At 71.9% G+C, this 55940-nt stretch carries 57 protein-coding genes and 1 tRNA gene (2 of these 58 running past the window's edge); 44 read left to right on the top strand and 14 right to left on the bottom strand.

From position 1 onward, the window contains the following. The 3 genes from AB0J24_RS17360 to AB0J24_RS17350 form a co-directional block, all read right to left on the bottom strand. Positions 1-496, bottom strand: the start of a protein-coding gene (locus AB0J24_RS17360; protein WP_358682318.1) for a dynamin family protein. The gene continues 1307 nt to the left of window position 1, outside the view; 496 of the gene's 1803 nt are visible here — the first part of the coding sequence; it begins with the start codon at positions 494-496; the stop codon falls past the left edge of the window. 189 nt (positions 497-685) lie between these two features. Next, positions 686-1492: an IniB N-terminal domain-containing protein gene (locus AB0J24_RS17355; protein WP_358682315.1), complete on the bottom strand. Its 807-nt coding sequence runs from the start codon at positions 1490-1492 to the stop codon at positions 686-688. 136 nt (positions 1493-1628) lie between these two features. After that, positions 1629-2447 carry a hypothetical protein gene (locus AB0J24_RS17350; protein ID WP_358682312.1) on the bottom strand — a complete coding sequence of 273 codons (819 nt, stop codon included), beginning with the start codon at positions 2445-2447 and terminating at the stop codon, positions 1629-1631. 290 nt (positions 2448-2737) lie between these two features. On the opposite strand from AB0J24_RS17350, the gene AB0J24_RS17345 reads away from it, so the two are divergent. The 8 genes from AB0J24_RS17345 to AB0J24_RS17310 all read left to right on the top strand — a co-directional run bounded on the left by AB0J24_RS17345 (position 2738) and on the right by AB0J24_RS17310 (position 9109). Next, on the top strand, positions 2738-4711 hold the full coding sequence (locus AB0J24_RS17345; protein WP_358682309.1) for an Hsp70 family protein: 1974 nt from the start codon (positions 2738-2740) through the stop codon (positions 4709-4711). Positions 4712-4987: 276 nt separating this feature from the next. Continuing rightward, positions 4988-5335 (top strand): hypothetical protein, encoded by a 348-nt coding sequence (locus AB0J24_RS17340; RefSeq protein WP_358682306.1) that lies wholly within the window; start codon positions 4988-4990, stop codon positions 5333-5335. Positions 5336-5402: 67 nt separating this feature from the next. Then, positions 5403-6215 (top strand): hypothetical protein, encoded by an 813-nt coding sequence (locus tag AB0J24_RS17335; RefSeq protein ID WP_358682303.1) that lies wholly within the window; start codon positions 5403-5405, stop codon positions 6213-6215. A gap of 10 nt (positions 6216-6225) precedes the next feature. Then, positions 6226-6945, top strand: a complete 720-nt coding sequence (locus AB0J24_RS17330; protein WP_358682300.1) for an alpha/beta hydrolase — start codon at positions 6226-6228, stop codon at positions 6943-6945. Positions 6946-6987: 42 nt separating this feature from the next. Continuing rightward, positions 6988-7326 carry an MmcQ/YjbR family DNA-binding protein gene (locus AB0J24_RS17325; protein WP_358682297.1) on the top strand — a complete coding sequence of 113 codons (339 nt, stop codon included), beginning with the start codon at positions 6988-6990 and terminating at the stop codon, positions 7324-7326. A 140-nt stretch (positions 7327-7466) separates the two neighbouring features. After that, positions 7467-7643, top strand: coding sequence for a hypothetical protein (locus AB0J24_RS17320; protein WP_358682294.1), 177 nt, complete (start codon positions 7467-7469; stop codon positions 7641-7643). 60 nt (positions 7644-7703) lie between these two features. Continuing rightward, positions 7704-8336 carry a pyridoxamine 5'-phosphate oxidase family protein gene (locus AB0J24_RS17315; protein WP_358682291.1) on the top strand — a complete coding sequence of 211 codons (633 nt, stop codon included), beginning with the start codon at positions 7704-7706 and terminating at the stop codon, positions 8334-8336. Between the two features lie 44 nt (positions 8337-8380). Then, positions 8381-9109, top strand: a complete 729-nt coding sequence (locus AB0J24_RS17310) for a hypothetical protein (protein WP_358682288.1) — start codon at positions 8381-8383, stop codon at positions 9107-9109. Positions 9110-9756: 647 nt separating this feature from the next. Here the strand turns inward: AB0J24_RS17310 and AB0J24_RS17305 are convergent. Next, a complete protein-coding gene (locus tag AB0J24_RS17305; protein ID WP_358682285.1) occupies positions 9757-10359 on the bottom strand; it encodes a helix-turn-helix domain-containing protein in 603 nt (200 codons plus the stop codon). A gap of 64 nt (positions 10360-10423) precedes the next feature. Here AB0J24_RS17305 and AB0J24_RS17300 point away from each other — a divergent pair, with 64 nt between their 5' ends. Beyond that, complete coding sequence (locus tag AB0J24_RS17300; RefSeq protein WP_358682282.1) at positions 10424-11158, top strand: hypothetical protein; 735 nt, start codon at positions 10424-10426, stop codon at positions 11156-11158. A 555-nt stretch (positions 11159-11713) separates the two neighbouring features. Beyond that, a complete protein-coding gene (locus tag AB0J24_RS17295) occupies positions 11714-12649 on the top strand; it encodes an erythromycin esterase family protein (RefSeq protein WP_358682279.1) in 936 nt (311 codons plus the stop codon). A gap of 181 nt (positions 12650-12830) precedes the next feature. On the opposite strand, the gene AB0J24_RS17290 is transcribed toward AB0J24_RS17295, so the two are convergent. Both AB0J24_RS17290 and AB0J24_RS17285 read right to left on the bottom strand, forming a co-directional pair. Further along, positions 12831-13520: a YdcF family protein gene (locus tag AB0J24_RS17290; protein ID WP_358682276.1), complete on the bottom strand. Its 690-nt coding sequence runs from the start codon at positions 13518-13520 to the stop codon at positions 12831-12833. Positions 13521-13533: 13 nt separating this feature from the next. Further along, positions 13534-14298 (bottom strand): GntR family transcriptional regulator, encoded by a 765-nt coding sequence (locus AB0J24_RS17285; RefSeq protein ID WP_358682273.1) that lies wholly within the window; start codon positions 14296-14298, stop codon positions 13534-13536. Between the two features lie 172 nt (positions 14299-14470). Between AB0J24_RS17285 and AB0J24_RS17280 the strand changes: the two genes are divergently transcribed. The 12 genes from AB0J24_RS17280 (at position 14471) to AB0J24_RS17225 (ending at position 21455) form a co-directional block, all read left to right on the top strand. Continuing rightward, positions 14471-14875, top strand: a complete 405-nt coding sequence (locus tag AB0J24_RS17280) for a hypothetical protein (protein ID WP_358682270.1) — start codon at positions 14471-14473, stop codon at positions 14873-14875. After that, a complete protein-coding gene (locus tag AB0J24_RS17275) occupies positions 14872-15144 on the top strand; it encodes a hypothetical protein (RefSeq protein ID WP_358682267.1) in 273 nt (90 codons plus the stop codon). Before AB0J24_RS17280 ends, AB0J24_RS17275 begins: the two co-directional genes overlap by 4 nt. 269 nt (positions 15145-15413) lie before the next feature. Continuing rightward, a complete protein-coding gene (locus AB0J24_RS17270) occupies positions 15414-15602 on the top strand; it encodes a hypothetical protein (protein ID WP_358682264.1) in 189 nt (62 codons plus the stop codon). A gap of 5 nt (positions 15603-15607) precedes the next feature. Continuing rightward, positions 15608-15958 carry a hypothetical protein gene (locus tag AB0J24_RS17265; RefSeq protein ID WP_358682261.1) on the top strand — a complete coding sequence of 117 codons (351 nt, stop codon included), beginning with the start codon at positions 15608-15610 and terminating at the stop codon, positions 15956-15958. 1 nt (position 15959) lies between these two features. Then, positions 15960-16148: a hypothetical protein gene (locus AB0J24_RS17260; RefSeq protein WP_358675485.1), complete on the top strand. Its 189-nt coding sequence runs from the start codon at positions 15960-15962 to the stop codon at positions 16146-16148. A 101-nt stretch (positions 16149-16249) separates the two neighbouring features. Next, positions 16250-17728 (top strand): FtsK/SpoIIIE domain-containing protein, encoded by a 1479-nt coding sequence (locus AB0J24_RS17255; protein ID WP_358682258.1) that lies wholly within the window; start codon positions 16250-16252, stop codon positions 17726-17728. Continuing rightward, positions 17728-17943: a hypothetical protein gene (locus AB0J24_RS17250; protein WP_358682255.1), complete on the top strand. Its 216-nt coding sequence runs from the start codon at positions 17728-17730 to the stop codon at positions 17941-17943. The genes AB0J24_RS17255 and AB0J24_RS17250 overlap by 1 nt, the downstream gene beginning before the upstream one ends. Beyond that, a complete protein-coding gene (locus AB0J24_RS17245) occupies positions 17940-18605 on the top strand; it encodes a hypothetical protein (RefSeq protein WP_358682252.1) in 666 nt (221 codons plus the stop codon). The genes AB0J24_RS17250 and AB0J24_RS17245 overlap by 4 nt, the downstream gene beginning before the upstream one ends. An 89-nt stretch (positions 18606-18694) precedes the next feature. Continuing rightward, complete coding sequence (locus tag AB0J24_RS17240) at positions 18695-20062, top strand: replication initiator (RefSeq protein WP_358682249.1); 1368 nt, start codon at positions 18695-18697, stop codon at positions 20060-20062. Beyond that, positions 20055-20285: a helix-turn-helix domain-containing protein gene (locus AB0J24_RS17235; protein WP_358682247.1), complete on the top strand. Its 231-nt coding sequence runs from the start codon at positions 20055-20057 to the stop codon at positions 20283-20285. Before AB0J24_RS17240 ends, AB0J24_RS17235 begins: the two co-directional genes overlap by 8 nt. Then, a complete protein-coding gene (locus tag AB0J24_RS17230; protein WP_358682244.1) occupies positions 20285-21112 on the top strand; it encodes a hypothetical protein in 828 nt (275 codons plus the stop codon). Before AB0J24_RS17235 ends, AB0J24_RS17230 begins: the two co-directional genes overlap by 1 nt. Beyond that, complete coding sequence (locus AB0J24_RS17225) at positions 21060-21455, top strand: tyrosine-type recombinase/integrase (RefSeq protein ID WP_358682241.1); 396 nt, start codon at positions 21060-21062, stop codon at positions 21453-21455. Before AB0J24_RS17230 ends, AB0J24_RS17225 begins: the two co-directional genes overlap by 53 nt. Positions 21456-21558: 103 nt before the next feature. Here AB0J24_RS17225 and AB0J24_RS17220 read toward each other — a convergent pair. Beyond that, positions 21559-21629, bottom strand: a tRNA-Gly gene (locus AB0J24_RS17220). 163 nt (positions 21630-21792) lie between these two features. Here AB0J24_RS17220 and AB0J24_RS17215 point away from each other — a divergent pair. From AB0J24_RS17215 to AB0J24_RS17205, 3 genes are read left to right on the top strand one after another with little or no spacing between them, the layout of a single operon-like run. Beyond that, the gene (locus tag AB0J24_RS17215; RefSeq protein WP_358682239.1) at positions 21793-22968 is read left to right on the top strand and encodes a UDP-N-acetylglucosamine 2-epimerase; all 1176 of its coding nucleotides are present in this window, start codon (positions 21793-21795) and stop codon (positions 22966-22968) included. Between the two features lie 23 nt (positions 22969-22991). Continuing rightward, a complete protein-coding gene (gene dcd, locus AB0J24_RS17210; protein WP_358682237.1) occupies positions 22992-23576 on the top strand; it encodes a dCTP deaminase in 585 nt (194 codons plus the stop codon). Positions 23577-23631: 55 nt separating this feature from the next. Beyond that, entirely contained in the window at positions 23632-24780 is a 1149-nt protein-coding gene (locus tag AB0J24_RS17205; RefSeq protein ID WP_358682234.1) for a hypothetical protein, read from the top strand. A 77-nt stretch (positions 24781-24857) separates the two neighbouring features. Here AB0J24_RS17205 and AB0J24_RS17200 read toward each other — a convergent pair whose 3' ends face one another. Then, positions 24858-27254, bottom strand: coding sequence for a (Fe-S)-binding protein (locus AB0J24_RS17200; RefSeq protein WP_358682231.1), 2397 nt, complete (start codon positions 27252-27254; stop codon positions 24858-24860). Positions 27255-27816: 562 nt separating this feature from the next. Here AB0J24_RS17200 and AB0J24_RS17195 point away from each other — a divergent pair. From AB0J24_RS17195 to AB0J24_RS17170, 6 genes are all read left to right on the top strand, one after another. After that, complete coding sequence (locus tag AB0J24_RS17195) at positions 27817-28092, top strand: hypothetical protein (protein WP_358682228.1); 276 nt, start codon at positions 27817-27819, stop codon at positions 28090-28092. A 13-nt stretch (positions 28093-28105) separates the two neighbouring features. Then, positions 28106-29026 carry a hypothetical protein gene (locus AB0J24_RS17190; RefSeq protein ID WP_358682225.1) on the top strand — a complete coding sequence of 307 codons (921 nt, stop codon included), beginning with the start codon at positions 28106-28108 and terminating at the stop codon, positions 29024-29026. A 124-nt stretch (positions 29027-29150) separates the two neighbouring features. Continuing rightward, positions 29151-32030, top strand: coding sequence for an ATP-binding protein (locus AB0J24_RS17185; protein ID WP_358682458.1), 2880 nt, complete (start codon positions 29151-29153; stop codon positions 32028-32030). Then, positions 32027-33952 carry a hypothetical protein gene (locus AB0J24_RS17180; RefSeq protein ID WP_358682222.1) on the top strand — a complete coding sequence of 642 codons (1926 nt, stop codon included), beginning with the start codon at positions 32027-32029 and terminating at the stop codon, positions 33950-33952. The genes AB0J24_RS17185 and AB0J24_RS17180 overlap by 4 nt, the downstream gene beginning before the upstream one ends. Next, positions 33936-34538, top strand: coding sequence for a hypothetical protein (locus AB0J24_RS17175; protein WP_358682219.1), 603 nt, complete (start codon positions 33936-33938; stop codon positions 34536-34538). Before AB0J24_RS17180 ends, AB0J24_RS17175 begins: the two co-directional genes overlap by 17 nt. Next, complete coding sequence (locus tag AB0J24_RS17170) at positions 34535-35563, top strand: C40 family peptidase (RefSeq protein ID WP_358682216.1); 1029 nt, start codon at positions 34535-34537, stop codon at positions 35561-35563. The genes AB0J24_RS17175 and AB0J24_RS17170 overlap by 4 nt, the downstream gene beginning before the upstream one ends. Before the next feature lie 6 nt (positions 35564-35569). Here the strand turns inward: AB0J24_RS17170 and AB0J24_RS17165 are convergent, their stop codons facing one another. From AB0J24_RS17165 to AB0J24_RS17150, 4 genes are all read right to left on the bottom strand, one after another. Further along, the gene (locus AB0J24_RS17165) at positions 35570-36385 is read right to left on the bottom strand and encodes an ESX secretion-associated protein EspG (RefSeq protein WP_358682214.1); all 816 of its coding nucleotides are present in this window, start codon (positions 36383-36385) and stop codon (positions 35570-35572) included. After that, positions 36382-37704: a hypothetical protein gene (locus AB0J24_RS17160; protein ID WP_358682211.1), complete on the bottom strand. Its 1323-nt coding sequence runs from the start codon at positions 37702-37704 to the stop codon at positions 36382-36384. The genes AB0J24_RS17165 and AB0J24_RS17160 overlap by 4 nt, the downstream gene beginning before the upstream one ends. Positions 37705-37709: 5 nt before the next feature. Then, entirely contained in the window at positions 37710-38099 is a 390-nt protein-coding gene (locus AB0J24_RS17155; RefSeq protein WP_358682208.1) for a PE domain-containing protein, read from the bottom strand. A 69-nt stretch (positions 38100-38168) separates the two neighbouring features. After that, a complete protein-coding gene (locus AB0J24_RS17150; RefSeq protein WP_358682455.1) occupies positions 38169-38816 on the bottom strand; it encodes a DUF3558 family protein in 648 nt (215 codons plus the stop codon). A gap of 147 nt (positions 38817-38963) precedes the next feature. On the opposite strand from AB0J24_RS17150, the gene dnaK reads away from it, so the two are divergent. The 4 genes from dnaK (at position 38964) to AB0J24_RS17130 (ending at position 43381) form a co-directional block, all read left to right on the top strand. Next, a complete protein-coding gene (gene dnaK, locus AB0J24_RS17145; RefSeq protein WP_358682205.1) occupies positions 38964-40832 on the top strand; it encodes a molecular chaperone DnaK in 1869 nt (622 codons plus the stop codon). A gap of 35 nt (positions 40833-40867) precedes the next feature. Then, positions 40868-41590: a nucleotide exchange factor GrpE gene (grpE, locus tag AB0J24_RS17140; protein WP_358682203.1), complete on the top strand. Its 723-nt coding sequence runs from the start codon at positions 40868-40870 to the stop codon at positions 41588-41590. An 88-nt stretch (positions 41591-41678) separates the two neighbouring features. Beyond that, entirely contained in the window at positions 41679-42902 is a 1224-nt protein-coding gene (gene dnaJ / locus AB0J24_RS17135; RefSeq protein ID WP_358682200.1) for a molecular chaperone DnaJ, read from the top strand. A 101-nt stretch (positions 42903-43003) separates the two neighbouring features. Continuing rightward, a complete protein-coding gene (locus tag AB0J24_RS17130) occupies positions 43004-43381 on the top strand; it encodes a helix-turn-helix transcriptional regulator (protein ID WP_358682452.1) in 378 nt (125 codons plus the stop codon). 25 nt (positions 43382-43406) lie between these two features. Here AB0J24_RS17130 and AB0J24_RS17125 read toward each other — a convergent pair whose 3' ends face one another. Next, entirely contained in the window at positions 43407-44597 is a 1191-nt protein-coding gene (locus AB0J24_RS17125) for an MFS transporter (RefSeq protein WP_358682449.1), read from the bottom strand. Between the two features lie 265 nt (positions 44598-44862). Between AB0J24_RS17125 and AB0J24_RS17120 the strand changes: the two genes are divergently transcribed. The 4 genes from AB0J24_RS17120 (at position 44863) to AB0J24_RS17105 (ending at position 49102) form a co-directional block, all read left to right on the top strand. Beyond that, the gene (locus AB0J24_RS17120) at positions 44863-46428 is read left to right on the top strand and encodes an ABC transporter substrate-binding protein (RefSeq protein WP_358682197.1); all 1566 of its coding nucleotides are present in this window, start codon (positions 44863-44865) and stop codon (positions 46426-46428) included. Positions 46429-46435: 7 nt separating this feature from the next. Then, a complete protein-coding gene (locus AB0J24_RS17115) occupies positions 46436-47377 on the top strand; it encodes an ABC transporter permease (RefSeq protein ID WP_358682194.1) in 942 nt (313 codons plus the stop codon). Further along, positions 47374-48231 (top strand): ABC transporter permease, encoded by an 858-nt coding sequence (locus tag AB0J24_RS17110; protein ID WP_358682191.1) that lies wholly within the window; start codon positions 47374-47376, stop codon positions 48229-48231. Before AB0J24_RS17115 ends, AB0J24_RS17110 begins: the two co-directional genes overlap by 4 nt. 61 nt (positions 48232-48292) lie before the next feature. Next, a complete protein-coding gene (locus AB0J24_RS17105; RefSeq protein WP_358682189.1) occupies positions 48293-49102 on the top strand; it encodes a TauD/TfdA family dioxygenase in 810 nt (269 codons plus the stop codon). 34 nt (positions 49103-49136) lie between these two features. On the opposite strand, the gene AB0J24_RS17100 is transcribed toward AB0J24_RS17105, so the two are convergent. Continuing rightward, positions 49137-50309 carry a globin domain-containing protein gene (locus AB0J24_RS17100; protein WP_358682186.1) on the bottom strand — a complete coding sequence of 391 codons (1173 nt, stop codon included), beginning with the start codon at positions 50307-50309 and terminating at the stop codon, positions 49137-49139. A 312-nt stretch (positions 50310-50621) separates the two neighbouring features. On the opposite strand from AB0J24_RS17100, the gene AB0J24_RS17095 reads away from it, so the two are divergent. The 5 genes from AB0J24_RS17095 to AB0J24_RS17075 all read left to right on the top strand — a co-directional run. Then, positions 50622-51410: a pyridoxamine 5'-phosphate oxidase family protein gene (locus AB0J24_RS17095; protein WP_358682183.1), complete on the top strand. Its 789-nt coding sequence runs from the start codon at positions 50622-50624 to the stop codon at positions 51408-51410. 361 nt (positions 51411-51771) lie between these two features. Next, entirely contained in the window at positions 51772-54402 is a 2631-nt protein-coding gene (gene clpB, locus AB0J24_RS17090; RefSeq protein ID WP_358682181.1) for an ATP-dependent chaperone ClpB, read from the top strand. Positions 54403-54452: 50 nt separating this feature from the next. Then, positions 54453-54785: a YbaB/EbfC family nucleoid-associated protein gene (locus AB0J24_RS17085; RefSeq protein WP_358682177.1), complete on the top strand. Its 333-nt coding sequence runs from the start codon at positions 54453-54455 to the stop codon at positions 54783-54785. Then, complete coding sequence (locus AB0J24_RS17080; protein ID WP_358682174.1) at positions 54782-55099, top strand: type VII secretion target; 318 nt, start codon at positions 54782-54784, stop codon at positions 55097-55099. The genes AB0J24_RS17085 and AB0J24_RS17080 overlap by 4 nt, the downstream gene beginning before the upstream one ends. Continuing rightward, a protein-coding gene (locus AB0J24_RS17075) for a hypothetical protein (RefSeq protein ID WP_358682171.1) crosses the window boundary here: on the top strand, positions 55096-55940 show its 5' portion. Its footprint extends 10 nt past the window's final position; the window shows 845 of its 855 coding nt (coding positions 1-845); its start codon is at positions 55096-55098; the stop codon falls past the right edge of the window. Before AB0J24_RS17080 ends, AB0J24_RS17075 begins: the two co-directional genes overlap by 4 nt.

The following is a 55940-nucleotide window of genomic DNA, read 5'->3' as shown; positions in this document are numbered from 1 at the left end:
GCAGGGCGGACATCGTCGCGGCTCCGTGGGCCGATCCGAGGCCACCCACACCCGGGGTGTCGACCAGGACGAGACCGCTCTGCAGCAGCTTGCGGGGAAGGGTCACCTCGGCGCGGGTGAGGCCGGCCCGGTTACCGGGGTTGCCGCCCTCCGAGACGTACTCGGCGAGCTGTTCGAGCGGGACCGGGGTCCGCTCCGAGCGCTCGCCACCGTCCTGGTCGCGGACCAGGGTCACCGTCGTTTCCTCGCCGTAGCGGACCAGCGTCGGCACGGCGGTGGCGATGTCGTCGTCGACCGGGCAGACGGTGGCGTTGACCAGGGCGTTCACCAGCTGGCTCTTGCCCTGCTTGAACTCGCCGACGACGAGCACCCGCACGTTCGGGTCGCTCAGCCGGGCCTTGGTCTGCTTGAGCCGCGGGGCCAGGTCCGGGCGGTCGTAGGCGGCGACGGCCTTGAGGGCGAGGTCGACCAGTCCTACCGCTTCCGGTACTGCCACCTGCCGACGCCCCCATCGCTCCGCGGCGGTTCCGGCCGCCGCCCGTCGTGTTTCCCGTCATGGATACACGAACGTCATCGGCCCCGGTCACCCACGGGTGGGTGGCCGGGGCCGATGGGCCGTGCGGTTCAACGCACTGCCGCCGTCGGCAGCAGCGAGATCCGACCCTCGGTCGAGGGTGACCGGCTGTCAGCCGAGGGAGAGCTCGGCGGAGAGGTCGTTGTGCGACAGCAGGTGGTTCTCGGTGGTGCTGTTGTCGGTGGCGGACAGGTCGTTGTCCTGGCTGGAGTCCACGTTGAACGAGTCCGAGATGTCGGTCGTGACCTCGGTCGAGGTGGTGGTCTCGTTGAACGAGTCGCTGGTGTCGTTCGAGCCGCGGGCGTCGCCGCCGACCGCGACCGCGGCGCCGTCGTCGGCGGAGATGTCGCCGACGCTGGTGGCGTCGCCGGAGCCGAAGGCGGTGGTGTTGTCGTCACCGGACACGACGTCGTTGCCGTCGCCGACGATGTTGTCGTCACCGGTGGTGATGACCGAGTCCTCGATGTCCCCGCCGGCCGCGACCGCGCCGTCGCCGGACGCGACGACCGAGTTGGTCTCGATGTCCTGGCGGAAGTCGCCGCCGCCGGTGTCGATGTTCTGGTTGATCGAGTTGTCGACGATGGTGTCGCGGTCGTCGATGTTGTAGGTGTAGTGGTTGTTCGTCACGTACTTGTCGAGGTACGTGATCGGGTCCTCGCCCGGCTTCGGGTGCTCGACCGGCGGCGGCGGGGTCGAGTGGCCGCCACCACCGTTGCCACCGGTGCTGTAGTTCCGGTCGAACGAGACGTCGTCGTTGTCCTGGGCCAGGACGATGGCGTCACGGACGTCCTCGGCGCTGACCTCGGAGAGGCCGCAGGAGGCCAGCAGGCCCTGCGGGTCCTCCTTGAACTCGGCCAGCAGCTTCGGGTCACGCAGCAGGTCCAGGATGAACTGGATCAGCGACTTCTCGGCGGACATGGCGATCTCCTCTTCGGATGCCGTCGCGCTCGGCCGGGCGACGGAAGGCGTGTGGTGGTGGGAGGGGGTGGTCACCGGGCCGGGGTCGGGGTCCGGCCCGGTGACCGGTCAGTGGCTGACCGTCAGTGCCGGACGGTCAGAGGACGTCGGCGTTGACGTCGATGCCGTTGTGCGAGGCGATGTGGTTCTCGGTGGTGCTGTTGTCCGTGAACGTCGCGTCGTTGTCCTGGCTGGCGTCGACGTTGAACGAGTCGTCGAACGTCGTGGTGACGGTGTTCGTCGTGGTGGTCTCGTTGAACGAGCCGTCGATGTCGCGCGAGCCGCTGGCGTTGCCACCGATGGAGACCGCGGCGCCGTCGTCGGCGGAGATGTCGCCGACGCTGGTGGCGGCACCGTCACCGAAGGCGGTGGTGTTGCCGTTGCCGGACACCACGTCGTTGTCGTCACCGACGATGTTGCCGTTGCCGGTGGTGATGACCGAGTCCTCGATGTCCCGGCCGGCCGCGACCGCGCCGTCGCCGGACGCGGTGACCGAGTTGGTCTCGATGTCCTGGCGGAAGTCGCCGCCGCCGGTGTCGATGTTCTGGTTGACCGAGTTGTCGACGATGGTGTCGCGGTCGTCGATGTCGTACTCGTAGAAGTTGTCCTTGACGTGCACCTTCTCGTGCACGGCCGCCGCCTGGCCGCCCTCCTTGCCGCCGCCGTCCCAGCCGCCGCGGGTGGTGCCCGCCCAGTCGACGCCGGTGTCGTAGTTGCGGTCGAAGGAGACGGTGTCGTTGTCCTGGGCGATGACGATCGCGTCGCGCACGTCCTCGACGGTCAGGTGGCCGAGGCCGTGCTCCTCCAGCGCGGCGACCGGGTCGTCGTTGAAGTAGTCACGCATCTGGATGCTCTCGGAGCCGGTCCCGAGCAGGATCTTGATGAACTCGATGAGGGTCAGCTTCTCGCTCGCCATCGCAAACTCCTGTGTGTCTGGGTCTGTGTCCGTGGGGATGACCGGCCGGGGTGGTCGGCCGGTGCCTGGGAACGAAGCTAGGGGCGGCGGCCCGGACAGCCATCGGGGATCGCTCCGGGTCCCGATAGGGGGCGTTAGGGGATCGCTCCCCAACACGAAATCGCTGCGCCGCACGGGCTAACGCCGGACGGTCCCAGATCGATGGCTCTCGGGAGGGGCTTCGTCACGCATGGTGGCTGGCCCACGGGTGCGGCGAGTCGGGGGACCTGCTGCCGACGAGGGGACGGGACATGCCCTACCTGCTCGGGATCGACCTGGGTGCGACCACGGTGACCGCTGCGGCGCTCCGCGGCGCGACGGGCGAGCCGATGCGGCCCGGCGGGATCTCGCTGCCCGCCCTGCTCGTCGCCACCCCGGCCGGTGACCTCCTGTGCGGTGCCGCCGCAGCCCGGCGCGCGCCGGCCGAGCCGGACCGCGTCGCGCGCGGGTTCCTCGACCGGGTCGGCGACCCGACCCCGCTCTCGCTGGGCGGGCTCCCCCACCTGGCCGAGGATCTCTGCGCACGCCTGGTCCGCGTCGTCGTCGACGAGATGACGGCCCGCTACGGCGGCCCGCCGTCCCGGATCGGCGTCACCCATCCGGTCGCCTGGGGCAGGCACAAGCGCGACCTGCTCGCCGCCGCGATCGGCCGCCGCGGACTCACCGTCTCGCTGGTCACCGCACCGCAGGCGGTCGCGCTCGCCCGTCGCACCGACGCCCCGGCGGAGGGACCGCTCGTCGTCGTCGACGTCGGCGGGAACGGGAGCACCGCCACCACGCTGGCCCCGGCCGCGCCCGGGGTGCTGCCGGGGATCGTCGGCAGCCCGCTCACCTGCGCCGCGGGCGGAGCCGACGTCGACGACGCCGTGTTCGCCTTCGTCCGTTCGGCCACGCCCCGCCTCGCCGCCGCGTTCGACGCACTCGACGTCGAGGACCCCCAGGTACTGGCCACGCTGGCCGCGCTGCGCGACGACTGCCGGGCCGCGAAGGAGCTGCTCTCCCGGGACACCGTCGCCGGGGTCACGGTCGATCTGCCCGGGGTCAGCACCACGGTCCGCATCCACCGCTCGGACCTCGACGAGCTCGCCGCGCCGGTCCTCGAGCCCGTGGCCGATCTGCTCGCCGAGGTCGTGGAGTCCGTGCCGGACGCCGAGGTGCTGCTCGCCGGTGGCGCCGCCCGGACGCCGGTGGTGGTGCAGCTTCTCTCCGCCCGCTCGGGGAGGCCGGTGGCGGTCACCGCCGATCCGGTGCACGACACCGCCAGGGGGGCCGCGCTGGCCGTCGCTCCCGGTGCCGGGACGTCCTGGCCGGGTACCCGGATCGCACCGGTCCCGGCCCCCGGGGACGGGACGGGGCCCCGCCCGGCCGTGTCCGCGTCGCACGGCACGGCACCGCGGGTGGTCGTCCCCGCCCAGCGTGGCGGCGCATCGCGGGCGCAGCGCTCGGAGCGGGTCCGCCCCGAGCGCATCGGCTCCGCGATCGGGCTGCTCGATCCGGCGACCGGCCCGCTGCCCGTCCAGCGTGGCGCCGCAGCCTCGTCGCCGGCCCTGCCGGTCACTCGTTCGGCAGGCCTCCCGCCGGTGCCGCAGAGCGACCCCGGGGCCCTGCCCGGGGTGCCGGACTCCGTCATCAGCCGCGACCTGGCCCGTCCCTCCGTGGCCCGCGGGCTCACCCGGCAGCGGGTGCTGCTCGGCGCCGGTTGCCTCGCGGGCACCCTGGCGGTCACCGGGGCACTGCTGTTCTGGCCGTCGTCGGCGCCTGCGCTCGGTGAGCTCAGTGCCGCCCCGACGTCGCCGAGCACCTCCGCTCCCCCGGCCTCGCAGCTCCCGCCCCCGGATGCCGCGGTCGCGGTCCCCGGAGCCGCTGCTCCCGTCGGTGCGGACGCCACGGTGGCCGCGCGTGCCGGTGCGGGGGCCGCGGGTGCCCCTGCGGCCCCGACCGCCGCCCCGGCGACGGGTGCGGGTGCCGCCGCGCCGGCGCGGGGTGCGGGTGCTGCCGCCCCGACCTCACCCCGGGTCGTCGCTCCGCCGCCCGCTCCGGTGGCCGTCCCGCCGCCGCCTGCTGCGTCGGTGCCGCCCCCGACGGAGCCCCCGCCCGCCCCCGAGCCGAGCACCCCGCCGCCGCCCCCGACACCGTCCTCGGAGGCCGAGCCCAGCAGCCCCGTCCCGCCGCCGACGGAGCCCGTCCCGCCCCCGCCGCCGACGAGTGCGCCCCCGGCCGCGTGACCCATCGATCACGCTCTGCGCTGCAGCGACAGCGGCGAGTGACCCCCACCCCGTTCGGATGCCGAGTGCACACGGGATGATTCAGACCGCCGGGCCGGCGTGGAACCGGGAGCCCCCACGCCGGCTCGGCCCCATCACGGCCCCATCACGGGCAGCCGCGCCGCCCGACCGTCCGAAGGTGTGACCGCAACCGCGTCGCGTCTGCGGTTTCGACACCTGCCGAGATGGTAAAACCACTGGTGATAGTGGGGTCTGCACGATTCGGGGGAGTTCGTGATGACACAGTTCGCGGGGGCGGTCATCGGAATGGCGACGGCGGCACTGCTGGTCGCGTACCTGGCCTTCGGGTGGCCGGTGCTGGTGATCGGCGGGCCGCTGCTGGTCGGTGTCGCGATCACGCTGCTGGCGTTGGCGCTGACCGAGAAGCCACGCGAGGCGCTCCGCGAGCGCCGGGCCGCGCTCGTCGGTGACACGGGGTGGAAGCAGGCCGCCGAGCGTGGCGAGCCGGCGGTGGGCGGCCTGATGAGCGGCTTCTTCGAGGTCAGCCCGCAGGTGCCCGCGCTGCCCGAGCAGCGCCCCGCGCTGTCGCACCCCGCCCGCCGGACCGGTGCCTCCCGACCGTAGGTGAGAATCGGGCGGTGTCGATCATCCGCACCGCCCGCGTCCCGGTCCGGCGCCCGTGCTGATCGGGATGACGTTCGCCGTCCTCGCCATGCTGTGCAGCACGGTGGCGGCGATCCTGCAGGCCGACGCGGCCCGCAAGGGCGGCCGGACCAGTTCGGTCATGGCCCGCCCGCGGTTCCTCGCCGGTCTGGTGATGGACCTCGTCACCTGGCTGTGCATGGTCGTCGCACTCCAGTACATCCCGATCTTCGCGGTGCAGGCGACGCTGGCGGGTGCGATCGCGATGACCGCCCTGTACGCCCGGTACTTCCGTGATGAATGGCTGCGCCCGGTGCACCGGCTCGCGATCGGCGCGAGCGTCCTGGGTCTCGCGCTGGTTGCGGGCAGTGCGGGTGTCGAGCGCAAGCAGGCGCTGACCGGTCACGGGGTCACGGTCGCGGTGCTCGTCGGGGCGCTGGTCGCGGTCATGGTGGCGACGCTGGCGGTGAACCCGTCCACGGTGCCGTGGCCCTCCGCGGTTCTCGCCGGGCTCGGCCTCGGTGGCGGCGCGGTCTGCATCCGGGCGCTGCACGTCTCCGACGGTGCCGCGCTGTCCACCCTGATGGCCGAACCTCTGGTCTACGTGCTGCTCGGGATGGCGGTCGTCGGGCTCTACAACTACGCGCGTGCGCTGCAGCTCGGCGACATCGCGACCGTCACGGCGCTGTACATGGCCGTGCAGGTCGTGGTGCCGGGGCTCGTCGGCATCACGCTGCTCGACGACACCGTGCGGGCCGGTTACACCTGGATGTTGGTGCTCGGGCTCGCCTTCATCGTCTACGGCACGTCGATCCTCGCCCGCCGGCGGCCGGAGAAGCGGGCGTCCCCACGGGTCGCCTAGCGTGACGGGCATGCCGACCTTCGAGCGTCCTGGTGTCAGCCTGCACTACGAGGAGCGCGGCTCCGGGTTCCCGATCCTGCTGATCGCTCCCGGCGGGATGCGTTCGACCGTGTCGGCCTGGGAGAAGGCCCCCTGGAACCCGCTGGAGCACCTGGCCGATCGCTACCGGGTGATCGCGATGGACCAGCGCAACGCGGGTGGGTCGTTCGCGCAGGTGCACGGCAGCGACGGTTGGTCCACCTACACCGCCGACCAGCTCGCGCTGCTCGACCACCTCGGCGTCGACGAGTTCGGGGTGCTCGGCATGTGCATCGGCGGCGCCTACATCGCGAACCTGCTCGCGACCGCCCCGGAGCGGATCCGGGCCGCGGTCACGCTGCAGCCGATCGGCCGGGACGGCAACCAGCACCTGTTCGAGGAGATCTTCGACGGCTGGCGCGCCGAGGTCGTGGCGGACCATCCGGAAGCCGGTGACGAGGACTGGGAGTCGTTCAAGGCGAACATGTACGGCGGCGGCGGGATCCTGTTCTCGGTGCCCGACGAGGCACTCGCCCGGATCGGCACCCCCTGGCTGGTGCTGATGGGCGGCGACGAGCACCACCCCGAGTCGGTGTCACGCCGGCTCGTCGAGCTCGCCCCCGGCGCCGAACTGGTGGAACGCTGGAAGGCCCAGGAGTACGTCGCCGACGGCCGGGCCGCCGTGGACGCCTTCCTGGCGGAGCACCTCTGATTCGTCCACGACCGCACCGGCCCCCGGGTGCAGGATGGCGCCATGCCGGACTGGGGTGACGTCGTGCGGATCGGGTGCGCGCTACCGGAGGTCGAGGAGTCGACCTGGTACCGCACCCCGGCGCTGAAGGTACGCCGGAAGGGCTTCGCCCGGCTGCGGGCCGAGTCCGACGGACTGCTGGTGCTGATGTGTCCGATGGAGGAGAAGGAGGCGCTGCTCGCCTCCGGCGACCCGGCCTACAGCACCACACCGCACTACGACGGCCACGGCTCGATCCTCGTCGACCTGGGCCGGGTCGATCCCGGGCAGCTCGCCGAGCTGGTCGAGCAGGCGTGGCGTCGCAGGGCACCGACCACCCTGGTTCGGGCGTACGACGCGTGAGTTCCGGCCCCGCCGCCGGTCGACGCCGGGCTGCTGCGGGTCGCCGGGGAGACGGCCGCCGCGGGGTGAGCGGCCGGGAGTGCTGCCGGGGAGCGCGGTCGGCGACGTGGGTCGTCGAGGTCGTCGTCCACCATCTGGACATGACCGTGGATCTGCCGGGGGCGCCCGAGCCGCCGGCCAGCGGGCTGGGGGTCGCCCGCGAGACCGTCACCCGGCTCGTGGACCCGCCGGACGCGCTCGACGGTTGGGACGACGACCGTGCCCTGGTGCTCGCCGCGAGCGGGCGGGAGAGCGGTCTCGTCCCGGTCCTCGGCTGAGCGGGGGTCCGGCCGGAAAACGGCGCGAAAGTCCGGTGGTGCAAGGCTTATCGTGGGCCGATGAGCAGCACGCCCGGGGGCACCGAGATCCGTACCGTCGCCGAGCTCGAGAAGATCACCGGGCAACCGGGGGCGCCGTCGCTGGCGAAGGAACGTGACCACCTTCTCGACGTGCACCGCGAGTGGTTGGCGGTGTCGCGGTTCCTGCTGCTGGCGACCGCGGGGGCGGACGGCACCTGCGACGTCTCCCCCAAGGGTGACCCGGCGGGTTTCGTGCACGTCGTCGACGACCGGACGGTCGCCGTCCCGGAACGCCCGGGGAACGGCCGGGTCGACGGCTGGCGCAACGTCCTGCAGAATCCGCACGTCGGGCTGATCTTCCTGATCCCTGGGCGCAACGACACGCTGCGGATCAACGGCCGGGCCCGCCTGGTCCGTGACGCCGACTACTTCGACTCCATGGCGGTGCGGGGACGGCGGCCCTTGCTGGCCTGCGAGGTGGCCGTCGACCAGGTGTTCTTCCACTGCCCCAAGGCGTTCCTGCGCTCGGAGCTGTGGGGCGGTGAGCGTCCGCCCGGCGCGGACCGGCTGCCCTCGGTCGCGGCGATCGCGAAGCAGCTCTCCCGTCCGGACGAGCCGCTGGAGCAGATCGAGGAGTACTACGGCCCGTCCTACGCTGAGCGGCTCTACTGAGCTCGGGCGACGACACCGCCCACCGGCCGGGCCACGATGGTCACATGAGTCCGGACGGGATGCGGGGCAGCACCGCGGCAGCGGTACTGGCCGCCCGACTGCGGCCGCCGGGTGCCGGGCGCCGCCCGTTGTTCGCCGGGCTCGACGGCCGCAGCGGCGCCGGGAAGTCGACGCTGGCGCAGGCGCTCACCCAGGACGTCGGTCCGGCAGGCGACGGTCCCGGGCAGGTGACCGTGATCGAGGGCGACGAGTTCTACGGCGGTGGCAGCGCTGAGGTCTGGGACCGCAGGTCGGCCGCCGAGAAGGTGGACCGGGTGATCGACTGGCGTCGGCAACGCGACGTCCTGGAGCGACTACGCCGGCACGGTGTCGCCGAGTGGCACGGTTTCGACTGGGACTCCGAGGACTGGGACAGCGAGATCATCCCGCTCGTGGCGGCGCCGACGGTCGTGCGGGCGGCACCGGTGGTCGTGCTCGAAGGCGTCTACAGCTGCCGGCCGGAGCTGCACGACCTGCTCGACCTGCGGGTGCTGCTGGAGGTTCCGCGCCACGTCCGCCGTCGGCGGCTCCTCGATCGCGACGGTGACGAGTACCGCGCCGACTGGGACGCGCGCTGGTCGGCAGCCGAGGACCACTACTTCGGCACCGTGATGCCGCCCGAACGCTTCGATCTCGTGCTCGGCGGGGCGGGCCTGCACCTCGGTGTCGGCCACGAATCCGGCCGGGGCCCAGCGCCCGGGGCTCGCGCCCGAGGCGACAACCTCACCACGTGAGGGGTTCACCGCACGACGGTGGACGACGCCACCGGACCGCCGACGTGCGATGCGCCCGGACGCCCGGCCCATCACCGGCGGGCCACGGCGGCGGACCGACGCATCGCCGACGGATGAACGCACGCACGGCGGGCGGCGGACGTCCGGCCTCGGCGAGTCGCCCCCCCGGGAGCGGTCGTCCTCGTGCGGTGAATGGCCCGGTCAGGGCCCGAACGCGATGCAACCGCGAACGACGAAGGCCCAGGTCTCTGCGGGGCAACCCCGCTGACCTGGGCCTTCGGTATGCGAGCGGATGACGGGAATCGAACCCGCGTATTCAGCTTGGGAATCCGATGCACGTCGCTGGATCCACGCTCTGACCTGCAGGTCGTCACGGTCGTGAGTGTCCGCCAGTGACCGTCGCGGACCCTGCCGTATCGCACGTTCGTCGCACGCGGGCGCGCCTCATAGCTGGTGACGACCGCTTCGTCCCGAAGCAACCGGCGCGGTCGACCTGCGTCGAGGGATCGGCAGGCTAGTGCGATGAGGATGTCCATCGATGTCCGCTGGGGTCCCAGGCCTCACGGGTAATCGTCACTCAGTTCGTCACGCACCTGCGAGGGAGGGAGGTCACCGGTATGCTCCCGCCGCTGCAGCAACCAGTGCGGTCACGCCTTGAGGAAGTTGACGATCTCGGCGGTGACAGCTGGCGGAGCGCCCAACGCCTCACGCGGCCCGTGTAACCGGTCGAGCACCGCGTGGTGGAAGCACCGGCCCTGAACGAATGTGGCTGCGACGCCGACGTCGAGGTCACGACGAAGGACACCTGCTTCTACATAGCTTCGCAACGCCGCCGCCAGTGCACGGGTGAAGTCCTCCGGTCCTCCAGGCGCTCGACTCAGCATGTCCCGGAAGCCGGAGCTGAGCTGCTCGTCGGCCAGCACCGTGACGGCCACAGCAGCCATCCGCTTCTCGTGCTCGTAGATCTGGTCGATGAGCGTCGAGAGCGAATCCTCCTGCGCGCCGTCCTCGGACGGCAGCGCCGCTGTCATTGGCATGTCGCGCGGGACACTCTCCAGGATCACAGCGAGGATGAGCTCCTCGCGGCCCTTGAAGTGGCGATACAGGGCACCGGCCGACAGCCCGGCCTCCTTGGCGACGGCGTCCACCCTGACCCGGGCAACCCCTCGCTCATCCATGAGCTTTCGCGTCGCCGCGAGCACACGGCTACGTGTGTCCGGATTGCCACTGCTATCGTCGCGAGTGAACATTCACTCACACCACCTCACTGGACGTCGTACGACAGCAAGTATGAATCCGGAGGCACCGCCGACCATGAGCACCACAGTCGCCACCGATCGCCACCCCGTCTCGACCGCCACCCTCCGTGGTGCGGGTGTCTGCGCCATCGTCACCACGATCGTCTACCTGATCGCCGGGATCCTGCACGGAACCCTCACCGCCGGAGGCGACCAGTCGAGCTCGGAGACCGTGTTCGAGCACGTCAACGCCACTCCGGCATGGGGCCCGGTCAATATCGTGATGCTGCTCGCCACCATCGGGTGGCTGGCAGTGTTCGTAGCCATCAACGACCTACCCGGCGGGGGCGACCGCACGGCCTGGTTGGGACGGCTGTCCACGCTCGCCCTTGCCTTTGGGATCGCGGCAGCGACCCTTCTCTACCTCGCCGATGCGATCGCGATCCCTCAGCTCGCCCAGCAGTGGGCACAGGCAGCACCGGTCGAGCAGGCGCAGATCGTCGCGACCGGCGACACCGTGCAGAACGCGCTGCGGATCCCGCTGTTCCATACGCTTCCGATGTTTGTTCTCGGCCTCCCCTTCGCTCTGCTCGGTCTCGCCCACGTCAAGGCCCCCTCCAGCGAGCTCCCGACCTGGACGGCTTGGCTCGCGCTCATCGGTGGCGCAGCTGCCTTCCTGATGGGCCTCAGCTGGTCCTTGGGTACCGACTTCGTGCCCGAGACGATGCTCTGGGCAGTCGTCCAGCCGCTCATCTGGATCTGGGGTATCAGCACTGGAGTCTCCCTACTGCGGAGGGCCAGCAGCGCATGAAGGCCGTCCCCGCGTCACACACGCGAGCAGCGCGATCTCGCATCAGCCGGAGTCGCCACGAGGATCGGCCCGCTGGCGTGATGTGTTGCGCCGGAGCAGCTCACAGATGTCGCCGACAGATCGACACGATCTTCTGGGAGGCCAAGCAGGCTGCCTGATTACAGGCTGAGACGGTGCCGACCAGCGGGAACCTGCACGCGTCAGCCAGCGTCGTTCCTCGTTGTCGAGTGGTCTCCGACGGCCCCACGACGGCCCAGGAACACCCTCGCCAGCCCCGCTTCCCCATACGCCCCGGCTGCCGTTCGAGTGCCATCCCGTCGGCCTGGCGCAGCCCGACCGCGCGGTCGTTCGTGGGCAGCCCCTCGAGACACACCGGCGGCCGACGATGCGGAGCTGCTGCCCACGGGCGGCCGTGCGGTAGCCCTCTGGGAGGCCGACGGGATGGCACGGCCCACCATCCCGGAGGTCTGCCCGCCCGGCGAGGGCATGTACACCTCACCTGATCTTAGCAAACTCTTTGACCTCAACCTGAGTTGAGTTTCTAACGTATCGAACATGATCACACAGGAAGCCAGGAAACAGATCGCCAAGCACGTTGTTCCGGTTCCCGACTTCGGCCTACCTTCGCCCGCGGTTGACCTGTTCCGAGAGGCAACTGTTGTCGGCCTGGGCGCCACGGTCCGTCACGCCACTCACGCAGCGGCCGCAATGAGCAGTCTGATTGGAAGACTAATATCAGACTACGCGTTCGAAGCGATCGCAATCGAAGGTACCGACCCGCCTTACGACACTGGGTCCGCGCTTGATGGGTACGTCACTCACGGCAGGGGAGATCCGAAATCGATCATCCAGAGCAGTCAGGGGTTCTTACATAATCGCGAGTTTCTCGATTTCATACTGGCGTTGCGCGCCCATAACGAACACGGCTCTGGACCACTGGTTCGAATAGTGCATGGAGCTGAGAGGGGGCGCCCGGTGAACAGCCTAGTAGAGATCGAACAAGAACTTGCCAATCAAGTCTTATTCTGGCGACGGCGAACCGGACACAAGGTGATCCGATGGGGTGGCGCAGCCCACGTTATAGCTGCCGACCCCCGCGGCATCTCCGTCGGCAACGGTCTTGACGCGAACTTGCTTCATAGGAACGCCGGCGGTCACCTTCGCGCAGCACTGGGCGACAACTACGCATCTGTTGCCGTGACCGTGGGCGAAGTCGAGAGCGGATCTGACTACACCGCGATCCCCGCCGCTCCACCGTCGTTCTTCGAGTCGGCCCTGCAAACTAGCTCGGAGACAGTATGGCTGACGACTCGGGGGACTTCGCCTATCGCGGACTCCTGGATCGACTCCTCACTACGTATTCGGTGCGTCGGACCCACTTATGACCCAGCTCGCGATAGCAACTACTACACCACAGCGCCTAGAGTTCGCGGTTCAGTCGACGGGTTCCTGCATATCCGAAAGAGTGCATCGATGATGAGGCTGTTTTGAAAGATTGCGCTATTTAAACTAGCATGAGCAGCGTCGTCGGGAAAGTAGTGATAGGGGAGGATGCTGGCGCGGGCTGCGCCGGGACCGGCCGGAGGCCGCATGCCCGGCGCAGCCCAAGCTGCCGGCGCCGGAGGCGCCGCTTGAACTACCGAATGGAGAGTCTAGACACGGCGCGCTGCAGCTACACCCGGCTCGATCCGTTCGGAACGAGGCGGTCGGTGTAGCCCTGCTGGACGAGGTGGTCGAAGGCTGCCTGGACTGTTGTGGGTATGGGTTCGGGTGCTGCGTAGCCGCGGTCGGCGTAGACCTGGATGCGGTGGGTGTCGCCGACGAGCATGGTGATGACGCGGTGCGGGTCGCCGATGCTCTCGACGTATTCGTGCAGGCTGAGCGGGCTGGCGGCGGTAACGACCTCGACGTCGGCCCAGAGTTGGCGGCAGGTCGCCCGGGCTCGCCGCTGCTGGTAGGGCCGTGTGATCAGGGTGACCGCGTGCGGGCTGTGCCCGCCGGCGGCGAGCAGGTCCCGGGTGCGGGTGATGTTCTCGCCGGTGTTCGTGGCGGTGGGTTCGACGAGAACCACGTTGTCCGGGACGCCGAGGGCCAGGGCGTGGTCGCGGTAGTGGACGGCTTCGCCGCGGGGGAAGCGGTCGACGGTGGTGGGGGCGTTGGCGCCGGTGAACACGATCAGCGGGAACCGGCCGCGGTGGTAGAGCTCGGCGGTGGTGGTGGCCACGGACAGGTCGTGGCTGCCCAGGCCGATCCCGACGTCGGTGATGGTGTCGGTTCCATCGTCGAGGCGGTGGTAGTCCCACAGGGTGTGTACGGCCTCGGCGGTGGCGGGGTCGTCGAGGGCGTCTCGGTGGCGGGTCATCGGTGTCTCGGGGTCAGTCCGGGATGGTGAAGCTGTAGGTCCAGGCGAACCTGCTCGCCGCGTGCACTCCTCGGGCGAACTCCACGCAGCGCCCGTCTGCGGTGTAGGTGCAGCGTTCGAGGATCATGACCGGTTCGCCGGCCGGTAGTGCGAGGGTGTCGATCTCGTCGGGGGTCGGCATGCGTGAGTGGATGGTCTCGGTGATCCGGTCGGGTTCGAGTCCCTTGCGGGTCAGGGCGCCGAAGCCACCGCCGCCGGGCACCGGGCCCGGGGTGGGGTCGACGATCGGGGTGTCGGCGACGTCCTCGGGCCGGTAGTAGCTGGTGAGGCTGTGGGTGGGTTGGCCTGCGTCGGTGACCAGGCGGGCACGTTCGTAGACCTCGCTGCCCGGCTTGATCCCGAGCGCGGCGGCGGTGGCGTCGTCGGCCGGGACGGTGCGGACACTCTGGGTCTGGTCACCGGGCTTCCACGCCACCCCGGATGCCTCGCGGTCGGCGGCGAAGGCGACGACACCGGACTTCCACTTGTGCTTGGCATAGCGCTCGACGCCGAGCCGGCGCATCGGAGGTCGAGACCGTACGACGGTCCCCCGCCGGCGGATCGGGGTGACCAGACCTTCGGCTTCGAGGACTCCGACGGCCTTGCGTACGGTGTGGATGTTCACCCCGTGCGCCGCGGCGATGACGTCCTGCTTGGGCAGGGTCGCACCAGGTGCGTACTCCCCCGCCTCGATGGCGTCACGTAGCGCGTCGGCGACGTCTCGATAGCCGCTGGTCACTGACCGGGTCCTCCTCGTGCAGCACCTCGCCGGGTCCTCCGGCTACGGGTGTCAAGTTCAAGGCTATCCCTAAGCCCTCCCGACCCCGCAGGCCGGATACAGCTAGGTCTATTGACAGTGTCGCATGCTCGCGAGTTAATAGAGCTAGCTTAATCAGACATGGAGGGGCGACATGAGGGATCTTCCGGTGGTACTCGATGGCTACAAGCTCACGGTGGTGGAGCCACCTGCGCCCAAGACCCGTCAGGACGCGAACGGCGCTGAGGTGCCGGTGACCGATCGGGATGGGGTGATGCAGTTCGTGGTGTCGCTGTTCGCGAAGTTGCAGGTGGCGGCGGGTCAGCGGGCGCCGAAGGGTGAGGAGATCAAGGTGACCCTGACCGCGGACCCGGGTGAGGGCTTTCCGGAGGACGTGCGGGTGCAGTTGATCGACCCGAGGATCAACCCGTACTCGATCGACTCGCCGGATGGGCGGACGGTGTCGGGGATCGCGTTCAAGGCGGCCGGGCTCAAGCACGCCCACCCCGCACCCGCACCGGCGCGGCGGGGCAAGGACCACGACGGCGGTGACCAGTGACCGGGCGGCCGGACTGGTTGCCGTCCTCGACGGTGACGGTCAACGTGCACGTGTTCGAGACGACGAGCTTCCCGGTACGGGTCCACCCGCGTGAGGACCGGGTCACCGTGGATATGGAGGGCTCCGGCGGCTCGGTGACGCTCTACCTCGACCGGACCGACCTCCTCCGGCTCCGGGAGGTCCTGGACGCCACCGAGCGGGAGCTGACCGCCCGCCAGAACGACAACGAGAGCAACGAGGTCCGCGCAGTCAACGGGCCGGCCGCCTGACCCGGCGGCCCATTCAATTCCGCCGGACCGGGTTCCGGCACATCCGAGTAGTTCCGAGACGGGGACAGCTGTGTCTCCGATCAGAGGTGATCACCGGTGGTGTGTGGCGAATGCAGTGGTAGCCGCGCCTGCGATGTGTGTGACGGCTACGGCGACTCGATCGACGGGATCGAGTGCCAGGCGTGTGGCGGCTCCGGGATCTGCCCGGGCTGTTTCGGAGAAGGCGAGACCAGCGACTCGGCGTCGTCGGTCGGAATGGAGATGACGGCATGAACACGACCACGAACACCCGGCAGCGCAGCACCTCGGGTGTGGGCCGGTTGGTGCGCCGGTTGGAGATCGAACGCCGCCGCTGGGCCCGCACCGAGGCACCGGTGATCCCGACCGAGCAGGCGTGGCGGGCCGGTGTCGCCGAAGGCCTGCGCCTGGCACAGCTCACCATCCGCAAAGGCGTCTGACCGTCATGGCGTTCAGTCTCGGGGCCCGCGATCGGGTCACGACCCTGCCGAAGGTCAACCGGCGCGCGCTGCGCAAGTACGGCGAGTTCTGGCGGGCCCTACAGCTCGTCGGGGACGCCCTGACCGAGGCCGAGAAGCTCACCGCCAAGGCACGCGATGCCGAACGCCGCGGTGAACGCAAGTCCGCGAAGGGCGTCAGCGCGAAAGCCGGCGCCACCGCCCGACACGCCTGGTCGCGCGCGACCGGGGAGGAGATGAGCGCGGCAGCGAAGAAGGCCCACCGCTCCCTGCAGGTGATGTCGGCATCGGCGAAGCGCTGGGAAGCCGAGCTGGTCTCCCGCGAATGGAGAAAATGACATGTCGAAAGCCGTGGATCGCGTGGTGGAGGACATCGACGCCGCCATGCGGGAACTCAAACGCTCACTGCACGGGATTCCGTATCGGACCGGTGGGTTCAAGAACACTCACGACAATCTCGCCCGCGATGTCGCGCATCTGACGGTGCAGCTCGACTCGGCGCGCGGTGCGTTGCGCGAACAGAAATGACCCCACGTCGGGTGGTGGGGGCGTCCGCTGCACTGATTCTTGGCGGAAACACACAGCGGACGCCCCGTGCTACCCGACAACTCTGGTGAGGACTGGTAGCAATGACCAAGCATAGTTCAGCAACCCGCATCAACGGCCCCGCCCGCACCCGTGGCGGGCGTGCCACCCGACCTCCGGGGCGGGAGTTCCAGGCCCTGGCCTGGCTGGCCCGGCATCCCGGGTTCGTCGCCGTCCCCCTGGTCGTCCTGGGGCTGGCGTTGATGCTCGGCCCGCTCGCCACGGTGATCGGGCTCGGCGCCCTGGCCGCCTCGGTCGCGGTGTGGGGGCGTGTGCATCCGGCGAGTTTCGACCGGTTCGCCGCTCCTGCTCTGCGCGCGACGTGGCGGCGGTGGACGGTCTACCGCGGCCACCGCTGGACACAGCTCATGACCGACACCGGACTGACCCGCGAGCATCGGCACACCGGTGACCAGCTCGTCCCGCGCATCCTGCGGGTGCGCTCGTCGTCGTCCTCGATCGACACCGTCTACGTGCGGATGGTCCGCGGCCAGGACGTCGCCTACTGGCAAGAGCGCTCCTCGATCCTGTGGGAGGCACTGATCGCCCACCGGGTCGCGATCACCCGCCACCGGCCCGGGGTCGTGGCGATCGTGATCGAGTGGGAGCTTCCGTTCACCCGCACCATCCCCGCACCCGACATCCCCGAGCAGGCCGAGGATGTCGACCTGGGGGCGGTCGAGATCGGCGACAACGAACGCGGCGAACCCTTCACCGCCCCCGTCATCGGCGGACACCGCCTCGTCGCCGGCGCCTCCGGAGCAGGCAAGGGCTCCATCCTGTGGTCGATCCTGCGCGGGGTCGGACCCTGCATCCGCGACGGCATCGTCCGCGTCTGGATGGTCGACCTCAAGGGCGGGGTGGAGACCGAACAGGGCGCCCCGCTGTTCCACCGCTACGCCACCACCATGCCTCGAGCGTTGGAGCTGTTGACCGAGTTCCGCGACGCGATGCGGGACCGGCAGGACGACATGCGCGACCAGAACATCCGCACCTGCACACCCTCCACGGGAACCCCGGTGGAGCTGCTGGTCATCGACGAGATGGCCATGCTCACCGCCTACGGCGACCGGTCGAGCGTGCGGGATGCGTTGCGGCTCCTCGCAGAGGTGATGACCCAGGGCCGGGCGTCGCTGTTCACCGTCCACGGCTACCTACAGGAACCGTCCAAGGACGTGGTGGACGTGCGGGAGCTGTTCACCCAGCGGATCTGCCTGGGCGTCACCGCCGCGAGCCACGTCGACATGGTCCTGGGCGAGGGCGCACGGGAGCGGGGAGCGCTGGCCGATGAGATCCCCGGGGACGCTCGGCATGCCGGGATCGGGTTCGTGATCGACAAGGGCTCACGGCTCCCGGTCCGCTTCCGGGCGGCCTACGTGTCCGACGACGACATCACCGAACTCGTCGAACGCTGCACGCCGCCGCCGGCAGCTGAGGTGATCGACCTCCACGACGACACCGACGACATCGACGGCACCGGCGGCGGCGATGACGTCGACGGCACCGATCGGGGGGCGGCCTGATGGGCTCCACCACCGGATGGGTGCTCCGCACCTGGGCCAAGTTCACCCTGCTGTTCACGCTCATCGTCGGCGGTGCGTGGCTGTCCCTGGGCACCGGCTCGGGCTGGTTCTGGGTCATCACCGCTGGTGCGCTGGTCGCCGAGTGGTACGTGATCCGCCAGCTCGCCCGCGAATGGTCCTGGGAAGCCCGCGCCACCTGGTGGTGGTCAGCATGACCAGCCACACCAGCACCGTGCAGGGCGCGCTGTTCGGCGACCCGGCCGTCGTCGAGCCCAGCGACCGGGGGCCGGTGGCGACGCAGGACCCGCGCGAGGTCGCCCGGGTCGTCGCCCTCGCCCAGGACCCGGGGTTGTTCGTGGTCGAGCGCTCGGGGCTGGTGCTGCGGGCCGATCCTGTCCGCCCGGGCTGCGCGGACGCGGTGGCTCGGCATGACGGGGACACCGTGGTCCAGCTCCTCGACACCGGACACCTCCGGCTCGGCGGCACCCACCACGTCCACCACACATGTGAGGAAGGGCCGGCCCGCTCGGTGCTGGTCCCGAAGGCGACGCGCGACATGGTCTCCCGCTGGACCCACCTGCGACCGATCCCGCAGCCGACACCGGCACCGGCAGGGAGGCGACCAGCGCAGCGCTCGACCGGATTGATCGGCGTCGACGTCGTCGCACCCGGCAAAGCCCTGGTCTGCCTGGGCGACACGGGGCAGGGCGGCACCGTGCTGCGCGACGAGGGCCGGTATCGGGTCGAGAACGACCACGGTGTCCTCGTCGGCCACGCCAGCTCGTATCGGGCCGCGGCGCGACTGCTGGCCCGCTACCACGGTTACACCCCGGGCCCGGTCGAGATCGACCACGAACACCGCACCCACCGCCGGTGACCTGCGCTCGACCCCGCCGAAGTGAGACCAGCTCCCGGCGGGGCCGATGCCGCCTCCTACAGCCTCGAACCGTCCCCGGGAGGGATGCCGTGAACACGGCTGCCACAACCACCCAGCACGATCAGCACGACGCGGACCTGTCGCACCTGCTGCGCTCGGACGGCTTCCAGACCTGGCGCCGCGAGGTCACCGCCATCGGCGGCTGCGCCGCACCCATCCACCTCACCGGATCATCCCGCGTCTACGACCGCGCCACCGGCACCGTCATCACCGAACGCGACGGCGACATCCTCGCCCCCTGCGGCAACCGCAGAGCCTCGGTGTGTCCGGCCTGCTCGGACCGCTACGCCTCCGACGCCTACCACCTCCTCCGCGCAGGGATGGCCGGCGGAAAGGGCGTCCCCGACACAGCGGCCGCCCATCCGCGGCTGTTCGTCACCCTCACCGCACCCTCGTTCGGGCCGGTGCACTCCCGCCGGGTCACCGCCCGCGGCCTGGTCGTCCCGTGCCGATGCGGGGACAAGCACCACCGCGACGACCCCCGCATCGGCGGCGCCCTCGACCCCGACACCCACGACTACACCGGCGCCATCCTGTGGCAGGCCCACGCCGGCAAGCTGTGGAACCGCTTCGCCATCCGGTTGCGCCGCATCCTCGCGCAGATGCTCGGGGTCAAGGTGCGGGAGTTCCGCGACCACGCGCGGCTGTCCTACGCCAAGGTCGCCGAATACCAACGCCGCGGCCTGGTCCATTTTCACGCCGTCGTGCGCCTGGACGGCCCCGACGGGCCCACCACCACGCCACCGGCCGGAATCACCGCCGACGGGCTCAACGCCGCGATCCGCGAGGCGGCCCGGGACGTGTCCCTCATCGTCGATCGCCCGGACGGGACTCCGCTGCTGCTCGCCTGGGGCACCCAGGTCGACATCCGCCCGATCACCTCCACCACGGCGGCCGCGCTCGAGAACGACGACGGCGAGATCACCGACTCCGCACTTGCCGCCTACGTGGCGAAGTACGCGACCAAGGGCACCGGGAAGTCCGAGGCGACAGATCGGCCGATCCGCGACATCGCCCACCTGCGCCACCTCGACTTGACCGGGCACCACCGGCGCCTGATCGAAACGGCGTGGGAGCTCGGCGGCCGGGAGGAGTACGCGGAGCTGAACCTGCGCCGCTGGGCGCACATGCTCGGCTTCCGCGGCCACTTCCTCACCAAATCCCGCGCGTACTCCACCACCTTCGGGGCCATCCGCGGGGACCGACGCGCCTACCGGCTCGGCGAGACCCTGGCCGCGCTCGACACCCCCACCGAGGTCGGGGCCGTCCTGGTGGTCAACGACTGGGCCGTCGTCCAGATCGGGCACCGCAACGACGCCGAACGAGAGATCGCCCTCGGCATCGCCGAACGACGACGCGAACAACGTACGAGCAGGAAGGAGGCCCGCCATGGCTGACCCGACCGGTGCGCAGTACCTGACCGTCCCGCAGGCGGCCGAGCACCTGAACACTTCGGTGCGCTTCGTCCGCCGGCTGATCGCCGAACGCCGTATCGCGTTCTTCCGGGTCGGTCGACACGTGCGCTTCGCCGTCGCCGATCTCGATGCCTTCGTCGAGGCCGGGCGGGTCGAGCCGGTGACCGCCGCGAGCGTCTGGCGTGACCTCGACGGGGTGGCCTGATGGCGAACAAGCGGGGCCACCGCCGGTTCGGGCACGTCCGCAAGCTGCCGTCTGGTCGCTACCAGGCGAGCTACCTCGGCCCGGACGGCCAGCGGCGGACCGCGCCGACCACGTTCGCCCGAAAGACCGATGCCGACGTCTACCTGTCCCGGATTGAGGCGACGATCAGTCAAGGCGAGTGGACCGACCCGTCCCGGGCCAAGGTCCGCCTCGTCGACTACGCCGAACGCTGGATCGAGCAGCGCGCGGGACTCCGGCCCCGCACCGTCGAGCTGTACCGATGGCTGCTGGCCCGGCACGTCGTACCCGGCCTCGGTGGGGTTGCGCTCGGTGAGTTGACCACGGCGCTCGTTCGGCAGTGGCGGGCCGACCTCCTTGCCTCCGGGGTGTCCCAGACGATGGCGGCCAAGGCGTACCGGCTGCTCCGGGCGGTGCTGAACACCGCCGTCGACGAGGATCGCATCCTCGCTCGGAATCCGTGCCGGGTGCGTGGCGCCGACCAGGAGAACCCGGCGGAACGTCCGGTGCTGACGCTGCCACAGGTGTTCGAGCTAGCCGACGCGATGCGCTACCGACGACTGCGGATGCTGATCATCGTGACCTCGTTCGCGACGCTGCGGTGGGGCGAGGCGACCGCTCTCCGACGGCAGGACGTCGCCCACGACGGGAGCTGGGTGCGGGTCAATCGCACACACAGAGGTCGTCGGTCGGGGGATCGTCGTCGGGCCGCCGAAGTCCCGCGCCGGGGTCCGGACTATCAGCATCCCGGCGGCGGTGCGGCCGGAGCTGGTCGAGCACCTGCACGAGTACGTCGGCCCGGCCCCTGAGGCGCTGCTGTTCACCGGGCCGAAGGGCGGGGCCCTGCGCCGGGCGCACTTCAACAACCTGGTCCGCTGGGTCGAGACGGTGCGCAAGCTCGGTGCACCCGGCCTGCACTTCCACGACCTGCGCCACACCGGCAACCTGTGGGCGGCGCAGACCGGCGCCAGCACCAGGGACCTCATGTCGCGGATGGGCCACGACGACATGCGAGCGGCGCTGATCTACCAGCGGGCGACCAGCGCGGCGGACCGCCGGATCGCCGACGGGCTGAGCGGCCTGGTCGACGACCACCGCCGCGGGCCTGCCCGACCGCACGGCGACGCGCACGATCCGCCGGGCGCTGGATGAGACACCCGAATCGCACGGGGGTAGCACGCGGGACCGTTCCCCGCGAACGACGAAGGCCCAGGTCCCTGCGAGACAACCCGCTGACCTGGGCCTTCGGTATGCGAGCGGATGACGGGAATCGAACCCGCGTATTCAGCTTGGGAAGCTGATGTTCTACCATTGAACTACATCCGCACCGTGTGCGATCACCTTAGCACCAGTCGTCGACGACCTGTCACGGGCCACCAGGCCCCGGTCGCCGCAGGAACCGACCACCCGGCGCGATCATCTCGACCCCCACCGTGGCCGTCGCGCAGACTCCGGACAACGGTCCGCACTCCGGCCGGAAGGGGTCACGATGGGCATGTTCGAACCGCTGACGTCCGGGCCGGATATTGCGGAGCACGAGCACGACATCCTGCTGATCGCCGGCAGCCGGCCGGAGGTGGCGCGGCTCGCCCCGGTGGCATCGGCCATCGCATCCGCGGACCGGATCCGCGGGATCACCGTCGCGACCGGTTCGGACCCGATGGTGGTGCACGAGACCTTCGAGGCACTCGGCGTCGCGACCGACATCACGATCCTGCTGCCGGTCGACGTCGGTCTCGGCGTGGCGGACGTCGCGGCGGCCCTGATGACCAGGCTCGACCAGCTGATGGTCGACCAGGATCCCTCGGCGGTCCTGGTGCACGGCGGGGGGCTGGCCGCGTCGGTCGCGGCGTCGGTGGCGTTCTGGCGGCGGATCCCGGTGGTCCACATGCAGGCCGGGATGGGCACCGACGACCTGCTGTGCCCGTTCCCGCAGGAGGCACACCGGCGGGTGATCGGCCAGCTGGCGTCGCTGTTCCTGACGACCAGCGGATCCGCGCTCGGCAGCCCCCTCGGCCCGAACGTGCTCACCATCGGGGACACGGTCAACTCGCTGCCCGGCCCGGCCGACCGCAACTGCCGCGACGCGCTGGAACGCACGCACTCCCAGCACCGCAGGCTGGTGCTGGTCGACCTGGAACGGTCGGCGTCGCTCCCGGTCCTCGGTGGTCTCGCCGACCTGCTGGAGCGGTACCCGAGGATCGAGGTCCTGGTGACCGGCGCGCTCGCGACCGGGGAGCCGGCGTTGTCGCTGGCCGCGCATCCACGGGTCACCGTCGTGCCCCGGCTGGACCTGCCCGACGAGCTGGCCGTGCTGGCCGCCGCGACCGTCGTCGTCACCGACGACCAGGACCTGGTGGTCGACGCCCCCGGCCTGGGAACGCTCGCCGTGCTGGTCGACGGCCCGAACGTGCCGCAGCCCGGCGACTCGATCCGCAGCATCGCCGCCCACGACGCCGCGGCGGCCGTCGCCCAGATGATGGACGGGGACCATGGTCGTCGTCCCGAACCGTCCGACGGCCTGGAGGCCGCCCGCGCCGAGCAGGCGGTGGCCTGGATGTTCGGTCTCTGCCGCTCGCCGCAGCTGGAGCCGGTGGTGCCGTCGCAGGCTCGACCGGAGCCCGAGGTGGAGGCGGCGGGTACGGAGGAGCCGTCCGAGGCCTGAGCCTGGATCGCTAGGGTGTCCCGGTGCTGCTCTCCGACGGTGACCTGCGCAAGGAGATCGAGTCCGGACGGTTGGTGCTCGATCCGTGGGACGTCGAGATGCTCCAGCCGTCGAGTATCGACGTGCGGCTGGACCGCTACTTCCGGGTGTTCCAGAACTCGCGTTACACCCATATCGATCCGGCCGAGCAGCAGGACGAGCTGACCACCCCGGTGGAGACACCGGACGGTGAGACGTTCGTGCTGCACCCCGGTGAGTTCGTGCTCGGCTCGACGTTCGAGCGGGTCGGCCTGCCCGACGACCTCGCCGGGCGCCTGGAGGGCAAGAGCTCGCTGGGCCGCCTCGGCCTGCTCACCCACTCCACGGCCGGGTTCATCGACCCGGGTTTCACCGGTCACATCACCCTCGAGCTGTCGAACGTCGCGAACCTGCCGATCACCCTCTGGCCGGGCATGAAGATCGGCCAGTTGTGCCTGTTCCGGTTGTCCAGCCCGGCCGAGCGGCCCTACGGCAGCGAGGGCGTCGGTTCCCGCTACCAGGGCCAGCGGGGCCCGACGCCGTCCCGGGCGTTCCGGAACTTCCACCGCACCGACACCCGCCGTCTCTGACACCGCGCCTCGTCGTTCCGCGGTACGGCGGCCCCGCGTCGCTACCCTGGTCGCGATGGACGCCGAGCGCAGCTCCCCGGAGAACGGGTCGCCCGACCCGTGGGCGACCGGGCGCCGCCGCCCCGGCAGGCCCGACCGTGGCCGTCGGGCCGGTGACGGCGCGGCCGCGGATCCGCGCGGCTCCGGCGTGCACGGTTCCGGCGCCTACGGAGCCAAGAAGCACGACCCCGGGAAGCGCGAGTCCGGGGGGCGCGCGTCAGCGGAACCCGGCTCGGCGGTGGTGCCCGTCCCCCGCCCCGCGCGGGAGGCCCCCGGTGACTCCGGCACGTCCGGCGCCGACCGCAGGAGCGGTGCTCGGCCCGGCCCGGGCGGCAGCCCCGGCGCCGGCCGGGACCCGTGGGCGCACTGGCGCGCACTGCGTCCGCGCACCCTCCGCGGGGCGAGCGCGCTCGGCCTGGTCGGCGCCGCCGTCCTGCTGCTGCCCTTCCTCGACGATCCGGACCGCTGGTGGGTTCCGGTCGGGCTCGGGTTCGGCACCCTGCTGCTGCTCACCCTGTTCCGGCTCGACCGGCTCCTCAACGGCTGGGCGCCGCACGTCGCGGGCGTCGTGCTCGTCGGGGCGCTGCTGCAGGCCACCTCCCGCAACCCGTGGGCGTGGGGGCTCGCACTGGGTGCCGGGGTGGTCGTCGCCGGGCTGCTGCTGCTCCCCCGCTGGAAGGTCCTGGCGGTCGGCGGGGTGCTCCTGGTCGTCTCCGGGGCCGGCTACACGTTCCGGTCCGCCGAGATCCGCGACGACCAGGCCCGGATCGACGCGCAGGCCGGTGCCCAGATGCGCGCGGCGCTCGGCGTGGACCGTCCGCAGCTCGCCCTCGTCGCGCTCGACACCGGCGTCACCGACGGCAACCCGGCCCGGGTCTGCCGGCTGGCCCAGGACCCGGCGATCGAGCAGCTCCGGCTCGCCACCGGGGCCGCGACCTGCGAGGACGCGGTCGCCGTCCTGCATGCGCGGGTCCCCGCGGACGCTACGGTCACGACGCCGGACCGGCAGTCCGACCCGGCCGTCGCCCCCGGCGGCAGCACCACCGTCGACGGCTGTGCCACCGCGTGGGGTGCGGCAGCCGGGCCGCAGCTGGGCCGGGTGGTGCTCACCCGCACGGCCGCGGCGACGCCGACCTTCCAGGTCTCGTCCTTCACGTCCTGCTGAGCCCGACCGGCACCGGAAGATCACCGTGCCGGTGCACCGGACCGCGATCTGCGCGGCCCGGCGCACCCGGACGGCGGTCAGCTCTCGTTCGTGCGCTCCCGCGCGGCCTGCTCGGGCGACGAGCCGTTGCTCGACGCGCCGTTCGACCCCGGCTCGGGGGACGCGGTCCCGGTGCTCTCGGCACCGTCGGAGCCGGCCGGGACCTCCGGCCCGGCGGTCGCCTCAGTCGCCTCAGCAACCGCCTCGGGGGCCGGGTCACCGCGGCGGACGGCCGCGAGCAGCATCTGCGAGACGTCCTGGACCTTGACGGCTTCACCGGCGGTCTGGTTGACGCCGTCGGTCATCATCGTCCGGCAGAACGGGCAGCCCACGGCGAGCGTCCCGGAGGGCTCGGTCCCGCCCCCGGCCTTGGTGAGGGTCTCGGCGGCTTCCTCGGCGCGGGTGAAGTTGATGCGCTTGCCGATCCGCTCCTCCATCCACATCCGGGCACCCCCGGCGCCGCAGCACATCGACCGGTCGCCGTGGCGCGGCATCTCGGTCAGTGTCGTCGACCCGGCGGCGCCGGTGGCGTTGATCAGATCGCGGGGCTCGGAGTAGACCTCGTTGTGCCGGCCGAGGTAGCAGGGGTCGTGGTAGGTGACCGGGCCGGTCTCCTCGCCGGCAGGCGCCGAGACCGGGATCAGCTTCTTCTCCCGCACCAGCTTGTTCAGCAGCTGGGTGTGGTGCAGGACCTCGTAGTGCCCGTCGAGCTGCGGGTACTCCCGGCCGAGGGTGTTGAGGCAGTGCGGGCAGGTGGTGACGATCTTGCGGGTGCCGGGCTCGCGGCCGTCGAAGACGGTGTTGAGGACCTCGACGTTCTGCTGGGCCAGCATCTGGAACACGAACTCGTTGCCCGACCGGCGCGCCGGGTCACCGGTGCAGGTCTCCCCCGAGCCGAGCACCGCGAAGTTGACCCCGGCGCGGTGCAGCAGCTCCGCGGTGGCCTGGATGGTCTTCTTCTGGCCGTCGTCGAACGCGCCGGCGCAGCCGATCCAGAACAGATACTCGGTCTCGGCGTCCAGCTCGCCCTCGACGACGGGCACCTCGAAGTCGAGGCCCTTGGTCCACTCCAGGCGGTCCTTCGGGTTCTGCCCCCAGGGGTTGCCCTTGTTCTCCAGGTTCTTGAACAGGCTGTTGAGCTCGGTCGGGAACTCCGACTCGATCATGACCTGGTAGCGGCGCATGTCGACGATGTGGTCGACGTGCTCGATGTCGACCGGGCACTGCTCGACGCACGCCCCGCAGGTGGTGCACGACCACAGGACCTCGGGGTCGATGACCCCCAGCACGTCCTCGCCGCCGATCAACGGCCGCTCCGCCTCCTTGCGTGCCGCCTCGGGGATCGCGGCCAGGCGGGTCTCGGCGTCGTCACCGGTGATGCCGATCTCGTCGCCGGCCATGTCCTTGCGGCCACCGGCCAGCAGGTAGGGCGCTTTGGCGTAGGCGTTGTCGCGCAGCGCGTTGACCAGCAGCTTGGGCGAGAGCGGCTTCTCGGTGTTCCAGGCCGGGCACTGGGACTGGCAGCGACCGCACTCGGTGCAGGTGGTGAAGTCGAGCAGGCCCTTCCAGGTGAAGTCCTCGACCTTGCCGGCCCCGAACACGTCCTTGTCCGGGTCGGCCTCCTCGAAGTCCAGCGGCTTGCCGTCCGACATCATCGGCTTGACCGCGCCGAGTGCCTTGCGCCCGGAGTCCTCGCGCTTGAAGTAGATGTTCGGGAACGCGGTGAACCGGTGCCAGGCCACGCCCATCGTGGGGGTGAGCGCGATCACGATCAGCCAGATCGTCGCCGAGAGGACCTTCACCGCCGCGAACACCGAGACCAGCGTCTCCGAGGGCGGCAGGATCGCTGCGAGCGCGGTGGACACCGGAGCCGACCAGGTCGGCACGTCGAACGCGCCGAGCGAGATCTTGGCGCCGCGCACGATCAGGATGCCCAGGCCCTCGAGGAACACGATGCCCTCGACGAAATAGGCCCGGCCCATGTTCGAGCCGTAGAACCGCGACATCCGGCCCTCGCGGGCCGGGTTGTGCAGCTGACGGATCACGATCAGCGCGCCGATGCCGACCACGGTGGCGACGCCGAGGATCTCGACGAACAGCGAGTAGACCGACCAGGTGCCGATCAGCGGCAGGTGGAACGTCGGGTTCCAGACCTCCACGAACGCCTCGACCAGCGCCAGGAACAGTCCACCGAAGCCGACCATCACCATCCAGTGCAGGACGCCGATGTGGCTCCACTTGAGCATCCTGGTGTGACCCAGGGTCTCGGTGAGCATGGTCAGGAAGCGCGGGCCGAACGGGCCGATCCGGTCCGGGGCCGGCTGACCGAGCCGGATGATCGAGACCATCTTCGCGACCGTGCGGGCGACCAGGACGACCGCCACGACCGCCGACAGCACCGTGATGGTGCCGAGCGTGTACTGCACCCAGGTCATGCGGAGCAACCTCCCTTGAGAGCACCCGGCCAGAAGGCTGTACGGGGCCGTACCGGCCTGAGACGTGGGGCGCTGGGCGCGCTGTCATCGCGGCGGAACGGGACTGGAACGATGTGTCGGAGACCGAGGTGGCCCTGAGGGCCGGACGGTCGTGGGCACGGCTCAGCGTGCCGCCTGGACCGGGCGGGCCTCTCCATCGCGGTGCCTCCTCGGACGTCGCCGTCGCGTTGATGTGGTGGGACGCGACGGCGGTCGGGCGAAGGGTAGTGCGCGCGGGCGCGGGACGCCCTGCACCACCGGGGGACGGGTCACACGTTGTTACCGAACAGTAGCCACCCCTGACCATGTCATCTCCGGCCGTCCCGCCCCAATCGACGGGCCCGGGGTGAGGTGCGAGTCACGTCCGGAATGTGGGGATCCGTTCCGCCGACCGTGTTTGATCCACTGCGGTGCGTGGCGTTCACACCGGGCGTACGGACCACTCCTCTACTATCACCGTCGGGTCTCGTGGTCTACTCGCCTGCGGGAGCGACCGGACAAGCGGATGCCGCAAGGAGGAGCTGTGAAGACCTCGTTCGAGGCGATCCAGCTGGTGCTCGCCCAGGGTGAGCTCACGACCGTGAACCTCCGCGACTGGATCACGAACAACATCGTGCCGCTGATCCTGCTCGCGATCGCCGTCATCCTGCTGTGGATAGGTGGCCGCGGGGATAACGCCGGTGTCGCGCGCCGCAGCATCGGGCTGCTGGTCGGCCTCGTCGCGCTGGGCATCGCTGTGACCGGCAGCGGTCCGGCCGTGGGCCAGGCGCTGGCCAACCTGCTCGTCTCCACGGGCTGAGCCGGGCCGATCCGTGCTCGTTCGTACCGACGACGAGGTCTACCGCGTCGATGCGGTCTGGCTCGGCCCGCCCCGGGCGACCTTTCCCTGGCGCGCCCGTTACGTCAGCTACGGCGTCGGGCTCCTCGTGATGATGTTGATCATGATGATCCAGCGACGGCTCGGGATCGGGCTGGACTTCTTCTCGGTGGCGTGGGCACTGGTCGGCACCGTCGCGGTCACCCGGTTCCTCGGCAAGAAGATCGACTACGAGCGCCCGCTGGGACAGGTGCTCGCCCACTTCTGGGCCGAGGTGACCGGCCCCCGGGCGGAGCGGCGGGCGAGCGGGGGGCCGGTCCGTGCCCGGCACGTCCGGATCCAGAGCTCGCGCGCCCAGCCGGCCGCGGCGCTGCGTGCCGGCACGGCGAGACCGCGGCCGTGGAAGGTACCGTCCCGGCTCGGGGCCGTCCCCGCTCCGCGCCCGGCGGCCGCCGGTGCGGTTCCCGGCGCCACGGACGGTCGGCTCGGTGCGCCGGTTCCCGCGACGGACGCGTCGGTGGCGGAACGCGTGGTCAGCGGACCCGGTGTCGTCGAGGGTGGCGGTCCTGCCGACCGGGACCCCGCCGGCCGGGACACCGGTCATGACTCCGCCGACCGCGCCGCCGACCGTGACCCTGACCACGCTCCTGACCAGGCCTCTGACCGTGACCCCGACCGCGACGCCGCCGACCGGATCGTCATCAGCGGCGGCTCCGGGGTGCCCGATCCGGACCCCGGTCCGGTCCGGCCGCGCCGCGTGGTCCCACCGCTCCCCGAGCCGGTGAGCGCGCCGAAGCGGGGTCGCTTCCGCGCGGCGCGTGGCCGGGTCGGCAAGCGCGGCCGCGGGGCGGCAGCCCCGGCCCGCACCCGTCAGCCCGACCCCTGGCGCAACGGTGGCCACCGTGGCCGCACCTGAGCGGACCTCGCGCCGGGCGCGCAGGCGTGGCCGTGCCCGGGCCGGCGAGGGTGGCTCGGCCTACACGCCGTCGATAGCGCTGCGCTCGATCGACGGCCACCTCACGCGTACCGGCACCCAGGTGATGGCCTGGTACCGGCTCGCCGCGCAGGCGTGGAGCTTCCGCAGCGACGGCCAGCGCGAGGTGCTGATCAGGCAGATCGCCGCGCAGCTGGGTGAGCTGCAGGGCCGCTGGCTGCACCTGCGGGTGACCACCCGGCCCTATCCGGTGCACATGTGGGCCGAGTCGTTCGACCAGAACGCGCTGGGCCGGATGCCCGACGTCCCTGGTGCGCTCGGCTGGGACGGCTTCCTGGAGGGCGAGCAGCGCCATCTGATGGGGCTCTCGATGGCCGACAAGGAGGTCTTCCTCGGCATCGAGGTGTCCGGTCGTGGTCTGCTCGACCGCTGGGTGGAGCGCGCCGCGCCCGTCCTGGACCGGATCGCGCCGTCCGCCGTGCGCGCCGAGCTGGCCGCGCTGGAGTCCGAGGTGAACCACCTCGACGTCCTGGTCGCCGGGTCCGGGTTGGACGCCGTCCCGGCCAGCGCCGAGGACATGGCATGGCTGATGCACCGGTCGGTCGCGCTCGGGTTGCCCGCCCCGCGCGGACTGTCGTCGGTCCCGCGCGGGGTCACCACCTGGGAGGCCGAGGACCTGGCGGCCTTCACCGAGGGGGTCGACCTGCACCAGGAGCCGTACGCGCCGACCGTGCAGGTGGTCGGGCGGATGCGCTCGCAGACGGTCTCCCGCAACGTCGCGGTGCTCTCGCTCGGCCTGATGGAGGGCCTGCGCATCCCGGAGATCGACGACCCGTGGATGCAGCACTCGGACCGGTTGCCCTTCCCGGTGGAGTGGTCGGCCCGGATGTACATCCGGCGCCCGGAGGACGTCACCGGTGAGCTGCAACGCCAGATGGGCAAGGTGCGCAGCCAGATCCGGCACTACACGCACGACCACGACCTCGACCCGCCGATGTCACTGGCCCGCCAGGCCGACCGGGTGCTCGAGGTCGAGGACGAGCTGACCACCGGGCTCACCCAGCTCAACACGCGGCTCTACGGCTGGTGGCGGATCGCCGTCTCCGGCCGTGACGAGGCGGAGGCGACCACCCGCGCCCAGCAGGTCGTCGACCTGTACCGGCCCAAGGTGCAGATCGAGCACCCGGAGGCGCAGTACCGCTACGCCCGCGAGTTCATCCCCGGTGAGCCGCTGGCGTCGACGGCGTACCGGCGGCGCGGGTCGGTCACCTGGGCCGCGGCGGGGGTGCCCGCGGCCACCGCGAGCGTCGGCGACCGGCGCGGCATCATGCTCGGCGAGACCTGCACCGCGACCCGTCGTCCGGTGGCCTGGGACCCGTGGCTCGCGCAGGAGGTCCGGCGGGCGTCCGGCCTGACCGCGATCGTCGGTGGGCTCGGGTCCGGCAAGTCGTTCCTCACCGGCCTGGTCGTCTACAAGACGCTGCGTGCCGGTGCCCGCTGGACGGTGCTCGACCCGTCCGGCCCGCTGGCCGAACTGACCCGGCTGCCCGAGCTCGCACCGTTCTCCCGGCACATCAACCTGCTGCGCGCCGACCCGGGCATCCTCAACCCGTACCGGGTCGTCGCCGAGCCCCGCCCGGACCACTTCGCCGACGACGAGGACCCGGAGCGGGCCTGGAAGCGGGAACGGTCGCTGGCCGCCGCCACCCGCCGCCGTCTGGTGCTCGACGTGCTGTCGGGCCTGCTGCCCTACGAGGTGTCCCGCCAGCCGCACACCCGGATCGTGCTGCTGCGCGCGGTCCGCGAGGTCGGCGGCGCCCCGGACCGCCATCCCGGAATGGTGATCGACACCCTGCGCCGGCACGCCGCCGACGGTGAGGAGCATGCGGGCGTCGTCGCCGACTTCCTCGACGAGCGCCGCGAGCTGCCGCAGGCGGCGTTGCTCTTCCCGGACGAGACCCGCGCCGACCCCTGGCACGCCGACCGCGACTACCGGCTCACCGTGCTGACCATGCAGGGGCTGTCGCTGCCCCGGCCCGGCAGCCCGCGCGAGGAGTGGACCGACAACGAGTCGCTGGGCGTCGAGCTGCTGAACCTGGCGTCCTGGCTGACCCAGCGCACGATCTACGACGCCGACCGGAACCTCCGCAAGGGCGTAGCGCTGGACGAGACGCACTTCCTGTCCCAGGTCCCGACCGGCAAGGTGCTCATCGACCGGTTGGCCCGGGACTCCCGCAAGTTCAACGTCCGCGCGCTGTTCGCCTCCCAGCTGGCCGGTGACCTGCTGCGGGTGTCCGGGTTCGCCTCGCTGGTCAACGCGGTGTTCGTCGGCCGGACCGACGACGAGGAGGCGCAGTCCGAGGCGCTGCGGCTGCTGCGGGTGCCCACCGACGTCGGCTACGAGGAGATGCTCGGGACGCTGTCCCCGCGCCCCCGGCACGACGACCGCCCCGACGACACCCCCCGCCAGTTCGTGTTCGCCGACGGGCACGGCGGCGTCGAGAAGATCCGGATCGACCTGGAGGCACCGCACCTGGAACACGTCCGGGACGCGCTCGACACGAACCCGGACGCCACCCGCGTCCAGCCGCGCACCCCCGGACCCGAGCTGACCGCACCGGACGAGCCGACCCCGCTGCCGCCCGCGCCGCGGCAGGCGCCGCAGCCGTCCGCCGTCGTCCCGGACCTGGACGGTGACGACCTCGACCTGCGCGATGTCGATCTGCGGGATGCCGACCTGCGGACCGCGGACACCCGGATCGGCCCGGTCGGTGACGCCGACCCGGTGCTCGGCCACGGGGTTCGGGCAGGCGCGGTGCAGGTGGTCTCGGCGGAGGTGCTCGATCCGGCAGCGAGGTTCGACTCCGCGGAGCTGTTCGATGACGAGCAGCTCGACCTGCTCGACGAGATGGACGACGACTGGGTGGTCGACGAGCCCCGTAACGGCCATGCACCCCGACCCGGCCCCGACGGTGACGGGCGGTGACGGGCGGGTTCGATCCCAGCGGAGGCGCCGGTCTCTGGGTGGTGCTGGGTGTGCTACTGGCTGCCGTACTGGTCGCGGTGCACCGGGCCCGGCCGCGCCGGACCTCCGCGCCGGCGCGGCCCCGCAGGCGGGCGGCGTCCGTCGTCACCGCAGTCGTGGTCACAGCACTGGTCGGCGGCACGCTGCTGGTGGGCACGCCGGCGATGGCCCAGGCCCTGGACTGCAAGACCCCGCCCGAACCGGACCGCCCCGGCACCGGCCTGGTCGGATCGCTGGACCGGCCGAGCGCCCTGCACGGTGAAGCCGGCTCGGTCTACGAGGAGGTCGGCTACGCCGGCCTGGTGTGGCACAACTACGACCTCGGCTGTGCCGCGTCGGGGGTGCTGAACCCGTCGGTCACGACCGACACCTGGCTCGGCAACCAGGTGTTCAACCTGGCCAAGCTCACCGTCGGCGGCGTCAACTGGGCGCACTACCTGATCGCCGACGGCGGCGCGCTCTTCGAGCCGATCGACAACGTCATCACCACCGCGACCAGGGCGATGTACGAGACGGTGTTCACCACCTGGGTCGGTCTGGCGCTGCTCGGCTTCGCGATCATCGTGCTGTTGCTGGCGATGCGCGGTGAGCTGGCGAAACAGGCCCAGCGCACCGGGATCGCGGTGCTCGCCCTGATGATCGGGTCGGCCGCCTACCTGGCGCCGGTGGACTGGTCGCGGGCTGCCGACGACCTGCTGCTCGACGGCGTCACCCAGATGCAGGAGGGCTTCCTCGGTCAGATCGGGCTCGGCACCCGGGACACGCTGCCGACCGTGCTGGTCGACCAGGTCGCCTACCAGAACTGGCTGCGCGGGACCTTCGGCGCTCCGGACGTCCCGCAGGCGCAGGAGCTGGGCCGCGATCTCCTGCGGGCGCAGGCGTTCACCATCGACGAGATCGACCAGGGCCTGGACACCACCGAGACGGCCGAGCAGAAGAAGGCCGACTACGCCGCGATCGCCGACCGCATGGGGGACCGGTACAGCTACTTCACCGGGGCGTCCGGCAGCCGGATCGGCGCCGGGACGCTCGCGCTGATCCAGGCCGCGTGCATCGCGTTGTTCCAGCTGCTCGCCAAGGTGCTGGTGCTCGTCGCGCTGCTCATCATCCGGTTGCTGGTCGTGTGCGCCCCCGCGGTCGCGGTCGTCGCGCTGCTGAAGCCGGACGTCATACCGGCGATCCTGCGGATCACCGGGGCGGCGGTGGTGAACACGCTCGTCGTGGGTGCGCTCGCGGGGCTGCACGCGTTGCTGGTGGTGTCGCTGTTCGCGCCGGGGTCCGGCGTCGACCTGTGGCTCGCGTTGCTGGTCACCGGTGTCGTGACGCTCGTGCTGTGGGCGGTCGCGCGGCCGTTCCGGCGGCTGGTGTCGATGGTGTCGCTGACCCGGGAGCAGTTCGGCGGGATCGTGCCCGGCGTCGCGGACGGGCCGATGTCGAAGGTGTGGAACCGGATGCGCGGCCCGCTGCCCGGTGAGGAACGACAGAGCCGCTGGTGGTCCGAGCGCGGGCCCGGTGGCGGCTCCGGGGACCCGGACGCGGTGCGACCGGAGGCGGACACGGTCGGTGGGCCGGGGGCCCGGTCCTGGCGACGCCGGACCTCCGGGGAGAGCCCGCAGAACGCCCGGCTCGCCGAGCCACGTCGGTCCGGGCTCCCGGTCGGGGCGTCCGGTCGGCCCGACACGGGCTCGGGTGCCTTCGGCCGCACCGATCCCGGCGAGATCGACGACCGCTCCATCTACCGGCGCACCGATCCCCTGCCGCGACGCCCCGGTGACCCGACACCGGTGACACCGGAGCTGGTCGACGGGGTGCCCGTCTACAAGATCTACCGGCCGCGGACCACGCGGACCGCCGACGACGCGTGGGGTGACCGTGCCCGTTAGGTCCGCCCGCGGCCGCGCGGCCGCCTACCGCTCGGTGTGGCAGTGGCCCCTGCGCTCCCCGCTGCGGCTGGCCGTCACCGTCCTCGTGCTCGGGATCCTCGTCTTCGGGCTGGTGTCCCTCGGCGGCCGGTTCGGCGGCGGCTCCGATGGCGGACCGATCACCGGTGGTGACGGCCGGCAGGGCTGGGACGACGGCAGCTCGGGCGTGTCCGCGACCCCGACGCCGACCATGCTCCCGCCGGTCGCCGAGCTCACCCCCGAGGCGCTGCCGCCGGAGCAGGCGTCGCCGCAGGCGTTGGAGGTCGCTCGGGTGTGGGCGTCGGCGTGGGTCAACCACCCCGAGGGCACGACGGCCGAGCAGTGGCTGGCCGGCCTGCGGCCGTACACCACCGACGAGTTCCTGGGCGTGCTCGCCGGTGTCGATCCGGCGAACATCCCGGCGTCCCGGGTCACGGGGGCGGCGACGCCGGTGCGGGCCGCGCCGCGCAGTGTCGAGGTCGAGGTGCCGACCGACACGCTGCGCCTGACGATCCTGGTCGTGGACACCGACGCGGGCTGGAAGGTGTCCCGCTACGACCGGGTGTGAGCACCCCGCTCACCAGGGCGCTGCGCCCGCTGCGGCTGCTGCTGCCGTTCGTCGCCATCGCGCTGGCCCTGGTGCTGTTCCTGACCGTCGGGTTCCTGGCGTTCAGCCCGAACATCACCGGCCGCCAGTCCGCGGGCGCCGAGTGGTGCGACACCGGGATCTCCACCGCCACCGTCGGCCGCGGGGGTGGTGGCGCGACCATCGAGACGCTGACCGACGAGCAGCGGGCGAACGCCACCGCGATCATCGCGGTCGCCAAGGAGATGGACCTGCCGCCCCGGGCGTGGCTGGTCGCGCTGGCCACCGCGATGCAGGAGTCCACCCTGCGCAACATCAACTACGGGGACCGCGACTCGCTCGGGCTCTTCCAGCAGCGTCCCTCGATGGGCTGGGGGAGCCCGGCTCAGGTCACCGATCCCGCGTACAGCAGCCGGATCTTCTACGAGCGGTTGATGGAGGTACCGGGCTGGGAGCGGATGCCGGTGACGGTGGCCGCCCAGACCGTGCAGCGTTCGGCGTTCCCGGACGCCTACGCCAAGTGGGAGGGGCTGGCGGCCTCGATCGTCGCCGAGATCGGGGACGTCGCCAACCCGGCAGGCTGTGCGCCCGGTACGACCGGTGCGTTACCGCCCGGCGTGGCCGGCGCGGCGATCGGCTTCGCCCTCGGGGAGGTCGGTAAACCCTACGTGTGGGGCGCGACCGGGCCGGACGCCTACGACTGCTCGGGGTTGCTGATGCGCGCCTACGAGGCGGCCGGGATGACGATCCCGCGGGTCTCGCGCGACCAGTACCGCTCCGGTGGGCATCTCCCGGTCCGGGAGATGCAGCCGGGTGACTTCCTGTTCTACGCCCACGACCCCTCGGACCCGTCGACGATCTACCACGTCACGATGTACATCGGCGACGACAAGATGGTGGAGGCCCCGAACCGGGACCACCCGGTCCGGGTCCAGCCGGTCCCGTGGGACTTCGAGGACCTCGTCCCGCTCGCGACCCGGCCCGGGACGACGCCGAACCCGGCCTGAGCGCTCCTACCCCAGCAGTGTTGCCAGCTCCGAGACCAGGGTCGCGGCGTCGACCGGTCCGGCGTGCACCGTCGCACCGTCCGCGGGTGGCCCACCGATCACTTCGGAGGTGGGCCGGCGCTGGTAGTAGCAGCCCTGTGCCGTGGCATGGACCAGCAGCACCGCCGTGGCCCGCCCCCCGCCGGGTCCGGTCCGGCCGGCGCCGAGCTGGGCCAGACCCCGGATGTCGCCCATCCGCGTCACCAGGTCGGCCTCGGCGCCCGAGCAGCCGCGGCGCAGCAGCTCGGGGACCCAGCGGGTGCGGTCGCCGGCGGCCGCGGTGGCCGCTTCGGCGAGCACGCGTGCCGGGATCCGGACGGTCGGGCCGGGGCCCGGGGAGAGCGGTCCCAGCAGTTCCACCAGTGCGGTCGCGGCGTACGCGGGTGGGACGCGGAGCAGGGCGACGTCGTCGCCGATCCGGTCGGCGAGCACGGCCCGCCCGGACCGGTACCCGACCAGTGCCTGCTGTGCGGTGGGCGGGGAGACGAGGAGATCGTGCTGGTGCGCGGGCGTGACGACGGCGCGCAGGTCCTCGACCAGGTCGGGCCGGAACCCACCGGTGTCGAGCAGTCCGCGCGCGGCCAGCGAGCGGGTCGCGTCGCGGACCACCCCGGCCCGTTCGACGTCGGTCGGGCCCGGGCTGAGCAGCCCGAGCACGGCCGGTCCGCGACCGAGGTCCAGCAGGTCGCGGGCGACGTCGAATTCGGCGGCGCTCAGCACGGTCGCCCGTCGCCAGTCGAGCACCTGGCCTGGTGTGCCGGGTGGCGGTGTCCGGCGGGTCACCGGTGGTCCTCGTCGGGGCCGAGGACGGGGTCGGTCGCCGTCACATCGATGTCGAAGACCTCGTCGGTGGGCAGGACGTAGCGGTTGCGGTGCTCCTGTCCGGCGCCGGCTGCGGCGCCGGCTCCGGTCATCGGGCCGTAGGCGCCGGGGAGGCTGCTACCGCGGGGATCGGTCTGTCGTGGCGGGGACACGGGTTCGACCGCGCCGGTGCGTCCGCCGGGCGGGCCCCACCCACTGCCCCGCCCCGGGGGCAGGTGCTGTTCGGACCCGCCCCGGGGCAGCCGTACCGCGCCGGGAACCAGCTGCTGCTGCCGTGCGCGGTCGGCGAAGTCGCGGGCCAGCTGCTCGCGGTGGCGGAGGGGGCCGGGGCCGGTGTGCGTGCTCGGCGGGAACGGGTGGTTCGTTCGGTCACCGGTCCATGGCCGGTCCGGTGCCTGTTGTGCGCCGGGTCCGGTGTGAGGGCCGGGTGGGCGTTCCGGTGGACCGGGGGTGACCTCGGCCTGGGTGACCGTGTCCGGCCGGTGCGTGGTGGGCGGCCCGGCGCGTTCCGGGCCCACCGGGCCGGGGTGCGTCGATCCGCCGGCGGTCCCCGGATCCGGCCCGCCCGGGCGCGGGCCGGGTGGGCCGGTCGTGTCCGGGGCCGGCCCGGGTGGGCCGGTGATCGGCGGCGGCACGGTGGGGGCTCCCGGGCCGGCCGTCTGCGGCGGACCGCCGCCGGTGCCGGGCAGGACGGCGCCGGCGCCGGGGTTGTGCGGGTCGGTGCCGGGCGGGCCCGCGGGCGGGGGTGGCGTGGCAGCGGTGAATCGGTCGTCGGTCGCGGTCGTCTCGGCGGCGTAGCGGTCGAGCGCCCGGTTGGCGATCTCGTCGTTGGCCAGGTTGCGCTCGGCGATCGTGACGTGGTCGGCCCCGTTCCCCCACAGCGAGTGCCACGCCTCGGAGGTGTTGTCGAGCGCACGCTGGTACCAGCTGTGGTCCGCCGGGTCCACGTAGGTGATCTGCCGGCGCATGGTCTCGAACGAGTGCCCGTGGTCGATGAGACGCTCGGCGCCGTTACCCGTCACGGCGGCCGTGTCCGCCATGCCCGACGTGGTCGCGGTGAGCGAGTTCCGGGCGGCGTCGGAGGCCGTTCCCTGCCACGCGACCTCGAGATCGGTGATCCTCCGGCCAGCCTCGCTGACCGACTCCCCGAGGGAATCGGTGAGGGACCGCAGGCCGTCGGATGCCGGCAGGGTTGCTGCGATACCTGGCTTTCCGTCCACCCAGCCGAACTTGGTGGCCATGTCGAACGCCGCGAAGTTGTAGCAGCGAAAGATGGTCACGCTCCTCACCGGCTACCGGGCGGAGCGGGGTTCGGACGAGCGGTTGCGGACGGTGAGGAGGCGAAGGAGCCGCCGAGCTGGTCCTCGGTGAACCCGTAGTGCCGGGCTGCTTCGGCGAGCCTGTCCGCTGCATCCTGGAGTTCCGCGACGTGGGCCCAGTGGGCGGCCTGGATCTCTTTGATCTTCACGGCGAAGCGCTCTGCTGCTCGTAGCGAGATCGGGTCGTCACCGCATGGTCCGAGGCTCAGCTGTCGCTCGGCCCTGGTGAGTGCACGCTTCATGGAATCGATCTGGGCAACCAGGACATCTCGTATCTGCAGGACGTTGGTGGTGTCGACCTGGAGGAGGAGCCCGTCGGAGACAACGCCGCGGGGTATGTGCGCAGGGGAGGTCATGGCGAGACGGTACGAACCGATGCGGGCGGGGCAGGGCTGTTTGCCGACCACCGTCGCGATCGCGAACCGTCATGTCGTGTGGCCGGCCATCACCGCACCGGCGATGGCCTCGGCATGGCGGCATGCGTCGCGGAAGGCCTCCGGATCTCCACCCGTGCTCGGCCTGCCGTTGTTGACCTGGACCCGCACGGACCGATGAGGACCGGCATCGATCGTGATCTGACAGAACGCCGGCAGGCCGGGGCCGTTGTTGGTGCCCGGTGCGCCCTCGACCGCACCGAAGCCTGCCACGAGGAGCAGGCGTGAACCGGACTCCTTCGCGGCGACGTCGGCGCCCACCGAGATGAACTGGACACCGGCGTTGACGGTGGGCCCGGTCCACGTGCAGTCCCGGGCCACGGTCCCGTTGACCGTGGCCGTCCCCGGAGTCCCCCTCCCGAGGTCGCGAGCAGTGAGTTGCTGGTCGGTGAGGGATTCGCACGGATCGAGCGCGGCCAGGTCGATGTCGGACGGTCGTGGGGGGAAAGGGCTGTCGGGCTGCCCGGGGTCGGCCGAGCAACCGGCGAGAAGTGCACCGGCGAGGAACGCCAGCAAGAGGGTGGTCGTGCTGCACCGGACCGATCGGGCCACGTCGTCCTCCGTTGCGCCATGGAAGATCCACAGGCTAGCCGCCGGTCCGCCGGCCCACGTGCGAACGCGGAAAAAAAGTTGAGTCATCCCGGAACAACTCTGCGGACGTGTCCGTTGACCCCCATGACGGCAAGTTGAGCAGCCTTCGCTCAAGGGCGATGCGCACCGGGCTTCCCGGCCTGGTACAACTTGAGCCGGACGCACTCATACTCGTACTACACGGAGGCAGTCACCATGGCTCGTACGGTCGGTATCGACCTCGGGACCACCAACTCCGTCGTCGCCGTCCTCGAAGGTGGCGAGCCGACGGTGATCGCGAACTCGGAGGGTGCCCGCACCACTCCGTCGGTCGTCGCGTTCGCTCGCAACGGCGAGGTTCTCGTCGGTCAGTCCGCGAAGAACCAGGCCGTCACGAACTCCGACCGCACCTTCCGCTCGGTCAAGCGCCACATCGGCACCGACTGGAAGACCCCGGACATCGACGGCAAGACCTACGCGGCGCAGGAGATCAGTGCCCGTGTCCTGCAGAAGCTGAAGCGGGACGCCGAGGCCTACCTGGGCGACGAGGTGACCGACGCGGTCATCACCGTCCCCGCGTACTTCGAGGACGCGCAGCGGCAGGCGACCAAGGAGGCCGGCCAGATCGCCGGCCTGAACGTGCTCCGGATCGTGAACGAGCCGACCGCGGCCGCGCTGGCCTACGGGCTGGACAAGGGCGAGAAGGAGCAGACCATCCTGGTCTTCGACCTGGGTGGCGGCACGTTCGACGTGTCCCTGCTGGAGATCGCCGAGGGCGTCGTCGAGGTCAAGGCGACCAACGGTGACAACCACCTCGGTGGCGACGACTGGGACGAGCGGATCGTCACCTGGCTCGTCGACAAGTTCAAGGCTTCCCACGGCATCGACCTGACCAAGGACAAGATGGCGATGCAGCGGCTGCGTGAGGCCGCGGAGAAGGCGAAGATCGAGCTGTCCAGCTCGTCCTCGACCAGCATCAACCTGCCCTACATCACGGTCGACTCCGAGAAGAACCCGCTGTTCCTCGACGAGACGCTGTCCCGCGCGGAGTTCCAGCGGATCACCCAGGACCTGCTCGACCGCACCCGTCAGCCGTTCAACCAGGTCATCAAGGACGCCGGCATCTCGGTCAGCGCGATCGACCACGTCGTGCTCGTCGGTGGCTCCACCCGGATGCCCGCCGTCACCGAGCTCGTCAAGGAGCTGACCGGCGGCAAGGAGCCGAACAAGGGCGTCAACCCGGACGAGGTCGTCGCCTGCGGTGCCGCCCTGCAGGCCGGTGTGCTGCGCGGTGAGGTCAAGGACGTCCTGCTCCTCGACGTCACGCCGCTGTCGCTCGGCATCGAGACCAAGGGCGGCGTCATGACCAAGCTGATCGAGAAGAACACCACGATCCCCACCAAGCGCTCGGAGATCTTCTCCACCGCGGACGACAACCAGCCGTCGGTGCAGATCCAGGTCTACCAGGGTGAGCGGGAGATCGCCGCGTACAACAAGAAGCTCGGCATGTTCGAGCTGACCGGCATCGCGCCGGCCCCGCGCGGCGTCCCGCAGATCGAGGTCTCCTTCGACATCGACGCCAACGGCATCGTCAACGTGTCCGCCAAGGACATGGGCACCGGCAAGAGCCAGGAGATGACGATCACCGGTGGTTCGGCGCTGTCCAAGGAGGAGATCGACCGCATGGTGGCCGAGGCCGAGGCGCACGCCGAGGAGGACGCCAAGCGGCGCGAGGAGGCCGAGACGCGCAACCAGGCGGAGACCCTCGTCTACCAGACGGAGAAGTTCGTCAAGGAGAACGACGAGAAGCTCCCCGCCGACGTCAAGGACTCCGTGAACGCAGCGCTGGGTGAGGTCCAGGAGGCGCTCAAGGGCACCGACCACGAGGCGATCAAGACGTCCATGGAGAAGCTGGCGACCGAGTCCCAGAAGATGGGCTCGGCCCTGTACTCCCAGCCCGGTGCCGAGGGCGCCGCGGGTGCGTCGGGTGCCGGCGCCGCGGGTGCTGGTGCCGGCGCGGACCAGCAGGACGACGTGGTCGATGCCGAGATCGTGGACGACGACAAGGACAAGGGCGACAAGTGAGCGCCCACGGCCATCCAGGAGACGGGACGGTCGATATGTCGGACGACAAGCAGCGGGAGGAGCCGGTGACCTTCCGGGACCGCCGCAAGGTGGACCCGGAGACCGGCGAGGCACGGAGCAATGACGACACCGGGGCCGCCCACGCGGCGGCCCCGGGGCCCGACGGCACGGACCCGGTCGCGGGTCCGGCCGACGGGGTCGATCCCGAGGTGGAGAAGCTGACCGCGGAGCTCGCCGAACGCACGGCGGACCTGCAGCGGGTCTCCGCCGAGTACGCGAACTACCGGCGCAGGGCGGACCGGGACCGGGAGCAGACCCAGCTCTCGGCGAAGGTCTCGTTCGTCACCGACCTGCTCACCGTGCTCGACGACTTCGAGCGCGCGGAGCAGCACGGTGATCTGACCGGGCCGTTCAAGTCGACGGCGGACAAGGTCACCGGCGTGCTCACCAAACTCGGGCTGGAGGCGTTCGGGGCCGAGGGCGAACCGTTCGACCCGAAGCTGCACGAAGCCGTGCAGCACGAGCCGGCCGAGGGTTCCGGCCCGACGGTCACGGTGCTGTCGACGGTGCTGCGGCGTGGCTACCGGATCGCCGACCGGGTCCTGCGGCCGGCCATGGTGACCGTGCAGGAGCGGCCGGAGGCCGAGATCTCGCAGGCCTCCGGGGCACCGGAGGCACCAGCGGCCTCCGGGCCGGCCGGGGACCGGGAACCCACCACGGGTGATTCCGGGCAGCCCGGGTCGGACGACCCGGCCTGACCGGCAGGAACAGGGACGTTGCCGTGCGGTGCGGCGGGATGCGGGGACGCACCCGTCGCACCGCAGGCGTGAACGGAAAGGAGGCGGAGTGACCCAGCGCGACTGGATCGAGAAGGACTACTACCGCGAGCTGGGCGTCTCCTCGACGGCGTCCCAGGACGAGATCAAGAAGGCGTACCGCAAGCTCGCGCGCGAGCTGCACCCCGACGCGAACCCCGGCGACGGGAAGGCCGAGGCCCGCTTCAAGGCGGTGTCCGAGGCGTACGGCGTGCTCGGTGACGAGGGCAAGCGCAAGGAGTACGACGAGACCCGCGCCATGTTCGCCGGTGGCGGCGGGTTCGGCGGTTACGGCACCGGCGGCGGCTTCCCCGGAGGCGGCCGTCCCGGCGCGGGAGGACCCGGCGGCTTCGACATCAACGACCTGTTCGGGCAGGGCGCGGGTGGTTCAGGTGGGGCCGGCGACTTCAGCGACATCCTCGGCGACATCTTCGGCCGCGCTGCGCGCAACAACCGCGGGGGCGGCGGCGGGTTCGGCCCGACCGGTGCCCGACGCGGCCAGGATGTCGAGAGCAGCCTGACGATCTCGTTCGAGGACGCGGTCCGCGGCGCCACCGTGCCGATCACGTTGTCCTCCCCCGGCCGCTGCGAGCGGTGCGGTGGCACCGGGGCCCGGCCCGGCAGCACGCCGCGCACCTGCCCCACGTGCAACGGTGCCGGGCTGGTCAGCCGCAGCCAGGGCGCGTTCTCGTTCTCCGAGCCGTGCCGCGACTGCCGAGGCACCGGACGGTTGATCGACGACCCGTGTCCCGAGTGCCACGGCGACGGCGTCTCGACGCGGACCCGGTCGCTGAGCGTCCGGGTGCCCGCCGGCGTGGACAACGGGCAGAAGGTCAGGCTCGCCGGGCAGGGCGAGCCCGGCCGGGGCGGCGCACCCGCCGGTGACCTGTACGTCACCATCGGCGTGACCCCGCACCGGTTGTTCGGCCGCTCGAAGAAGAACCCCGACGACCTTACGATCACCGTCCCGGTGACCTTCCCCGAGCTCGCGCTGGGTGCCACGCTGACGGTGCCCACCCTCGACGGCACCGTCTCGCTGAAGATCCCGGCCGGGACCTCCAGCGGACGCACCTTCCGGGTACCCGGTCGCGGGGTGGAGCGCAAGAACGGCAAGAAGGGCAACCTGCTGGTCACCGTCGAGGTCGCGGTGCCGCAGAAGCTGGACGAGGCGGCGACCGCGGCGCTGCAGGCGTACGCGGAGGCGACGAAGTCCTTCGACCCGCGGGCCGACCTGTTCGGTAACGCCAGGAGGTGAGTGCGGTGGCCGCAGCCGGACGGGCCCCGGAGGAGTCCCGGCGGTCGACGGACGAGGACCAGGAGCCGGCGGGCGTCGCCCAGGACAGCCCGGTCTTCGTCATCTCGGTCGCTGCGCAGCTGTCCGGGCTGCACGCCCAGACGCTGCGCAGCTACGACCGGCTCGGTCTGGTCAGCCCGGGCCGGGCGGCCGGTGGCGGGCGCCGGTACTCCCAGCGTGACATCGCGCTGCTGCGCGAGGTGCAACGGCTCTCCCAGGACGAAGGGGTCAACCTCGCGGGCGTGAAGCGGATCATCGAGCTGGAACAGCTGGTCGACGAACTGCGGACCCGGCTGGAAGAGACGACCGCCGAGCTGGACGCCGTCCGGGCGGCGGCCGCCCACGCCACCGCCGCGGTGCACCGTTCCTACCGGCGTGACCTGGTTCCCGTGGACCGGCGGCAGGCCGTGGTCCGCTGGCGGCCGACCCGGCCGGACTGACCGGCCGCCGGTCCGCGCCGGTGGCTCAGACCGCGGTCAGCGCGCCCCGGCGTGCCAGCGTGCCGAGCACCACGGCGCCGAGCAGCGGAACCGCGGCCAGCACCAGGAACGGCAGCGCGGGCGGGAACGCCGGGTCCAGCAGCGCACCGACGGTGGTCGACCCGACGAGGACCATCACGCCGCCGAACGAGGCGAGCACCCCGAAGTGCGCCCCCAGCCGTCGTTCCCCGGCGAGCCGGGGTACCAGGTCCTGGGCGACCGGCACCGCGAACATCTCGCCGAAGGTCAGCAGGAGCACCATCGTGATGGCCGGTGCGAGTGCCCATGCGCCCGGCGGGTCCGGGAGCAGCCGGGCGATCGCGACCACCACGAACGACGCCGCCATCAGGCAGAAGCCGAGGACCACCGAGCGTCCGGCACCGAACCGGCGCGACCAGCTCGTCACCCGCAGCTGCAGCGTGATGACCAGTACCGACATCATCACGAAGAGGAAGCCCAGCGCGGCGGTCCGGTCGACGCGCTCCAGCTCGGCCGGCAGCGCGAGGTAGAGCTGGTTGTAGGCGAGCAGCCAGCCCGAGTACCCGGCGGCGAAGGCCATGAAGCGGCGGTTGCCGAGCACCTCGCCCCAGCCCGCCAGGATCGGGGAACCGGCCCGCTCGGCGGCCCGCCACGGCAGCCGGCGCCAGTGTGCGAGCCCGACGAGGACGAAGCCGAACGCAGCGACCAGGCAGGCGGTGCGGAAGTCGACCAGCAGCAGGGCGGTCCCGACCAGCGGGCCGGTGACGGTCCCGACCTGGCCCGCGACGGCGAACATCCCGAACACCTCGGTCCGCGGCGGGCCCTCCCCGGACCGCTCGCGTTCACCCGCCTCGCGCGCCAGCGACGACTCGACGGCCGGGGAGAACAGCGCCGCGGCGAACCCGGTCAGCAGGGCTCCGCCGATCACCAGGGGGAGGGTCCCGGCGGCTCCGAGCAGGATGAAACCGATCACACGCAGGGCGCATCCGGCGAGCACGACGGGTTTGGCCCCGAACCGGTCGGTGAGCGCCCCGCCGACCACGAACAGGCCCTGCTGGCTGAACGTGCGCAACCCCAGCACCAGCCCGACCGCCGCGGCGGCGAGCCCCAGGTCCTCCGCCAGGTGCGTGGCCAGATAGGGCATGACCATGTAGAAGCCGACGTTGAACGCCAGCTGCGTGGCGATCAGCAGCGTCATCACGGGCGGGAGTGCAGCGAACCGGGCCCAGCGACCCGCGCGCGGTGCGGCGGGCGGCCGAGGGTCCGATTCGGGGTCCGCCGGGCGGCGGAGCAGGCTGCGGAGCACGGACAAGTGGTATCAGGTCCGCTCTTGCAACTGCGACCCGATGGCAGTAGGCAGATATGCGCATGCCAGCACGAGCTTGACCACCTGAGCAGACTTTCCGAGGATCTTCCGGGCGCCGGGTGACCCCTGATCCGAGGCGCCGGAGAGGACCCGCCGCATGCCCGCCGTTGCACGCCGCCGTCCCCCGCTCCGTGTCCGTTCCCCGCTCCGGATCGCCGCGACGCTCGCCGCGGCTGCGGCGGTGCTCGCCGCCTGCGGTGGCCCGGGCGGCATGGCGGGTGAGATCGTTCCTGACGCCCGGATCACGCTCGCGATGGCGTTCGGCCCGTCGGCCGGTTATGCGATCGACACCGACGACGCGTTCGTCCTGTCCCAGCTGGGCGTGACCGAATCGCTGGTCGCGTCCGGTTCGGACGGTGAGGCACGACCCGCGCTGGCGACCGGGTGGGAACAGCAGCAGGACGACCCCCGCTCCTGGCGCTTCGAGCTGCGCAGCGGCGTCACCTTCCAGAACGGCGAGCCGCTCACCGGTGAGGCCGCCGCCACCGCGCTCAACTGGCTCGCGGGCGTCGAGGCGCCACCGCGGGCGCTGCGCGGCATCGGCCTGGCGGCAACCGCCGACGGTCCCGGCGCCGTCCGGATCACCACCACCGCGCCGGACCCGATCCTGCCGCTGCGTCTGAGCAGCGCGAACGCCGCGATCCTCGCGCCGTCGGCGTTCGGTGCGACGCCGCCGTCGGTGCAGGGCACCGGGACCGGCCCCATGACGATCACCCGGATCGACGGCACCCAGACGGTCACCCTGGAGCGCAACGACAGCTACTGGGGCGAGCGACCGCAGCTCGCCGGGGTCACCGCCGAGTTCGTGCCCGATCCGTCGGCGCGGGCGCTCGCCCTGCGCGCCGGGGACGTCGACATCGCCCAGGAGCTGCCCGAGTCCGCAGCCCTCGAGTTCACCGGTGACGAGTACACCAACGAGACGGTCGCCGCCCCGCGGACCGCGTCGCTGCTGCTCAACCAGTCACGGGCACCGTTCGACGACATCCGGGTCCGCCAGGGGGTCACGGCGGCCGTCGACCGGACCGCGCTCGGCGAGCAGGCGCTCGCCGGTTCCGCGGTGCCCGCCTCGGAGCTGTTCGGCCCCGCCGTGGCCTGGGGATCACAGGACCCGGTACCGCCCGCCGACCCGGCCCTCGCCCGCCGGCTGCTCACCGAGGCGGGATTCGGCCCGGACAACCCGCTGCGGGTCGAGCTGGGCACCTACGGCACCCGGGCCGAGCTGCCGATCCTGGCGACCGCCGTCCAGGAGATGCTCCGGGCGGCGGGGATCGAGGCGACCATCCGGGTGGGCGACCACGACGCCCGCGAGCCCGCGCTGCTCGACGGCGACTACGACATGTACCTGCTCTCCCGCAGCTACCTGCTCGACGTCCCGGACGCCGGCGCCACCCTGATCTCGGACTACAGCTGCGACGGCTCGTACAACATCAACCGGTACTGCTCGCCGCAGTTCGACGCGCTGATCGCCCCGCTCGCGACCGAGACCGATCCACGGGCCCGGCAGGAGATCTTCGCCAGGGCCGCGGAGCAGCTCAACGCGGACGCGGTCGGCGTGCCGCTGGTGCACACCCGCGCCGGTGGCGTCGGGCACCGGGTCACCGGCTACGCCGTCGACCCGCTGGCGAAGACCCTGGTGGTGCCGGGGTTGGCCAAGACCGGATGACCCGGGCGTGACCGCTCTGCTCGTGCGGCGGTTGCTGGCGCTGCCGCTCGTGTTCGCCGCGGCGGCGGTGCTGGTCTTCCTGCTGCCCCGGTTCTCCGGGCAGGACACCGCGCTGGCCGTCCTGCGCAGCCGCACCGCGGAGGCCGATCCGGACCCGGTCGTGCTGGCGGCGCTGCGTGAGCGGTACGGACTGGACGGGAGCCTGCTCGACCAGTTCCTCGCCTGGTCCGGCGCGCTGCTCACCGGCGACCTGGGCATCTCCTACACGAGCCGGACCCCGGTGTCGACTCTGTTGTGGCCCGCGCTCGGGACCTCGCTCGTCCTGACGGCCGCGGCGATCGTCGTCGCCGGGCTGGTCGGTGTCCCGGCCGGGGTCCGCGCCGCCCGGCGCCCGGGCGGCCGGTTCGACCGGCTGCTCGCCACCGGGTCGGTGCTCGGTGTCGCGGTACCCGAGTTCGTGCTGGGGACGGTGCTGGTGCTGACGTTCGCCGTGACCCTCCCGCTGCTCCCGGCCACCGGCTGGGGTACGCCCGCGCAGGCGGTGCTGCCGGTGCTCACGCTGGCCGCGTTCCCGGCTGCGCTGGCCGCCCAGCTCGTGCGCGCCGAGACCGTCGACGCGCTGGCCCGCCCGCACGTCGCCGTCGCCCGGTCGAAGGGGTTGCCCGGCCCGACCGTGCTCTGGCGGCACGGCGGCCGGCTCGCCCTCACCTCGGTGGCCTCGATGTCCGGTCTGTTCCTGGGCGGGCTGCTCGGCGGCTCGGTCGTCGTGGAGGTGCTGTTCGCGGTCCCCGGTCTCGGGCGGTTGCTCTACGACGCCGTCCTGGGCCAGGACCTGCCGGTCGTCCAGGCAGGACTGCTCACCGTCGTGATGGTGGCGGCACTCGCCGGGATCCTCGCCGAGCTGCTGGCGCTGTCGCTCGACCCGGTGGCGCGGAGCGCGATCCGGTGAGCGCCGAGGCGATGGCGGGGCACGGGTACGCGACGGCGGGCCGGGGTGAACGGCTGCGGCGACCGCTGCGGTTCGGCGCGGTGGCGCTGCTCGGCGTACTGGTGTTGCTGGCACTGTTGCCGCTGGACCCGACCGGTAACGACCTGGGTGCCCGCTTCGCGGGCCCCTCGCTCGAGCATCCGCTCGGAACCGACCAGCTCGGCCGTGACCTGCTGGCCCGGCTCGCGGTCGGCGCCCGGATCTCGGTCGGCTTCACCCTCCTGGCGCTCGCCCTGTGCGCGCTGACCGGCACCCTGCTCGGCGTCCTCGCCGGCTGGGCGGGCCGGGTCGTCGGACAGGTGTTCCAGCGCACGATCGACGTCCTGGTGGCCGTACCCGCGGTCCTCGTCGGGCTGGTGGTGGTCGCGGCATCGGGCGGTGCACCGGGCCTGTGGTCGCTGCTGATCGCGATCCTCGTCGCCGGGTGGACGCCGTTCGCCCGGCTCACCTACCAGCTCGTCGTGCGTGAGCGGAACCGCGAGTACGTCGAGGGTGCGGTGGCGATCGGGGCCCGGCCGGCCCGGATCGCGTTCCGGCACGTGCTGCCCAACCTGACCCGGCCGCTGGTGTCGCACCTGTGTCTGCGGTTCGCGAACATCCTGCTGACCGTCGCCGGTCTGTCCTTCCTGGGGCTCGGCCCGCAACCGCCCACCCCGGAGTGGGGCGCGATGCTCGCCGAGGGCAGGCAGTTCCTGTTCAACGCGCCGCAGCTGGTGCTGTTGCCCGCCGCCGCGGTGGTGGGCACGGCGCTGCTCGTCACCGCGCTCGGCCGGGCGCTGGAGCGGCGGTGGACCGGTCCGTCCGGCCAGTACTGACAGTGGCTCGTTCCTGCCAGACTGGTGCGACAGCATCTGTGGGGCACGAACGGAGGCCATCGTGGCGGAGACCGGTACCGACGGGAGGCGCCGGGGCGAGCTCCGGCCCGAGCTGAAGGACCTGGTGGACGGCACCGGCGTCGTGCCCCGCGCGGTGCCGCTCGCCGACGCCCGCGCCGTGCTGGAGGCGGACGGCGCGGTCCGTGTCCCGGACGCCGGGCCGGATCCGGAGACCCTGGTCGTCGCGGCGGCCACGGTCCTCGGCGGGCGGTTGCGCGAACTCTTCGGGATCCGGCCGCAGGGTGGCACCGACTCACCGGTGCTGGGCCTGCACAACGACGGCGCCCACCTCGAGGCCGACGTGCACGGCCGCACCGTGCGCCTGCGCGACCCGGACGAGGACTACCTGCTCATGCACTGTTCGGCACCGGCGCCGCTCGGCGGTGACTCGGTGCTCGTCGACGGGTACGCCCTGGTCGACCGGCTGGCGGCCGAGCACCCGGGTCTGCACCGGTTCCTGACCGGCCACGACGTCGACTTCTTCGGCAGCCGGGTGAATCCGCCGCGGGGCGTACCGCCGGTGCCGCTGCTGCGCCGGATGGTCGAGTACACCCGCGGTGGCCGGCGCGCCGTACGGGCCAGCGACTACGCGCTGCCGGTGCCCCGCGAACCGGAGTGGGACGCGCACCTAGCCCGGATCGAGGAGTACTCCGACCTGCTCGCGACCGCGTTCGACGCGGCGCCCCGGTTCCGGCTGGACGCCGGTGACCTGCTGATCCTGGACAACTACCGGTACCTGCACGGGCGGGACGCCTTCACCGGCTCCCGCACCCTGCACGTGCTGTCGGTCCGGACCACCGAGGCGTTCTGATCGCGTGTGCGGGCGGCACCGCGCCCGCACACGCTCAGTCCATCGTGAACGGGTCGTAGGTGATCCGGTCCAGCGGCGTACCGGCGACCAGCATCCGGGAGACGGTGGAGCGGATCATCGCCGGCGAGCCGCAGACCAGGACGTCGTGGTCGCTCCAGGCCCCGAACCGGGTCACGACGTCGGCGAGGGTCCCGGTCTCGGCGCCCGACGGTTCGTCCTCGTGCTCGACGACCGGGATGACGTCCAGCCACGGGAAGCTGTAGGACAGCTTGCGCAGGGCCGTGAAGTCGTAGAGGTCCTCCCAGGTCCGCCCGCCGACGAACACCTGCGTGCGGGGCGGGCGCGGACGCTGCCGCACCTCGTCGAGCAGCGCCTTCATCGGGGCGACGCCGGTGCCGCCGGCGATCATCAGCAGCTCGCGACCGCTGTTGTGCGGCACGGCCATCCGGCCCATCGGCGGGCCGATCCGCCAGGTCTCGCCGACCCGGCTGTGCGCCACGATCGCCCGGCTGACCCAGCCGTTCTCCACCGCGCGCACGTGGAACTCGATCACCCCGTCCGGGCGGGGCGAGTTCGCGGGCGACAGGTAGCGCCACAGCCGTGGACGGTGCGGGGTCTCCACCGACAGGTACTGACCCGCCTGGTAGGGCACCGGCTGGTCGGTCGCGACGGTGACGACGGCCAGGTCCCAGCCGATCCTGCGGTGGTCGACGACCCGGCCCAGCCAGGACGCCGGGCCGCGCTCGGCTGCGGCGGCCTGCTGCATCGCGTCGGCGACGATCCCGTAGGCACCGGTCCAGGCCCGCTCGACGTCCGGGGTCCAGTTGTCACCGGCGAAGGTGGCGATCGCGGAGAGCAGCGCGTGGCCGACCGCGTCGTAGTGCTGGGAGAGCACACCGAACTTGCGGTGGTCCCGCCCGAGCTGCTGCAGGAAGGGCACCAGGTCGTCGGGCTGGTCGACCATCTGGACGACGTGCACGAGTGCCCGCAGCAACCGGCTCCGCTGCACCTCCATGTTCACCGGGAACAGGTCGCGGGTCTCCGGTGCGCGGCCGAACAGGGTCGCGTAGAAGTGCTTGCCCAGCTCCTCGGCCTGCGGCTCGACGAGGGCGAAGCTGTTCCGGATGAGTTCGACCGTGCGGTCCGCCTCCGAAGCGGGGCGCCGCCGCGGGGCGACGTCGCCGGCGATCAGCTGGTCAGCAGTCATGCCTGGCGGACACTCTCCTCGGTCGTGCTCCGTGCCGCGGTGACACCGGACATCGATGGCCGCGTACCGGCGGTTAGGGTACGCGAGCGCTTCCGTCCGGCGGAACGGCGCACCGCAGGTAGCTCACTGTGCGGCAGCGGGCAAGTACACACGGTTGCGAATCATCCGTTCGGGGACGGCGGTCACTCGTCATGGCGTGGGTGGCGCCGCGGCCAGGATAGCGCCCGCGTGCCGGAATGCGGACGTGGCGTAGTTCCCGGGTGTCCCGGTGGACGTTTGTTCCCGGGCGTGCCGGATGGCACGGTTGTACCCGTGCCGCTGCGAACCCCCGCCCCGGTGCTCCCCGGTCGTGAGCGCCCCACGACCGTCGACGAGCGCCCCACGACCGACGTGCGCGCCGTCGAGCACGCTGATCATCGGCCGGGCTCGGACGGGGAGCACACCCTGCAGGACGAGCTGGGCAGCGTCGGGAGGGCCGACCGCTTCTACGGCGACCAGCTCCGGGACCGGTTGCTCCCGCGGATGGTGGAGTTCATCGGGCGGATGGAGATGGCGTTCGTCGCGACGGCCGACGCGCACGGCGAGTGCGACAGCTCGCTGCGTGCCGGGCCGCCCGGTTTCATCCGCGTGCTCGACGAGTACACCCTCGCCTACCCCGAGTACCGGGGTAACGGTGTGTACGCGAGCCTCGGCAACCTCGTCGAGAACCCGCACATCGGCCTGCTCATGGTCGACTTCACCGACTCGTTGATCGGCCTGCACGTGAACGGGCGGGCCCGGGTGATGGACGACGACGCCTTCGTCACCGCCTTTCCCGGGCAGGCCCGCGACCGGAACGTGGGCCGGCGCGCCGAACGCTGGGTGGTCGTGGAGGTGGAGGAGGCCTACATCCACTGTCGCAAGCACATCCCTCGGATGGAGCGGGTGACCCAGCGGCGGGAGTGGGGTACCGACGATCCGGCCCGCAAAGGCGGTGACTTCTTCGGGGCGAAGGGGACGCCGCAGCGGGTGCCCCGCCCGCCCCGACGCCGTTTCCCCAGCACCACGCACCTCGGCGGGGGATCCGCCCGCGCGCTGCGCGGGCGTCCGTCCGCTCGCTGAGCGTCGGATCCGCCGGCCGACCGGGTCGCACGCGCCTCCGCCCGTCCGGCCCCGGCCCCTACCTGCCCGGCCGGCCTTGCGCTGCCCGCCCGGGTGCAGCCCGCCGCGCGCCCCTCCTCTCCCGGCCGGTCCGGCTTCGTCCCGGACCGGTGCCGTGGCGCGTCCGGGGCGGTCCGCCCGGCCCGCCGGACGTGCTCCGAGAACCGCCCGAGAAAACCTCGCCCTGAGCGGAACAGACTCAACTTTCCTGCCGTTGAAGATGTCGAGAGACGCACCCCCCGCCAGACTGTGCGACAGGCGGCCCGGGGTGCCGCTCCCCGCAATCACAGACCCAAGCGAAGGACCGGGAGGACCGCGGAGCATGGACTCCTTCAACCCCACCACCCGTACCCAGCAGGCCATCTCCGCAGCCGTCCAGGCCGCGACGCTGGCCGGTAACCCCGACGTCGGCCCCACCCACCTGCTCGGCGCACTGCTCGCCCAGGGCGACGGCATCGCTGCCCCGCTGCTGGCGGCGGTCGGCGCCGACGCCGACGCCGTCCGCGCCGAGCTGACCGGGCTCGGGAACCGGCTGCCCTCGGCGTCCGGGGCCGCGGTGAGCGCACCGCAGCTCTCCCGGGACGCGCTCGCCGCGATCACCGCGGCGCAGCAGCTCGCCACCGAGATGGGCGACGAGTACGTCTCCACCGAGCACCTGCTCGTCGGGCTCGCCCGGTCCGGCGGGCCGGTGGCGCAGCTGCTGCAGCGCCACGGCGCCACACCGGAGGCCCTGCGTGAGGCGTTCGGAAAGGTCCGCGGCTCGGCCAGGGTGACCAGCCCGGACCCGGAGAGCAGCTACCAGGCCCTGGAGAAGTACGGCCAGGACCTCACCGCGCGCGCCCGCGACGGCGACCTCGACCCGGTGATCGGCCGGGACACCGAGATCCGCCGCGTCGTGCAGGTGCTGTCCCGGCGCACCAAGAACAACCCCGTGCTGATCGGTGAGCCGGGCGTCGGCAAGACCGCGATCGTGGAGGGCCTCGCCCAGCGGATCGTGGCCGGCGACGTCCCCGAGTCGCTGCGCAACAAGCGGGTCATCGCGCTCGACCTGGGATCGATGGTCGCCGGCGCGAAGTACCGCGGTGAGTTCGAGGAGCGGCTCAAGGCCGTCCTCAAGGAGATCACCGACTCGGCCGGTGAGGTGATCACCTTCATCGACGAGCTGCACACGATCGTCGGCGCGGGCGCTTCCGGCGAGGGAGCGATGGACGCCGGGAACATGATCAAGCCGATGCTCGCCCGCGGCGAGCTGCGGATGGTCGGGGCCACCACGCTCGACGAGTACCGCCAGCACATCGAGAAGGACCCGGCGCTGGAGCGCCGGTTCCAGCAGGTGCTGGTCGGTGAGCCGAGCGTGGAGGACACGGTCGGGATCCTGCGCGGTCTGAAGGAGCGCTACGAGGTGCACCACGGCGTCCGGATCACCGACGCCGCGCTGGTCGCCGCGGCCACCCTGTCGGACCGCTACATCACCGCCCGGTTCCTGCCGGACAAGGCGATCGACCTGGTCGACGAGGCCGCGTCCCGGCTCCGGATGGAGATCGACTCGCGCCCGGTGGAGATCGACACCGTGGAGCGGGCCGTCCGCCGGCTGGAGATCGAGGAGATGGCGCTGGAGAAGGAGTCCGACGCCGCCTCCGCCGACCGGCTGGTCGCGCTGCGCGCCGAGCTGGCCGAGAAGCGCGAGGAGCTCGCCGCGCTGACCGCTCGCTGGCAGAACGAGAAGGGGGCCATCGAGGCGACCCGTGAGCTCAAGGAGCAGCTCGAGCAGCTGCGCGGCGAGTCCGAGCGGGCCGAACGCGACGGCGACCTGGGCCGGGCCGCGGAGCTGCGCTACGGGCGCATCCCGGCGCTGGAGAAGGAGCTGGCCGAGAAGACCGCCGTCGTCGAGCGGCAGGACGACGTCATGCTCAAGGAGGAGGTCGGTCCGGACGACGTCGCCGACGTCGTCAGCTCGTGGACCGGCGTGCCCGCCGGCCGGATGCTGGAGGGCGAGACGGCGAAGCTGCTCCGGATGGAGGACGAGCTGGGCCGGCGTGTGGTCGGTCAGGAGCAGGCCGTCCGGGTCGTCTCCGACGCGGTGCGCCGGGCCAGGGCGGGGGTCGCCGACGAGAACCGGCCGACCGGCTCGTTCCTGTTCCTCGGCCCCACCGGTGTCGGCAAGACCGAGCTGGCGAAGGCGCTCGCCGAGTTCCTGTTCGACGACGAGCGGGCGATGGTCCGCATCGACATGAGCGAGTACAGCGAGAAGCACAGCGTCGCCCGCCTGGTCGGCGCCCCGCCCGGCTACGTCGGCTACGACCAGGGCGGACAGCTCACCGAGGCGGTGCGGCGGCGCCCGTACTCGGTCGTGCTGTTCGACGAGGTGGAGAAGGCCCACCCGGACGTCTTCGACACCCTGCTGCAGGTGCTCGACGACGGCCGGCTCACCGACGGCCAGGGCCGCACGGTGGACTTCCGCAACACCATCCTGGTGCTGACCTCGAACCTGGGCAGCCAGGCCATCGCCGATCCCTCGCTCGACGAGAAGGCGCGCACCGACGCGGTGATGTCGGTGGTCCGGGCGCACTTCAAGCCGGAGTTCCTGAACCGGCTCGACGACGTCGTGGTCTTCCGGGCCCTCTCGACCGACGAGCTGACCCACATCGTCGACATCCAGGTCGGGGTGCTGGAGCGCAGGCTCGCGAAGCGCCGGCTGACGCTCGACGTCACCGACGCGGCCCGCGAGTGGTTGGCGCTCAACGGTTTCGACCCGGTCTACGGGGCGCGCCCACTGCGCAGGCTGGTGCAGTCCTCGATCGGCGACCAGCTCGCCCGCGAGCTGCTCGCCGGATCGATCCGGGAGGGCGACACCGTGCGGGTCGACCTGGACCCGGCGGGGTCCGGCGGGACCGGCGGGCTGGTCGTCGGGCGGGCTCCCACCGGGGCGGATCCGGTCGCGATCGCGAACTGATCCGCGGACTCGTCCGTGCGCTCCGACGGTGACCGGCATCGTCGGAGCGCATGGAGCGTCCACATCCCTCCGCCGTCCCACCGGCGGGAACCTGGCTCGACGAGTACCGCGAGCGCGTCGAGCACATCCGGGCCCGGGCCGAAGCGGCCCGGGCCCGGATCGCGACGGTGACGGCGACCGCGCGCACCCGCGACGGTGCGGTCGCCGTCACCGTCGACGGGTCCGGCCACATGACCGGTCTGACCTTCGGTGTGCGGGCCGACGACATGCCCCGGCCCCGGCTCGCCGAGACGGTGCTGCGGCTCGCCGGTGAGGCCGCCGCCGACGTCGCCGGGCAGATCGAGAAGATCATGGAGCCGCTGACCTCCGGGCGCGGGCGATGACCGCCGCCGGGTTCCGCGTCGATCCGGACGTCGTCGGCGCGCAGGCCGGCCGGTTGCGTGATCTCGCCGAGGGCGTCGCGGCGATGCGGCCGTCGTCGACCGAGCTGGACACCGACGCCTACGGCGCGATCGGCAGCCTGTTCTCCGCCGACGCCACTGCGGCGATGCGGGCCGGGGCCGACGCCCTGGATGAGCTGGGGAGCGCGCTGCGCGCGCTGTCCCGGGCCACCGACGAGGCCGCGACCGGCTACCGCGAGACCGACCTGCGGGTCGCCCTGGAACTCACGGGCGTCGACGTGGCGGGGCTGCGATGACCGCGCCGTCGCTGGACGGGGCGGGGCTGCTCTCCTCGTTCGACGACGTGAGGACCGCGATCTCCGAACAGGACGCGGCCGGCGTCGCGTTCACCGGGATCGTGGCCGGGCTCGACGCCCTGGCCTTCGTCGCGGACCCGGTCGGCGAGCTGGGCGCGGCCGGCCTCGGGTGGCTGATGGAGCACGTCGAATGGTTGCGGATCCCGCTCGACGAGTTGTGCGGGGACCCGGTGCAGATCACCGCCCGCGCCGAGGACTGGCAGCGGATCTCGGTCGATCTCGGCACGGCGGCCACGGCACTCGACGGGCTGCGTGCCGACGCCGGGGGCTGGGAGGGCGCGGCGGCGGCCGGATTCGGGCGGGCGGTGACCGGGAACCAGGAGGCCCTGCGGGCGATGTCCACCGCAGCGCGGGAGGTGTCGGAGCTGGTTCTCGGCTCCGCGTCGATGGTCGGCACCGAACGGTCGATCGTCCGCGACCTCATCGCCGAGCTCGTGGTCCGGTTGATCACGACCGCGGTCACGGCCGGGGTGACGGCGCTCGCGACCGCGGGGACGACGGCACCACTGGTCGTCGGCTCGATCCTCCTGCAGGTCGCCGACACCGCCGCCACGATCGCCCGCAGGATCGAGGACCTGGCCACGAAGCTCCGCGAGGCCGGTGCGGTGATGGGGCGCCTGGAGGACACCATGCGCACCGGCCTGCTCCCCGGGGCCCTGCGCGGGCCGGAGGCCACCGAGGGGGTCGGGCTCGTCCAGGACACCGTCCTGGAGTACGGGAAGCAGGAGGCCGCCGCCCGGGCGGCCGGGGCGGGGTCCGACGACGGTGGGGACCCACCGGC

The sequence above is a fragment of the Pseudonocardia sp. NPDC049635 genome (genome assembly GCF_040659795.1).
Taxonomy (GTDB): domain Bacteria; phylum Actinomycetota; class Actinomycetes; order Mycobacteriales; family Pseudonocardiaceae; genus Pseudonocardia.
Note: the sequence above shows the minus strand (reverse complement) of the source record. Positions and strands in the feature narration are given on the sequence as shown.

What these genes read in the sequence shown, in the direction of transcription:
- AB0J24_RS17080 (WP_358682174.1), top strand. Translation starts at nt 54,782, where the DNA reads ATGACCGCCGCCGGGTTCCGCGTCGATCCGGACGTCGTCGGCGCGCAG.
- AB0J24_RS17355 (WP_358682315.1), bottom strand. Translation starts at nt 1,492, where the DNA reads ATGTCCGCCGAGAAGTCGCTGATCCAGTTCATCCTGGACCTGCTGCGT.
- AB0J24_RS17255 (WP_358682258.1), top strand. Translation starts at nt 16,250, where the DNA reads ATGACCAAGCATAGTTCAGCAACCCGCATCAACGGCCCCGCCCGCACC.
- AB0J24_RS17155 (WP_358682208.1), bottom strand. Translation starts at nt 38,099, where the DNA reads ATGACCTCCCCTGCGCACATACCCCGCGGCGTTGTCTCCGACGGGCTC.
- AB0J24_RS17125 (WP_358682449.1), bottom strand. Translation starts at nt 44,597, where the DNA reads ATGACGCTGCTGATCGCCACGCAGCTGGCGTTCAACGTCGGCTTCTAC.
- AB0J24_RS17310 (WP_358682288.1), top strand. Translation starts at nt 8,381, where the DNA reads ATGAGTCCGGACGGGATGCGGGGCAGCACCGCGGCAGCGGTACTGGCC.
- AB0J24_RS17345 (WP_358682309.1), top strand. Translation starts at nt 2,738, where the DNA reads ATGCCCTACCTGCTCGGGATCGACCTGGGTGCGACCACGGTGACCGCT.
- AB0J24_RS17300 (WP_358682282.1), top strand. Translation starts at nt 10,424, where the DNA reads ATGAGCACCACAGTCGCCACCGATCGCCACCCCGTCTCGACCGCCACC.
- AB0J24_RS17305 (WP_358682285.1), bottom strand. Translation starts at nt 10,359, where the DNA reads ATGTTCACTCGCGACGATAGCAGTGGCAATCCGGACACACGTAGCCGT.
- AB0J24_RS17280 (WP_358682270.1), top strand. Translation starts at nt 14,471, where the DNA reads ATGAGGGATCTTCCGGTGGTACTCGATGGCTACAAGCTCACGGTGGTG.
- AB0J24_RS17295 (WP_358682279.1), top strand. Translation starts at nt 11,714, where the DNA reads ATGATCACACAGGAAGCCAGGAAACAGATCGCCAAGCACGTTGTTCCG.
- AB0J24_RS17215 (WP_358682239.1), top strand. Translation starts at nt 21,793, where the DNA reads ATGGGCATGTTCGAACCGCTGACGTCCGGGCCGGATATTGCGGAGCAC.
- AB0J24_RS17260 (WP_358675485.1), top strand. Translation starts at nt 15,960, where the DNA reads ATGTCGAAAGCCGTGGATCGCGTGGTGGAGGACATCGACGCCGCCATG.
- AB0J24_RS17350 (WP_358682312.1), bottom strand. Translation starts at nt 2,447, where the DNA reads ATGGCGAGCGAGAAGCTGACCCTCATCGAGTTCATCAAGATCCTGCTC.
- AB0J24_RS17335 (WP_358682303.1), top strand. Translation starts at nt 5,403, where the DNA reads ATGACGTTCGCCGTCCTCGCCATGCTGTGCAGCACGGTGGCGGCGATC.
- AB0J24_RS17085 (WP_358682177.1), top strand. Translation starts at nt 54,453, where the DNA reads ATGGAGCGTCCACATCCCTCCGCCGTCCCACCGGCGGGAACCTGGCTC.
- AB0J24_RS17250 (WP_358682255.1), top strand. Translation starts at nt 17,728, where the DNA reads ATGGGCTCCACCACCGGATGGGTGCTCCGCACCTGGGCCAAGTTCACC.
- grpE (WP_358682203.1), top strand. Translation starts at nt 40,868, where the DNA reads ATGTCGGACGACAAGCAGCGGGAGGAGCCGGTGACCTTCCGGGACCGC.
- AB0J24_RS17230 (WP_358682244.1), top strand. Translation starts at nt 20,285, where the DNA reads ATGGCGAACAAGCGGGGCCACCGCCGGTTCGGGCACGTCCGCAAGCTG.
- AB0J24_RS17290 (WP_358682276.1), bottom strand. Translation starts at nt 13,520, where the DNA reads ATGACCCGCCACCGAGACGCCCTCGACGACCCCGCCACCGCCGAGGCC.
- AB0J24_RS17100 (WP_358682186.1), bottom strand. Translation starts at nt 50,309, where the DNA reads ATGACTGCTGACCAGCTGATCGCCGGCGACGTCGCCCCGCGGCGGCGC.
- AB0J24_RS17150 (WP_358682455.1), bottom strand. Translation starts at nt 38,816, where the DNA reads ATGACTCAACTTTTTTTCCGCGTTCGCACGTGGGCCGGCGGACCGGCG.
- AB0J24_RS17185 (WP_358682458.1), top strand. Translation starts at nt 29,151, where the DNA reads ATGGCCTGGTACCGGCTCGCCGCGCAGGCGTGGAGCTTCCGCAGCGAC.
- AB0J24_RS17245 (WP_358682252.1), top strand. Translation starts at nt 17,940, where the DNA reads ATGACCAGCCACACCAGCACCGTGCAGGGCGCGCTGTTCGGCGACCCG.
- dnaK (WP_358682205.1), top strand. Translation starts at nt 38,964, where the DNA reads ATGGCTCGTACGGTCGGTATCGACCTCGGGACCACCAACTCCGTCGTC.
- AB0J24_RS17200 (WP_358682231.1), bottom strand. Translation starts at nt 27,254, where the DNA reads ATGACCTGGGTGCAGTACACGCTCGGCACCATCACGGTGCTGTCGGCG.
- AB0J24_RS17340 (WP_358682306.1), top strand. Translation starts at nt 4,988, where the DNA reads ATGACACAGTTCGCGGGGGCGGTCATCGGAATGGCGACGGCGGCACTG.
- AB0J24_RS17265 (WP_358682261.1), top strand. Translation starts at nt 15,608, where the DNA reads ATGGCGTTCAGTCTCGGGGCCCGCGATCGGGTCACGACCCTGCCGAAG.
- AB0J24_RS17315 (WP_358682291.1), top strand. Translation starts at nt 7,704, where the DNA reads ATGAGCAGCACGCCCGGGGGCACCGAGATCCGTACCGTCGCCGAGCTC.
- AB0J24_RS17320 (WP_358682294.1), top strand. Translation starts at nt 7,467, where the DNA reads ATGACCGTGGATCTGCCGGGGGCGCCCGAGCCGCCGGCCAGCGGGCTG.
- AB0J24_RS17270 (WP_358682264.1), top strand. Translation starts at nt 15,414, where the DNA reads ATGAACACGACCACGAACACCCGGCAGCGCAGCACCTCGGGTGTGGGC.
- AB0J24_RS17120 (WP_358682197.1), top strand. Translation starts at nt 44,863, where the DNA reads ATGCCCGCCGTTGCACGCCGCCGTCCCCCGCTCCGTGTCCGTTCCCCG.
- AB0J24_RS17235 (WP_358682247.1), top strand. Translation starts at nt 20,055, where the DNA reads ATGGCTGACCCGACCGGTGCGCAGTACCTGACCGTCCCGCAGGCGGCC.
- AB0J24_RS17205 (WP_358682234.1), top strand. Translation starts at nt 23,632, where the DNA reads ATGGACGCCGAGCGCAGCTCCCCGGAGAACGGGTCGCCCGACCCGTGG.
- AB0J24_RS17325 (WP_358682297.1), top strand. Translation starts at nt 6,988, where the DNA reads ATGCCGGACTGGGGTGACGTCGTGCGGATCGGGTGCGCGCTACCGGAG.
- clpB (WP_358682181.1), top strand. Translation starts at nt 51,772, where the DNA reads ATGGACTCCTTCAACCCCACCACCCGTACCCAGCAGGCCATCTCCGCA.
- AB0J24_RS17330 (WP_358682300.1), top strand. Translation starts at nt 6,226, where the DNA reads ATGCCGACCTTCGAGCGTCCTGGTGTCAGCCTGCACTACGAGGAGCGC.